This is a genomic window from Acidovorax sp. LjRoot204 (genome assembly GCF_056175785.1).
On record NZ_JBGFFF010000006.1, the window covers coordinates 1 to 55,655 of the forward strand.

General features: G+C 66.4%; 55 protein-coding genes and 2 pseudogenes (1 of these 57 running past the window's edge). 30 read left to right on the plus strand and 27 right to left on the minus strand.

Annotated features, from left to right (window positions below; all coding sequences use genetic code 11):
- The 7 genes and pseudogenes from AC04MI_RS02295 to rpmH all read right to left on the minus strand — a co-directional run.
- Positions 1–550 (minus strand): annotated as a pseudogene (locus AC04MI_RS02295) (hypothetical protein); the annotation flags it as partial.
- 111 nt (positions 551–661) lie between these two features.
- A complete protein-coding gene (locus AC04MI_RS02300; RefSeq protein WP_043565827.1) occupies positions 662–1,153 on the minus strand; it encodes a Crp/Fnr family transcriptional regulator in 492 nt (163 codons plus the stop codon).
- An 81-nt stretch (positions 1,154–1,234) separates the two neighbouring features.
- The gene (gene mnmE / locus AC04MI_RS02305; RefSeq protein ID WP_476496965.1) at positions 1,235–2,656 is read right to left on the minus strand and encodes a tRNA uridine-5-carboxymethylaminomethyl(34) synthesis GTPase MnmE; all 1,422 of its coding nucleotides are present in this window, start codon (positions 2,654–2,656) and stop codon (positions 1,235–1,237) included.
- An 89-nt stretch (positions 2,657–2,745) separates the two neighbouring features.
- Complete coding sequence (gene yidC / locus AC04MI_RS02310; protein WP_436076679.1) at positions 2,746–4,458, minus strand: membrane protein insertase YidC; 1,713 nt, start codon at positions 4,456–4,458, stop codon at positions 2,746–2,748.
- Positions 4,455–4,748, minus strand: a complete 294-nt coding sequence (gene yidD, locus AC04MI_RS02315) for a membrane protein insertion efficiency factor YidD (RefSeq protein WP_082522278.1) — start codon at positions 4,746–4,748, stop codon at positions 4,455–4,457. The genes yidC and yidD overlap by 4 nt, the downstream gene beginning before the upstream one ends.
- Positions 4,745–5,248 carry a ribonuclease P protein component gene (locus AC04MI_RS02320; RefSeq protein ID WP_436076678.1) on the minus strand — a complete coding sequence of 168 codons (504 nt, stop codon included), beginning with the start codon at positions 5,246–5,248 and terminating at the stop codon, positions 4,745–4,747. The genes yidD and AC04MI_RS02320 overlap by 4 nt, the downstream gene beginning before the upstream one ends.
- 73 nt (positions 5,249–5,321) lie before the next feature.
- Positions 5,322–5,456, minus strand: coding sequence for a 50S ribosomal protein L34 (gene rpmH / locus AC04MI_RS02325; RefSeq protein WP_005798102.1), 135 nt, complete (start codon positions 5,454–5,456; stop codon positions 5,322–5,324).
- A gap of 387 nt (positions 5,457–5,843) precedes the next feature.
- Between rpmH and dnaA the strand changes: the two genes are divergently transcribed.
- From dnaA to AC04MI_RS02350, 5 genes are all read left to right on the plus strand, one after another.
- Positions 5,844–7,268 carry a chromosomal replication initiator protein DnaA gene (gene dnaA, locus AC04MI_RS02330; protein WP_476496967.1) on the plus strand — a complete coding sequence of 475 codons (1,425 nt, stop codon included), beginning with the start codon at positions 5,844–5,846 and terminating at the stop codon, positions 7,266–7,268.
- Between the two features lie 156 nt (positions 7,269–7,424).
- Positions 7,425–8,543 carry a DNA polymerase III subunit beta gene (dnaN, locus tag AC04MI_RS02335; protein ID WP_056056813.1) on the plus strand — a complete coding sequence of 373 codons (1,119 nt, stop codon included), beginning with the start codon at positions 7,425–7,427 and terminating at the stop codon, positions 8,541–8,543.
- A gap of 155 nt (positions 8,544–8,698) precedes the next feature.
- Positions 8,699–11,317 (plus strand): DNA topoisomerase (ATP-hydrolyzing) subunit B, encoded by a 2,619-nt coding sequence (gyrB, locus tag AC04MI_RS02340; RefSeq protein WP_476496968.1) that lies wholly within the window; start codon positions 8,699–8,701, stop codon positions 11,315–11,317.
- Between the two features lie 99 nt (positions 11,318–11,416).
- Positions 11,417–11,935, plus strand: a complete 519-nt coding sequence (locus AC04MI_RS02345) for a GNAT family N-acetyltransferase (protein ID WP_056742599.1) — start codon at positions 11,417–11,419, stop codon at positions 11,933–11,935.
- Complete coding sequence (locus tag AC04MI_RS02350) at positions 11,932–12,345, plus strand: YkgJ family cysteine cluster protein (protein ID WP_436076677.1); 414 nt, start codon at positions 11,932–11,934, stop codon at positions 12,343–12,345. Before AC04MI_RS02345 ends, AC04MI_RS02350 begins: the two co-directional genes overlap by 4 nt.
- A gap of 64 nt (positions 12,346–12,409) precedes the next feature.
- Here AC04MI_RS02350 and AC04MI_RS02355 read toward each other — a convergent pair whose 3' ends face one another.
- From AC04MI_RS02355 to AC04MI_RS02375, 5 genes are all read right to left on the minus strand, one after another.
- The gene (locus tag AC04MI_RS02355; protein ID WP_436076676.1) at positions 12,410–14,050 is read right to left on the minus strand and encodes an AMP-binding protein; all 1,641 of its coding nucleotides are present in this window, start codon (positions 14,048–14,050) and stop codon (positions 12,410–12,412) included.
- Positions 14,051–14,097: 47 nt separating this feature from the next.
- A complete protein-coding gene (locus AC04MI_RS02360; RefSeq protein ID WP_436076675.1) occupies positions 14,098–15,420 on the minus strand; it encodes a serine hydrolase domain-containing protein in 1,323 nt (440 codons plus the stop codon).
- A gap of 71 nt (positions 15,421–15,491) precedes the next feature.
- Positions 15,492–16,064, minus strand: coding sequence for a thioredoxin family protein (locus tag AC04MI_RS02365; RefSeq protein ID WP_436076674.1), 573 nt, complete (start codon positions 16,062–16,064; stop codon positions 15,492–15,494).
- Between the two features lie 36 nt (positions 16,065–16,100).
- Entirely contained in the window at positions 16,101–16,823 is a 723-nt protein-coding gene (locus AC04MI_RS02370) for a cytochrome c biogenesis CcdA family protein (protein ID WP_099731677.1), read from the minus strand.
- A complete protein-coding gene (locus tag AC04MI_RS02375; RefSeq protein WP_056056836.1) occupies positions 16,820–17,332 on the minus strand; it encodes a DUF2147 domain-containing protein in 513 nt (170 codons plus the stop codon). Before AC04MI_RS02375 ends, AC04MI_RS02370 begins: the two co-directional genes overlap by 4 nt.
- Positions 17,333–17,511: 179 nt before the next feature.
- Here AC04MI_RS02375 and AC04MI_RS02380 point away from each other — a divergent pair, with 179 nt between their 5' ends.
- The 3 genes from AC04MI_RS02380 to AC04MI_RS02390 all read left to right on the plus strand — a co-directional run bounded on the left by AC04MI_RS02380 (position 17,512) and on the right by AC04MI_RS02390 (position 20,463).
- On the plus strand, positions 17,512–18,273 hold the full coding sequence (locus AC04MI_RS02380; protein ID WP_436076673.1) for a response regulator: 762 nt from the start codon (positions 17,512–17,514) through the stop codon (positions 18,271–18,273).
- Complete coding sequence (locus tag AC04MI_RS02385; protein WP_436076672.1) at positions 18,270–19,589, plus strand: ATP-binding protein; 1,320 nt, start codon at positions 18,270–18,272, stop codon at positions 19,587–19,589. Before AC04MI_RS02380 ends, AC04MI_RS02385 begins: the two co-directional genes overlap by 4 nt.
- 61 nt (positions 19,590–19,650) lie before the next feature.
- Positions 19,651–20,463: a DUF72 domain-containing protein gene (locus AC04MI_RS02390; protein ID WP_476496970.1), complete on the plus strand. Its 813-nt coding sequence runs from the start codon at positions 19,651–19,653 to the stop codon at positions 20,461–20,463.
- Here the strand turns inward: AC04MI_RS02390 and AC04MI_RS02395 are convergent.
- Positions 20,441–20,743: an acylphosphatase gene (locus tag AC04MI_RS02395; protein WP_436076671.1), complete on the minus strand. Its 303-nt coding sequence runs from the start codon at positions 20,741–20,743 to the stop codon at positions 20,441–20,443. The genes AC04MI_RS02390 and AC04MI_RS02395 overlap by 23 nt on opposite strands.
- A 69-nt stretch (positions 20,744–20,812) precedes the next feature.
- Between AC04MI_RS02395 and AC04MI_RS02400 the strand changes: the two genes are divergently transcribed.
- The 4 genes from AC04MI_RS02400 to AC04MI_RS02415 all read left to right on the plus strand — a co-directional run bounded on the left by AC04MI_RS02400 (position 20,813) and on the right by AC04MI_RS02415 (position 25,102).
- On the plus strand, positions 20,813–21,052 hold the full coding sequence (locus AC04MI_RS02400; RefSeq protein ID WP_436076670.1) for an ATP-binding protein: 240 nt from the start codon (positions 20,813–20,815) through the stop codon (positions 21,050–21,052).
- A 341-nt stretch (positions 21,053–21,393) separates the two neighbouring features.
- Positions 21,394–23,244: a WD40/YVTN/BNR-like repeat-containing protein gene (locus tag AC04MI_RS02405; RefSeq protein WP_436076669.1), complete on the plus strand. Its 1,851-nt coding sequence runs from the start codon at positions 21,394–21,396 to the stop codon at positions 23,242–23,244.
- Between the two features lie 182 nt (positions 23,245–23,426).
- Positions 23,427–23,576, plus strand: coding sequence for a hypothetical protein (locus tag AC04MI_RS02410; RefSeq protein WP_158236092.1), 150 nt, complete (start codon positions 23,427–23,429; stop codon positions 23,574–23,576).
- Between the two features lie 122 nt (positions 23,577–23,698).
- On the plus strand, positions 23,699–25,102 hold the full coding sequence (locus AC04MI_RS02415) for a homoserine dehydrogenase (protein WP_476496971.1): 1,404 nt from the start codon (positions 23,699–23,701) through the stop codon (positions 25,100–25,102).
- A gap of 112 nt (positions 25,103–25,214) precedes the next feature.
- Here AC04MI_RS02415 and AC04MI_RS02420 read toward each other — a convergent pair whose 3' ends face one another.
- Complete coding sequence (locus tag AC04MI_RS02420) at positions 25,215–25,850, minus strand: FMN-binding negative transcriptional regulator (protein ID WP_436076667.1); 636 nt, start codon at positions 25,848–25,850, stop codon at positions 25,215–25,217.
- 1 nt (position 25,851) lies between these two features.
- Entirely contained in the window at positions 25,852–26,331 is a 480-nt protein-coding gene (locus AC04MI_RS02425) for an OsmC family protein (protein ID WP_436076666.1), read from the minus strand.
- A 97-nt stretch (positions 26,332–26,428) separates the two neighbouring features.
- Between AC04MI_RS02425 and pdxR the strand changes: the two genes are divergently transcribed.
- Positions 26,429–27,886 (plus strand): MocR-like pyridoxine biosynthesis transcription factor PdxR, encoded by a 1,458-nt coding sequence (pdxR, locus tag AC04MI_RS02430; RefSeq protein ID WP_476496973.1) that lies wholly within the window; start codon positions 26,429–26,431, stop codon positions 27,884–27,886.
- 16 nt (positions 27,887–27,902) lie between these two features.
- Here pdxR and AC04MI_RS02435 read toward each other — a convergent pair whose 3' ends face one another.
- Positions 27,903–29,012 carry an MBL fold metallo-hydrolase gene (locus AC04MI_RS02435; protein ID WP_436076664.1) on the minus strand — a complete coding sequence of 370 codons (1,110 nt, stop codon included), beginning with the start codon at positions 29,010–29,012 and terminating at the stop codon, positions 27,903–27,905.
- A 152-nt stretch (positions 29,013–29,164) separates the two neighbouring features.
- Here AC04MI_RS02435 and AC04MI_RS02440 point away from each other — a divergent pair.
- From AC04MI_RS02440 to AC04MI_RS02450, 3 genes and pseudogenes are all read left to right on the plus strand, one after another.
- Positions 29,165–29,779, plus strand: a pseudogene (locus AC04MI_RS02440) (TetR/AcrR family transcriptional regulator); the annotation flags it as partial.
- A gap of 210 nt (positions 29,780–29,989) precedes the next feature.
- On the plus strand, positions 29,990–30,517 hold the full coding sequence (locus AC04MI_RS02445; RefSeq protein ID WP_476496975.1) for a gamma carbonic anhydrase family protein: 528 nt from the start codon (positions 29,990–29,992) through the stop codon (positions 30,515–30,517).
- 344 nt (positions 30,518–30,861) lie between these two features.
- A complete protein-coding gene (locus tag AC04MI_RS02450) occupies positions 30,862–32,730 on the plus strand; it encodes a B12-binding domain-containing radical SAM protein (protein ID WP_476496990.1) in 1,869 nt (622 codons plus the stop codon).
- Between the two features lie 15 nt (positions 32,731–32,745).
- On the opposite strand, the gene AC04MI_RS02455 is transcribed toward AC04MI_RS02450, so the two are convergent.
- Positions 32,746–33,825 carry an ankyrin repeat domain-containing protein gene (locus AC04MI_RS02455; RefSeq protein ID WP_436076662.1) on the minus strand — a complete coding sequence of 360 codons (1,080 nt, stop codon included), beginning with the start codon at positions 33,823–33,825 and terminating at the stop codon, positions 32,746–32,748.
- A gap of 49 nt (positions 33,826–33,874) precedes the next feature.
- Between AC04MI_RS02455 and AC04MI_RS02460 the strand changes: the two genes are divergently transcribed.
- Positions 33,875–34,564: an HAD family hydrolase gene (locus tag AC04MI_RS02460; protein WP_108497166.1), complete on the plus strand. Its 690-nt coding sequence runs from the start codon at positions 33,875–33,877 to the stop codon at positions 34,562–34,564.
- A gap of 63 nt (positions 34,565–34,627) precedes the next feature.
- Here the strand turns inward: AC04MI_RS02460 and AC04MI_RS02465 are convergent, their stop codons facing one another.
- Positions 34,628–34,927, minus strand: a complete 300-nt coding sequence (locus tag AC04MI_RS02465) for a hypothetical protein (protein WP_056056870.1) — start codon at positions 34,925–34,927, stop codon at positions 34,628–34,630.
- Positions 34,928–35,032: 105 nt separating this feature from the next.
- Positions 35,033–36,391, minus strand: a complete 1,359-nt coding sequence (locus AC04MI_RS02470; RefSeq protein ID WP_116748448.1) for a hypothetical protein — start codon at positions 36,389–36,391, stop codon at positions 35,033–35,035.
- 189 nt (positions 36,392–36,580) lie between these two features.
- Between AC04MI_RS02470 and dinG the strand changes: the two genes are divergently transcribed.
- The 5 genes from dinG (at position 36,581) to AC04MI_RS02495 (ending at position 41,874) form a co-directional block, all read left to right on the plus strand.
- The gene (dinG, locus tag AC04MI_RS02475; RefSeq protein ID WP_476496977.1) at positions 36,581–38,743 is read left to right on the plus strand and encodes an ATP-dependent DNA helicase DinG; all 2,163 of its coding nucleotides are present in this window, start codon (positions 36,581–36,583) and stop codon (positions 38,741–38,743) included.
- Positions 38,744–38,805: 62 nt separating this feature from the next.
- Positions 38,806–39,162, plus strand: a complete 357-nt coding sequence (locus tag AC04MI_RS02480) for a zinc ribbon domain-containing protein YjdM (protein ID WP_056743179.1) — start codon at positions 38,806–38,808, stop codon at positions 39,160–39,162.
- 148 nt (positions 39,163–39,310) lie between these two features.
- A complete protein-coding gene (locus AC04MI_RS02485) occupies positions 39,311–39,814 on the plus strand; it encodes a pyridoxamine 5'-phosphate oxidase family protein (RefSeq protein ID WP_056742558.1) in 504 nt (167 codons plus the stop codon).
- A 297-nt stretch (positions 39,815–40,111) separates the two neighbouring features.
- Positions 40,112–40,537, plus strand: a complete 426-nt coding sequence (locus tag AC04MI_RS02490) for a hypothetical protein (RefSeq protein WP_056057652.1) — start codon at positions 40,112–40,114, stop codon at positions 40,535–40,537.
- A gap of 68 nt (positions 40,538–40,605) precedes the next feature.
- Positions 40,606–41,874 (plus strand): extracellular catalytic domain type 1 short-chain-length polyhydroxyalkanoate depolymerase, encoded by a 1,269-nt coding sequence (locus tag AC04MI_RS02495; protein WP_436076660.1) that lies wholly within the window; start codon positions 40,606–40,608, stop codon positions 41,872–41,874.
- 17 nt (positions 41,875–41,891) lie between these two features.
- Here the strand turns inward: AC04MI_RS02495 and AC04MI_RS02500 are convergent, their stop codons facing one another.
- On the minus strand, positions 41,892–43,301 hold the full coding sequence (locus AC04MI_RS02500; RefSeq protein ID WP_436074183.1) for a serine hydrolase domain-containing protein: 1,410 nt from the start codon (positions 43,299–43,301) through the stop codon (positions 41,892–41,894).
- 146 nt (positions 43,302–43,447) lie between these two features.
- Here AC04MI_RS02500 and AC04MI_RS02505 point away from each other — a divergent pair, with 146 nt between their 5' ends.
- The gene (locus AC04MI_RS02505; RefSeq protein WP_436076659.1) at positions 43,448–44,140 is read left to right on the plus strand and encodes a 3'-5' exonuclease; all 693 of its coding nucleotides are present in this window, start codon (positions 43,448–43,450) and stop codon (positions 44,138–44,140) included.
- 25 nt (positions 44,141–44,165) lie between these two features.
- Here the strand turns inward: AC04MI_RS02505 and AC04MI_RS02510 are convergent, their stop codons facing one another.
- A complete protein-coding gene (locus AC04MI_RS02510; RefSeq protein WP_099732289.1) occupies positions 44,166–44,459 on the minus strand; it encodes a TfoX/Sxy family protein in 294 nt (97 codons plus the stop codon).
- Between the two features lie 162 nt (positions 44,460–44,621).
- Between AC04MI_RS02510 and AC04MI_RS02515 the strand changes: the two genes are divergently transcribed.
- The 3 genes from AC04MI_RS02515 to AC04MI_RS02525 all read left to right on the plus strand — a co-directional run bounded on the left by AC04MI_RS02515 (position 44,622) and on the right by AC04MI_RS02525 (position 46,039).
- Positions 44,622–45,203: an NnrU family protein gene (locus AC04MI_RS02515; RefSeq protein ID WP_056742546.1), complete on the plus strand. Its 582-nt coding sequence runs from the start codon at positions 44,622–44,624 to the stop codon at positions 45,201–45,203.
- Between the two features lie 78 nt (positions 45,204–45,281).
- Positions 45,282–45,545: a DUF3297 family protein gene (locus tag AC04MI_RS02520; protein WP_015011863.1), complete on the plus strand. Its 264-nt coding sequence runs from the start codon at positions 45,282–45,284 to the stop codon at positions 45,543–45,545.
- Positions 45,542–46,039 carry a ribonuclease HI family protein gene (locus AC04MI_RS02525; RefSeq protein ID WP_476496979.1) on the plus strand — a complete coding sequence of 166 codons (498 nt, stop codon included), beginning with the start codon at positions 45,542–45,544 and terminating at the stop codon, positions 46,037–46,039. The genes AC04MI_RS02520 and AC04MI_RS02525 overlap by 4 nt, the downstream gene beginning before the upstream one ends.
- 22 nt (positions 46,040–46,061) lie before the next feature.
- Here the strand turns inward: AC04MI_RS02525 and AC04MI_RS02530 are convergent, their stop codons facing one another.
- The 5 genes from AC04MI_RS02530 to AC04MI_RS02550 form a co-directional block, all read right to left on the minus strand.
- A complete protein-coding gene (locus AC04MI_RS02530) occupies positions 46,062–46,589 on the minus strand; it encodes a GFA family protein (protein ID WP_476496980.1) in 528 nt (175 codons plus the stop codon).
- 48 nt (positions 46,590–46,637) lie between these two features.
- Positions 46,638–47,930, minus strand: a complete 1,293-nt coding sequence (locus AC04MI_RS02535; RefSeq protein ID WP_436076656.1) for an RNA polymerase sigma factor — start codon at positions 47,928–47,930, stop codon at positions 46,638–46,640.
- A gap of 46 nt (positions 47,931–47,976) precedes the next feature.
- Positions 47,977–48,384, minus strand: a complete 408-nt coding sequence (locus tag AC04MI_RS02540; protein WP_056056889.1) for a VOC family protein — start codon at positions 48,382–48,384, stop codon at positions 47,977–47,979.
- 75 nt (positions 48,385–48,459) lie between these two features.
- Positions 48,460–48,996 (minus strand): SRPBCC family protein, encoded by a 537-nt coding sequence (locus tag AC04MI_RS02545; RefSeq protein WP_056743173.1) that lies wholly within the window; start codon positions 48,994–48,996, stop codon positions 48,460–48,462.
- A 26-nt stretch (positions 48,997–49,022) separates the two neighbouring features.
- Complete coding sequence (locus tag AC04MI_RS02550) at positions 49,023–49,439, minus strand: YciI family protein (protein WP_056056891.1); 417 nt, start codon at positions 49,437–49,439, stop codon at positions 49,023–49,025.
- A 409-nt stretch (positions 49,440–49,848) separates the two neighbouring features.
- Here AC04MI_RS02550 and AC04MI_RS02555 point away from each other — a divergent pair, with 409 nt between their 5' ends.
- Genes AC04MI_RS02555 through AC04MI_RS02565 form a run of 3 tightly spaced genes read left to right on the plus strand, consistent with a single transcriptional unit; the run spans position 49,849 to position 54,263 of the window.
- Positions 49,849–51,801 (plus strand): TonB-dependent receptor plug domain-containing protein, encoded by a 1,953-nt coding sequence (locus tag AC04MI_RS02555; protein ID WP_436076655.1) that lies wholly within the window; start codon positions 49,849–49,851, stop codon positions 51,799–51,801.
- A gap of 3 nt (positions 51,802–51,804) precedes the next feature.
- Positions 51,805–52,353 (plus strand): YfiR family protein, encoded by a 549-nt coding sequence (locus tag AC04MI_RS02560; RefSeq protein WP_476496981.1) that lies wholly within the window; start codon positions 51,805–51,807, stop codon positions 52,351–52,353.
- Positions 52,350–54,263 (plus strand): putative bifunctional diguanylate cyclase/phosphodiesterase, encoded by a 1,914-nt coding sequence (locus tag AC04MI_RS02565; protein ID WP_146870436.1) that lies wholly within the window; start codon positions 52,350–52,352, stop codon positions 54,261–54,263. The genes AC04MI_RS02560 and AC04MI_RS02565 overlap by 4 nt, the downstream gene beginning before the upstream one ends.
- Position 54,264: 1 nt before the next feature.
- Here the strand turns inward: AC04MI_RS02565 and AC04MI_RS02570 are convergent, their stop codons facing one another.
- On the minus strand, positions 54,265–54,630 hold the full coding sequence (locus tag AC04MI_RS02570; protein WP_146870434.1) for a YciI family protein: 366 nt from the start codon (positions 54,628–54,630) through the stop codon (positions 54,265–54,267).
- A gap of 441 nt (positions 54,631–55,071) precedes the next feature.
- Here AC04MI_RS02570 and leuA point away from each other — a divergent pair, with 441 nt between their 5' ends.
- Positions 55,072–55,655 carry the 5' portion of a 2-isopropylmalate synthase gene (leuA, locus tag AC04MI_RS02575; protein WP_436076653.1) on the plus strand. 1,117 nt of this gene lie beyond the right edge of the window, so 584 of the gene's 1,701 nt are visible here — the first part of the coding sequence; it begins with the start codon at positions 55,072–55,074; the stop codon falls past the right edge of the window.

Here is a 55,655-nt window from a genome sequence, read left to right on the forward strand (position 1 = left end):
GGGCCAGGGGTGCCGGGGCCGCTGCTGCTGGCGGACGGCGCACCGCCGTAGAAGCCGCCTGCAACGGCAGCGCAGCGCCCTGGGGCGCCACGCCCTTTTGTGGAATACCCACCGCCACATGGTCGTTGATGCGCCAGTACACGGCCGTCACCAGGATGTCGTAGCGGGTTTTGGCGGTCTGGGCGATGAGCGCCTCGATCTCGCTAAGGCGCACCGTCTCGCCGCCGTATTCGCGGGCCAGGTCCATCATCACCAGGAACTGGCGGCCGCGCTGGTCGAGCGACAGCACCTTGAACTTGTAGCTGGCCGACAGCACGCCAGCGCGCACCATGGCGTCGCGCACCACGGTATAGAGCAGCTCACGGCGCTCCATGCGCTCGTTCTTGCGATTGGCGGCGTGCTCTGGGGGCTGGGGCTCCACGAGCGGCTTGCCCTGGCGCCCGGGTTGCAGGGGCACGGTGGCGTCGGCGTTGAACAGGCCGGAGGGCTCGGCCGCTGCGCGGGGCTTGGCGGGAGCGGGTTTGCGGCTGAACCAACTGAACAGGGACATGGCTTGCTTTCTTCGGATGGTGCCTGGACAAAATCCAAATCGAGTGTAACGCGCCATCCCCCCGCAGAAGGCGGAAGAAGCCCGAGGGAAACCCCCGACAGGCCCCGCCTGTCAGGTGGCCGCAACGCGGCGGCGGCGGTTGCCCAGGCGCTTGGCCAGCACAGCCCCTGCGGCCATGGCCAAGCCCAGGGCAATGGCGGGCTGGCGGTTGGTCAGCTCGGTGAAGCGAATGGCCGTGAGGCTCCACAGTTTGCACGGCGCGCTGGCCTGCACGGTGGCACTGCGCGCGCGGTGCGAGAAGAAAGCGCCTTCACCCACCACCGACCCCGCGCCCACAATGGCCAGACGCAGGCGTTCCTTTTCGTCCTGGTAGTGCACGCTCAGGCTGCCGCTTTCGACCAGGTACAGGGTGCGGTCCGTGGCACCCTGGCTGAAAAGCACTTGGCCCGCGGGCAACACCACCGGGAGAAGGTAGGACGACAGCACCTCCCACTGGGCGGCCGTCAGCGGGTTGGTCATGCTGTCCTCCGCCGTGGTCTGGGCAATGGCGTCGATCAGACCTTTGAGGTCCACCTTGGAGGCAACGGGCATGGGAACATTCATGGTCCGCCGAAAGTAACCCTGTTACAGATCAGACACAAGCGCTGTTTACGTCCGTTTACAAGATAGGGCGACCAACGGTCGCTATTTACCGATGCAGAAGCTGGAGAAGATCACGCCGAGCAGGTCGTCGGAGGTGAACTCGCCAGTGATGGCGCTCAGGGCGTTCTGCGCCAGCCGCAGCTCCTCGGCCAGCAGGTCCAGCGCCGGGCCCTGGGCCTGCAGTTGGTCAGCAGCTTCCTGCAGGTGCAACGACACGGCCTGCAGCGCCTGCACATGCCGCGCCCGGGCAATGTAGATGCCCTCGGGCGCCGACTGCCAGCCCGCCACGTCCAGCAGCAGCCGTCGCAAGCCGTCCAGTCCCTGACCGGTGCGGGCCGACAGATGCACGGCAGGGCGTCCGGGGTTGGCCGTAGGGGCAACACCGGCCGCGCAGTCCAGCTTGTTCCAGACATCGATCACGGGGATGTTTTTTGGCAATTTTTGCCCCAAGGCGCTTTCGATATCTGCGTCGGCAGCTACATATTCAGGAGCACTTTGCCGCGACAGGTCGTGCAGGAACAGCACGGCGTCCGCCCCGGCAATCTCGTCCCAGGCGCGGGCGATGCCGATGCGCTCGACCTCATCACTGCTGTCGCGCAGGCCGGCGGTGTCGATGATGTGCAGCGGCACCCCTTCGATCTGGATGGTCTGCTGGACCTTGTCGCGCGTGGTGCCGGCTATGGGCGTGACGATGGCCAGCTCAGCCCCTGCCAGCGCATTGAGCAGCGAGCTTTTGCCGGCATTGGGTTGCCCGGCGATGACCACCTTGATGCCCTCGCGCAGCAAAGCGCCCTGGAGCGCGCGCTGCATCACCGAGGCCAACGTTTGCTGCAAGTTCGATAGCTGGCCATGCGCATCGGCCTTGCGCAAGAAGTCGATTTCTTCTTCAGGAAAGTCCAGCGTGGCCTCCACCAGCATGCGCAGATGGATGAGTGCGTCGCGCAGGCTGTGGATTTCTGCAGAAAACGCGCCGGTCAGCGAGCGGCTGGCGCTGCGGGCTGCGGCTTCCGTGCTGGCGTCGATCAGGTCGGCAATSGCYTCGGCCTGGGCSAGGTCGATCTTGYCGTTSAGRAAAGCCCGYTSGSTGAACTCSCCGGGYTSGGCCACGCGCAGGCCCGGCAGGCAGGGCTGGCCGGTCGCCGGTTGGGTGACAGCCCCCGCCTCCAGACAGCGCGCCAGCAGCAGCTGCAGCACCACCGGGCCCCCATGCGCCTGCAGCTCCAGCACGTCTTCGCCGGTGTAGCTGTGCGGGCCGGGGAAGTACAGCGCGAGCCCCTGGTCGATGGCCTGGCCCTGTGCATCCCGAAAGGGCAGGTACGTCGCCTCGCGGGCCTTGAGCGCGCGGCCGCAAAGCGCCTGCACCAGGGCCTCCAGCCCTTTGCCCGACACCCGCACGATGCCGACSGCCCCGCGCCCGGGGGCRGTGGCGATGGCAACGATGGGGTCGTGATGGCGGGCAAGCATGGGCAGGGACTTTACAAGGTGACAGAAAAAAGGCCGCTTGCGCGGCCTTTGGGGGTCAGTTCGTGTATGTCAGCGTTGCCGCTGCCGCATCACTTGAACTTGGGCAGATTGAACTGCGGTGGCACGCCCATGCGAGTGTTGATGATCCACTGCTGCGCAATCGACAGGATGTTGTTCGTCAGCCAGTACAGCACCAGGCCGGCTGGGAAGAAGAAGAACATCACGCTGAAGATCAGCGGCATGAACCACATCATCTTGGCCTGCATCGGGTCTGGTGGCGCGGGGTTCAGGGCGGTCTGCAGCAGCGAGCTGGCCGTCATCAGCAAGGGCAGGATGAAGAATGGGTCCGGCGCGGAGAGGTCGTGGATCCAGCCGATCCAGGGCGCATTGCGCATCTCGACGCTGGACAGCAGCACCCAGTACAGCGCAATGAACACAGGGATCTGGATCATGATGGGGAAGCAGCCGCCCATCGGGTTGACCTTTTCCTCGCGGTAGATGCGCATCATCTCCTGCTGCATCTGCTGCGGCTTGTCCTTCAGGCGCTCGCGCATCTCCATGATCTTGGGATTGATGGCCTTCATCTTGGCCATGCTGGCGTAAGCCTTGGCATTGAGCCAGTAGAACGCGATCTTGAGCAGCAGCACCAGCGCGACGATGGACCAGCCCCAGTTGTTCAGGAGCTTGTGCAGGTTGTCGAGCAGCCAGTACAGCGGCTTGGACAGGATGGTCAGCCAGCCGTAGTCCTTGACCAGTTCCAGGCCGGGGTACAGCTTTTCCATCATGGTCTCGACCTGCGGGCCGGCAAACAGGCGCGCGTCGATGGTCTTGGTGGCGCCTGGCTCGATGGTGCCGAGGGAGGTCAGCATGCCCACGGAGTACAGGTTGGTGTCCACCTTGCGGGTGAAGGGCTCGCGCTGCACGCCGTCGGCCAGCAGCCATGCAGTGGCGAAATAGTGCTGCACCATGGCGACGTAGCCATTGGCCGAGTCCTTGGGAATGTCGACCTTGCCGCTTTCGATGTCCTTGAACTCGATCTTCTGATACTTCTTGGCTTCGGTGAAAACCGCCGGGCCGGTGAAGGTGGAGTAGAACGACGACTCGCCTGGCGGCTTGTTGCCGTCACGCACCAGTTGCAGGTACAGCTGGGGCGATACAGCGGCGCTGCCGGTGTTGACGACGTCGTGCTTGACGGCGATGTCATAAGCACCGCGTTTGATGGTCCAGGTCTTGACCAGCTTCACGCCGCCCTGGTCGGGCGACTCGAAGCGGATGCTCATGGAGTCTTCACCGTCCTTGAGTTCGCGCGGGCCGGGAACGGCCGTCATCACCGTCTTGTGCGTGGGGAAAGTGCCGCCCACCAGGCCGGTCTGCGCCACGTAGACGCGCTGCGCGCTTTCATCCAGCAACAGGAAGTTGCGGGCCTTGTCGGTCATGTCGGCGTGCTTGAGCAGCTCGGCCTGCGTGAGCGAGCCGCCTTCGCTGTCGAACACCAGGCGATACAGGTCGGTCTTGACCTCAATGCGTTCGCGTTTGGCAGGCGCAGCCGCTGCTGCGGGCTGACCGGGCACCGCTGCTGCGCCCTGCGCGGCCGCAGTAGCAGCGGGCACGCTGGTGGCTGGCACGCTGGCAGCCCCGGTCGCACCGGAGGCCGCGCCTGCGGCAGCAGCAGGCGCTGTCACTGCGGGCGTGGTCGGGAAAAAAGTGGCCTTGTTGCCATTGTGCAGCTGCCACTTGTCCCACAGCAGAACCATGGAAAAGCCAAAAATCACCCACAGGATGGTGCGGCGAATGTCGTTCATGAAGACTTCTTTGGTGAGGATGGGGGAGTGGTGGAAGGGGTGAGCCTGGAGAAAAGCCGCAGGCTGCGCGGCAGATCTTGCGGGACCGGATCATGGCCCCCGTCACACCAGGGGTGGCAGCGTACCAGCCTGCGCACCGTCAGATAACTGCCTGCCGCAGCGCCGTGCTGCTCCAGCGCCTGCAGCGAATAGACCGAGCAGGTCGGCTCAAAGCGGCAGGCCGAACCCAGCCAGGGGCTGAGAAACAGCCGATAGCCTTTGACCACGCCGATCAGCAGGCGCTGCATCACGGGGCAGTCACCGGCTCTGCCACTGGCGGCACAGGCGCAGCAACCGCTGCGCCCGAATGCCGGGTGGCATATCCAAACAGCTGCAGCAGCTCCGCGCGTACCGCCTGCTTGAGCTGGTCGGACGTGGCGCTCAGGAACTGCTTGCGATCAAACGCCGAGCGCAGGCGCACCACATGGGCGGCCTGCGGCAAACGCGCCTCAAACGTGGCGCCCACGGTGTAGATCTGCCGTTTGATGGTGTTGCGCGTCACGGCGCGGCGCGCCCAGCGCTTGGGCACCATGGCACCCATCCAGACGCCCTGAACGACAAACAGGGCCTGCGGCCCTTGCGTGTGCGGCAAGGAGCCGGGCCCTGTAGGTGCAACAGTGGCGGCTTGGCTGGCAACTGCGGTGCTGTTGGCATCCAGTGCCAAACGGTGCAACGCAAAATGCGCCGTGCGGGAGACAGTGCCCCCCGCCATGGCAGCCTGGAACTGCGGCCGGGTTTTTAGCCTGTGCATGCAAGCGCCCCGTTTGGAACCTGGCGGTACAAACCGGGAACAGGCGGGGAGCAGGCCGTAGACCGTATCGGCCTTAGACGGCCAGGCGCTTGCGGCCCTTGGCGCGGCGTGCGTTGATAACGGCACGGCCGCCGCGGGTCTTCATGCGGACGAGGAAACCGTGGGTGCGCGCGCGGCGCGTCTTGGAGGGCTGGTAAGTACGTTTCATGGTGCTATTCCTTGAGGTTCAGTTCCGGACTGCTGCTCTTGAACCCCCTGCAATCTGCACACCCACACAATGTATGAAACATCGCCTGGAGGCAGACCCACGGGGCAGAAATAACGGCGCGCCGGGTCAAATCACCCTGAACACATTCAGGGAAACCCAAAATTATCGCAGGCTTGTGGCCGACTGGCAATGCCTTTCGATGGACAGGCCTTTACCAGCGCGTCGCAGAGGCTGCAGCGCCCGACCCTTTCAGGCCACTTCTTCCCCGCATGGCAACCCCGGATTCCCCCGGATGACAGCCGCCTTCAAATTGTGGATAACTCCTTGACAAGCTACAATCCACCGCCTTACCCCGTTCCTCCTATCCACAATAAGAATTCCCCAGAAATGACCGAGGAACCCACCCGCAGCCCTATCAATTCGCCCGGCTCAGATGCCGGTCAGGGCCTGTGGCAAGCCTGCGTTGAGCAACTGGCACAAGACCTGCCAGAACAACAATTCAACACCTGGATCAAGCCCCTGATTGCCCAAGTGGCTGAAGACTTCTCCAAAGTCACGCTGCTCGTGGGCAACCGCTTCAAGCTCGACTGGATCCGCGCCCAGTACGCCGGCCGCATTGCCGCGCTGCTCGAAGGCCTGTATGGCCAACCGGTCACACTGGAGTTAGCACTCGCTCAGCGCGAATCCGTTGCCAGGACTTATGTACGGCCCACATCGCAGGAGCCCTCCAGCCCCGCAGCGCCGGCCGAAACCCCCTCCAGCAGCAACGATGAGGCCTCGGCGGGCGCGTTCCGCAACCGCCTCAACGCCGCCCTCACGTTCGAGACCCTAGTGGAAGGCACGGCCAACCGCATGGCGCGCTCTGCGGCCATGCATGTGGCCGGCATGCCGGGCCATCTGTACAACCCGCTGTTCATCTACGGCGGTGTCGGCCTGGGCAAGACCCACCTGGTGCACGCTGTGGGCAACCGCCTGCTGCAGGACAAGCCCGACGCCAAAGTTCTCTACATCCATGCCGAGCAGTTCGTATCGGATGTGGTTAAGGCCTACCAGCGCCGCACCTTCGATGAGTTCAAGGAGCGCTACCACTCGCTCGACCTGCTGCTCATCGACGATGTGCAGTTCTTCGCCAACAAGGACCGCACGCAGGAAGAATTCTTCAACGCGTTCGAGGCCCTGCTGRCCAAGAAGTCGCACATCGTGATGACGTCGGACACCTACCCCAAGKGCCTGGCCAACATCCACGAGCGGCTGGTGTCGCGCTTCGACTCGGGCCTGACGGTGGCCATCGAGCCGCCCGAACTCGAAATGCGCGTGGCCATTCTGATCAACAAGGCGCGCGTCGAAGGCACCGAGATGCCCGAGGAAGTCGCCTTTTTCGTGGCCAAAAACGTGCGCTCCAACGTGCGCGAGCTCGAAGGCGCGCTGCGCAAGATCCTGGCGTACTCGCGTTTCAACCAGAAAGAGATTTCGATCCAGCTCGCCCGCGAGGCGCTGCGTGATCTGCTGTCCATCCAGAACCGGCAGATTTCTGTGGAAAACATCCAGAAGACGGTGGCCGACTACTACAAGATCAAGGTCGCCGACATGTACAGCAAGAAGCGCCCGGCCAGCATTGCCCGCCCGCGCCAGATTGCGATGTACCTGGCCAAGGAGCTGACGCAAAAGAGCCTTCCCGAGATCGGAGAATTGTTTGGCGGGCGCGACCACACCACGGTTTTGCATGCTGTGCGCAAGATTGCGGGCGAACGCCAGCAGCTGACCGAGTTGAACCAGCAGCTGCACGTGCTGGAGCAGACGCTCAAAGGGTAGCGCCAAGTGTAGATAACCAGCGGGAAACGCCCGTCGGGYAGCCCCACGAAGAAGCGACCCCGTTAAGGGGCAAAATGGCGGGTTATAGATAGCAGGGGGAGGCATGACCTGTGCCGCTGTCCACGCACCGTCCCAAAACCACAAGAGGTTGATGACATGATCGTCCTGAAGGCAACACAAGACAAGGTTCTCGCGGTTCTGCAGTCCGTGGCTGGCATCGTCGAGCGCCGCCACACGCTGCCCATCCTGGCCAATGTGCTGATCCGCAAGACGGGCAATGCCCTGCAGCTGACGACCAGCGACCTCGAAATCCAGATCCGCACCACGGCCGAACTGGGTGGCGACACCGGCGACTTCACCACCACCGTGGGGGCGCGCAAGCTCATCGACATCCTGCGCACCATGCCGGGCGACCAGACGGTCAGCCTCGAATCGGCCCAGTCCAAGCTCATCCTCAAGGGCGGCAAGAGCCGCTTCACGCTGCAAAGCCTGCCGGCCGAAGACTTCCCGCTGGTGCAGGAATCCGCCGCCTTTGGCCCCGTGTTCGCCGTGCCCCAAAAGACGCTGAAGGACCTGCTCGGCCAGGTGTCGTTCGCAATGGCGGTGCAGGACATCCGCTACTACCTCAACGGCATCCTGTTCGTGGCCGAGGGCAAGACCCTGAGCCTGGTCGCCACCGACGGCCACCGCCTTGCCTTTGCCAGCGCCACGCTGGACGTCGAAGTGCCCAAGCAGGAAGTCATCCTGCCTCGCAAGACCGTGATCGAGCTGCAGCGCCTGTTGTCTGATGCGGGTGGCGAGAACCAGCCCCACATCGAGATGCAGTTCGCCAACAACCAGGCCAAGTTCACCTTTGGCGGCATGGAGTTCGTGACCAAGCTGGTCGAGGGCAAGTTCCCCGACTACAACCGCGTGATCCCCAAGAACCACAAGAACAGCATCACCCTGGGTCGCGCCCCGCTGCTGGCCAGCCTGCAGCGCACGGCCATCATGACCAGCGACAAGTTCAAGGGCGTGCGCCTGAACCTGGAGCCCGGCACCTTGCGCGTAGCATCGAACAACGCCGAGCAGGAAGAGGCCGTGGACGAGCTCGACATCGACTACGGTGGCGACACCATCGAGATCGGCTTCAACGTGACCTACCTCATCGACGCCCTGGCCAACATGGGCCAGGACATGGTGAAGGTGGAGCTTTCAGATGGCAACAGCTCTGCGCTGCTGACCATCCCCGATAACGACAGCTTCAAGTACGTCGTGATGCCCATGCGCATCTGAGGCTGCGTGACACCCGCCGTGCACCACAGTCGCAGCGCCACAACGCGAACGCTACTTTATTGATAGCTGCAAGCGCATATTCAATATGCGCTTGCGCCCAATTAGACCATTGAACATATTGGAAACCCCGGTTTCCACGGATCCCAAGGCCCACCATGACCGTTGACAACAACATTCCCTCCGAGCCCGAATCCTCCGGCGTCTCCGGCCATGTGGAGCCCACCGTCAACAAGATCGACACCAACCAGGCCGGCGCCAGCGAAAGCTATGGCGAAGGCGCCATCACCATCCTCGAAGGCCTGGAAGCCGTGCGCAAGCGCCCCGGCATGTACATCGGCGACACCAGTGACGGCACCGGCCTGCACCACCTGGTGTTCGAGGTGGTCGACAACTCCATCGACGAGGCCCTGGCCGGCCACTGCGACGACATCGTCGTCACCATCCACACCGACAACTCSATCWSCGTSACCGACAACGGYCGYGGCATTCCCACSGGCGTGAAGATGGACGACAAGCACGAGCCCAAGCGCTCGGCTGCCGAAATCGCCCTGACCGAACTGCACGCAGGCGGCAAGTTCAACCAGAACAGCTACAAGGTCTCCGGCGGCCTGCACGGCGTGGGCGTGAGCTGCGTGAACGCATTGAGCAAATGGCTGCGCCTGACCGTGCGCCGCGAAGGCAAGGTGCACCAGATCGAATTTGCACGCGGCTTTGTGCAAGACCGCCTGCTGTCCACCGTGGACGGCTTTGAAGTCAGCCCCATGAAGGTGACCGGCGAGACCGAAAAGCGTGGCACCGAAGTGCACTTTTTGCCCGACACCGAGATCTTCAAAGAGAACAACGACTTTCACTACGAGATCCTGGCCAAGCGCCTGCGCGAACTCTCGTTTTTGAACAACGGCGTGCGCATTCGCCTCAAGGACGAACGCAGCGGCAAGGAAGACGACTTCTCCGGCGCCGGTGGCGTGCGCGGCTTTGTCGAGTTCATCAACAAGGGCAAGACGGTGTTGCACCCCACCTCGTTCTACGCCGCAGGCGAGCGCCCGGCAGAAACGTATGGTGGCATCCCTGGCACGCACATCGGCGTGGAAGTGGCCATGCAGTGGAACAGCGCGTACACCGAGCAAGTGCTGTGCTTCACCAACAACATCCCCCAGCGTGACGGCGGCACCCACCTGACCGGCCTGCGCGCCGCGATGACCCGCGTCATCAACAAGTACATCGAAGAAAACGAGCTGGCCAAGAAGGCCAAGGTCGAAGTCACCGGCGACGACATGCGCGAAGGCCTGTGCTGCGTGCTCAGCGTGAAGGTGCCCGAGCCCAAGTTCAGCAGCCAGACCAAGGACAAGCTGGTGTCGAGCGAAGTGCGCGCGCCGGTGGAAGACATCGTGGGCAAGCTGCTCACCGACTACCTGCAAGAAAAGCCCAACGACGCCAAGATCATCTGCGGCAAGATCGTGGAGGCCGCCCGTGCCCGCGAAGCCGCCCGCAAGGCCCGCGAAATGACCCGCCGCAAGGGTGTGCTCGACGGCATGGGCCTGCCCGGCAAACTGGCCGACTGCCAGGAAAAAGACCCCGCCCTGTGCGAGATCTACATCGTGGAGGGTGACTCCGCCGGTGGCTCCGCCAAGCAGGGCCGCGACCGCAAGTTCCAGGCCATCCTGCCCCTGCGCGGCAAGATCCTGAACGTGGAAAAAGCCCGCTACGAAAAGCTGCTGACCAGCAACGAAATCCTCACGCTGATCACGGCCCTGGGCACCGGCATCGGCAAGGCCGGCGGCACCACCGGCGGCGACGACTTTGACGTAGCCAAGCTGCGCTACCACCGCATCATCATCATGACCGACGCCGACGTGGACGGCGCCCACATCCGCACCCTGCTGCTCACCTTCTTCTACCGCCAGATGCCCGAACTGGTGGAGCGCGGCCACATCTACATCGCGCAGCCGCCGCTGTACAAGGTCAAGGCCGGCAAGGAAGAGCTGTACCTGAAGGACGCCCCCGCGCTCGACGGCTTCCTGCTGCGCATTGCGCTGAACCACGCCAGCGTGACCACCGGCGGCGCCAACCCGCAAACCCTGACGGGCGAGACCCTGGCCGAACTGGCGCGCAAGCACCAGATCGCTGAAAGCGTGATCGCCCGCCTGGGCAACTTCATGGACGCCGAAGCCCTGCGCGCCATTGCCGACGGCGTGAGCCTGAAGCTGGACACCGTGGCCGAAGCCGAAGCCAGCGCCGTGGCCCTGCAGGCCAAGCTGCGCGAACTGAACACCACCGGCGCCCCCGCCGAAGTGGCCGGCGAATTCGACGCCCGCACCGACAAGCCCCTGCTGCGCATCAGCCGCCGCCACCACGGCAACATCAAGAGCAGCGTCATCACGCAAGACTTTGTGCACGGCGCCGACTACGCCGCCCTGGCCGAAGCCGCCGAAACCTTCCGCGGCCTGCTGGCCGAAGGCGCCAAAGCGATGCGCGGCGAGGGTGAGAAGCAAAAGGAAGAAAAGGTCAGCGACTTCCGCCAGGCCATGAAGTGGCTGATTGCCGAAGCCGAACGCACCACCAGCCGCCAGCGCTACAAGGGCCTGGGCGAAATGAACCCCGAGCAGCTGTGGGAAACGACGATGGACCCGAACGTGCGCCGCCTGCTGCGCGTGCAGATCGACGACGCGATCGAAGCGGACCGCGTGTTCACGATGCTGATGGGCGATGAGGTCGAGCCGCGCCGGGATTTCATTGAAACCAATGCGCTGCGGGCGGGGAATATCGACGTCTGATCAATCGCTTGATCGTCGCCGCCGCGCCCTGCCGCCGCTCGCGCATTCAGGAAGGCCACCCTCGGGTGGCCTTTGTGCCCTTTGCCCGACCTTCTTCGCATGACCCATCTTGCCATCCGTCCCGCAACCATCGATGACACCGACCTGATCCTGCACTTCGTGCGGGAACTGGCGATCTATGAGAAGGCTGAGCAGGAGGCGCTGGCCACACCCGCACATGTGCACCGCACGCTGTTCTGCACCAATCCCAAGGTGCATGGCCTGATCTGCCAGGACGGCGATACCCCCGTGGGCTTCGCAGTGTACTTCTTTAACTATTCGACCTGGCAGGGCCGCCACGGTCTGTATCTGGAAGACCTGTACGTGTCGCCAGAGCACCGCGGCAAGGGCGCGGGCATGGCGCTGCTCAGGCAACTCGCACGCATCGCCGTGGACCACGACTGCGGGCGCTTCGAGTGGAGTGTGCTGGACTGGAATACACCTTCCATCGCGCTGTATGACAGCCTGGGTGCCCGCCCGCAGAGCGAGTGGATCCGTTACCGACTCACAGGAGACGAGTTGCACGCGCTGGCGGCGCAGTCGCAGCCGCTCCTGCAGCCGTCCAACACTGCGCCATGAGATCCCCCATCGCCATCGTTGACGTAGACCGCCTCGACACCTGGTCCCGCTACCGCGCAGGCCTGTGCGACACCTGCGCGGCCAACTGCTGCACCATGCCGCTGGAGGTACAGCTCTCGGACCTGGTGCGGCTCGAACTGGTGGACCCGTTCGAGGCCGAGCATGAAGAAATCCGCCACATTGCCAAGCGGCTGCAAAAGGCGCGGCTGATCGACCACTTCAACCACAAGAACGCGATCTTCACGATGGCGCGGCGGGCCAGTGGGGACTGCAACTTTCTCGACCCCAAGACGCGACTGTGCACGGTGTATGACAAGCGGCCCGAGACCTGTCGCCTGCACCCGCAGAAGAAGAGTCCCAAGCCGGGTTACTGCGCTTATGGGGCGCGGGATCTGCAGCGGCGGGGCTGACAAGCGCTGAGGTGTCTCGCATCTGCGCAAGCCCACCGCCTTCTGAAATCGTCGACCCCCATGGTCACGCCATGTCGCGCAGCTCGCGGCGCAAGATCTTGCCAACGCTGGACTTGGGCAGGGCCTCCACAAACACGATCTGCCGGGGCACTTTGTAGGGGGTGAGCGCCGCGCGGCAGTGGGCTGCGATGTGGTCTGCATCCACCGGTGGCGCGTTACCCGCCGCGCGCACCACATACAGCCGCAGCGCCTCGCCCGTTTTCTCGTCTGGCACGCCGATGCAGGCGCATTCCAGCACGCCGGGGCAGGCGGTGGCCACGGCTTCGACTTCGTTGGGAAAGACGTTGAAGCCCGAGACGATGACCATGTCCTTCTTGCGGTCCACGATCTTGAGAAAACCACGCTCGTCCAGCTGGCCAATGTCGCCGGTGCGGAAGTAGCCGTCGGGCGTGAAGGCGGCTGCGTTGGCCTCGGGCTGCTGCCAGTAGCCGCCCATGACCTGGGGGCCTTTCACGCAGACCTCGCCGGGCTGGCCCAGGGGCACGGGGTGGCCCTGGTCGTCCAGCAGCAGCACGTCGGTGGAAGGCAGGGGCAGGCCGGTGCTGCCGCTGAAAGCCGTGACCGATGCGGGGTTGAAGGCCACCACGGGACTGGTCTCGCTCAGGCCGTAGCCTTCGCGGATGAACTGGCCGGTGATGGCCTGCCAGCGGGCAGAGACCGAGGGCAGGATGGCAGCGCCGCCGCCGCCCGCCAGCCGCAGGTTGGAGAAATCCACGCCCTGCGTGCCGGGGTGCGCCGCCAGCCCGGCGTACAGCGTGTTGACCCCCATGAACACGCTGGGGCGCGCAGCCTTCAACACGTCGATCAGCGCATCCAGGTCACGCGGGTTGGGCACCAGCCAGTTGCGCGCACCCACCGCAAAGTAGCTGATCAGGTTCACCATGAGCGCGAAGATGTGATACAGCGGAATGGCCGTGACGACGACCTCCTGTGCGGGGCGCAGGGCATCGGGCACGAAGGCCTTGAACTGCTCCACGTTGGCCACCAGGTTGCGGTGCGTGAGCATGGCCCCTTTGGACAGGCCCGTTGTGCCCCCGGTGTATTGCAGGAACAGCAGGTCGCCCCCCTCCAGCACAGGTGGCGCAAAAGGCAGGGTGGCGCCCTCGGCCAGGGCGCGCGCAAACGAGGTGGTGCTGTGCAGGTGGGCATCCACCGGCGGCCCAGGCAGGTCGGCTGCGGTGCCGTCGCCAGGCGCCACGGTGATGATGCTGTGCAGTTCCACCCGGTCCTGGATGGCAGCCAGGGTCGCAGTAGACCCTGCATAGATCAACATCACCCTGGCCCCCGCGTCCTGTAGCTGGTGCTCCAGCTCCCGCGGCGTGTACAGCGGATTCACGTTCACCTGCACACAGCCCGCGCGCGCAATGCCGAGCATGGCGATGGGAAACGCCATCAGGTTCGGGCACATCACGGCAATGCGGTCGCCCTTGCGCACGCGCAGCACGTTCTGCAGGTAGGCCGCAAACGCGCGGGATTGCTGGTCCACATGCGCATAGGTCAGCGTCTGGCCCAGGCAGGTGAATGCGGGCCGGTGCGCATAACGCTGCATGGCGGCACACAGCAGGTGCACGATGCTGGGATGGCTGTCGGGATCGATGTGGGCAGGGATGGCGCCATAGCTGGCCAGCCAGGGTTGGGGGGACATAGTGAAACGGTCCTCGTGGGGGGTGAAGCAGCAACGTGCGGGCAGGCTCAGCGCACGGCCTTGGCCAATGCCGCAAAGGCTTGCCGGTCCAGCGCGTGGGTGAAGGCGGTGTTGGGCACGGGGTGCGTGGAGAACTTCACCACCACCAGCTCGGCCGCCGGGTTGATGTGGATGTGCTGGCCCATCAGGCCCTTGGCTTCAAAGGTGCCATCGGCATCGTGGGGTATCCACCACTGGTTGTGGTACGAGTAGCCCGCGCGCATGGCCGTGCCCGGGGCCTTGCTGAACTGGGCGGGGTCGGCCCCTTTGCGCAGCTCGGCAATGGTGGCGGACGAGACGATCTGCTGGCCGTTGAAGCGGCCGTTGGATCGCAGCATCTCGCCCAGACGGCCCAGGTCACGCAAGGTGGCGTTCACGCCCACGCTGGTGGACTGGCCGCCGTTGGCATCTGCAAACACATACGCGTCCTCCTGCGTGCCCAGCTTGGACCAGATGCGCTCGGACAGCAGCGTGGCGTAGCTCTTGCCGGTCACGCGCTGCAGCAGCCAGCCCAGCACTTCCGTGTCCACCGACTTGTAGGCAAACGCGGTGCCGTGCTCGCCGTCCTTCTGCACGGTGGGCAGGTGCTCGGCCATGCTCTTGGCCCCACTACTGCCGGGGCGCGCAGGCTGCAGGCCCGCAGCGGCCAGGTACTGAAAGACACCGGAGGTGGGGTCCGCAAAGTCTTCGGCGTATTTGACGCCGGTGGTCATATCCAGGGTCTGCTGCACGGTGGCATCGGCCCAGGCGCTGTTGGCCAGCTCGGGCAGGTAACGCACGATGCGCGCACTGGGGTCGATGGCGCCTTCCTGGATGAGTTCGGTCACCAGCAGCCCCACCAGCGATTTGCTCATGGACCACAGCACATGTGGCTGCTGCGGCTGCATGCCGATGTGATAACGCTCATACACCACACGGCCCCGGTGCAGCACCAGCAGGGCGTCGGTGTAGGTGGCCTTCTGCCAGTCGGCCAGCGTGGTGGGCGCGCCCTTGTCGTCGGCAAACGCTAGCGTGTCGGGCAAGGCACGCGGCGCGGCGGGCAGTGCGCTGGGCGCTGCTGCACCGCGCCAGATGGTGGCCGTGGGCCCCAGTTCGCGCAGGTGCTGCGCGGCCCAGCGCACGTTGGGGTACTTGAGGATGTTGGCCAGGCGCACCACCTTGTCAGGCGCCGGAGGGAAGCCCTGCATCAACTGCAGGGTCACAGGGTTGGTGGCGTCCGGCGGCGGCAGCTGCGGAGCCTGGGCCTGGCTGGCAGGCGCGGCCCCCAGCAGGGTGCAGGCCAAGGCGACGGCGGTGAAGGAAGGGGTGAGGTGGCGATGAAAAGAGCGCATGGTGAGAAGGCCTCGGTCAAGAAACGTGGGATGGGGAAGAACAAAAAAGGACACGGAATCGGTCGGGCCGATCAGCCCCGCGCGGCCAGCAAGGTGCGGATCACGCCCTCGGTGCGCTCGTACTCGCCTTCGCCAAAGTGCTTGTAGCGAATGCGGCCTTGCGCATCGATCAGGTAGGTGGCGGGCCAGTACTGGTTGCTGTAGGCCTTCCAGGTGCCGTAGCGGTTGTCCTGTGCCACAGGGTGCTTCACGCCATGGCGGCGCATGGCGGCTTCCACGTTGGCGGTCGGGCGCTCAAATGGAAACTCTGGCGTGTGCACCCCCACCACGGTGAGCCCCTGGGGCGTGTACTGCTCGGCCCAGCGGTTCACATGGGGCAGGGTGCGGATGCAGTTGATGCAGGCGTACGTCCAGAAATCCACCAGCACCACGCGGCCCCGCAACTGCGCCAGGCTCAGCGGTTCGGAGTTAAGCCAGCGCTCGATGCCGGTGAACTCGGGCGCAGCGCCCAAGTCGGGCAGCGCTGCGGCGGGGCTGGCGGGGCCCGCTGCATACGTCAAGCCAGGGGCCGCCAGTGCAGCGGCCATCGACGCCAGGAAAGCGCGGCGCTCGGAAAAGCGCAATGAAGAGGGGTGCAATGTCATGGTGAAAGCTCCTTGCAATCGGTGGGGTGTCGCCCCTTACAGGCCGCCCCAGCCCGAGGGATAAAACTGCGTAAGCCAGACGGTGATCTGCCCATCCACCTCCCACAGCATGGCCAGCGCGATGGCAATGACCACCACGCCAAACACCTGCTGCACGCGGTGTGCGTGGCGCGCAATGCGGCGCACATGGGTGGCCGCAGCCTGGCCGCCGTAGGCAATGGCCAGCATGGGCAGTGCTGCGCCGGTGGAATACGCGAGCAGCAGTACGGCGGTGCCCACCCCCGGTGGCTCGGTAGCGATGAGGGTGAGGATGGAGGCGAGCACCGGCCCGGCGCAGGGCGTCCAGACCGCGCCCAGGCTCAGGCCCAGCAGCAGTCCGCCCCAGTTGCCGCCCCCGCTGCCCATGCCCAGGCTGGCCATGCGGTTGAGCACGCCGCCTGCATGTTGGCTGAGCCACTGGAACGGCCGGGGCCACACCGTGAGCACGCCAAACACCAGCAGCATCACAGCGGCAAACCGGCGCAGGCCTTCCTGAGACACACCCAGCACCTGCGTGAAGCTGCTGAACAGCAGTGCCACGGCCGCAAACGACAGCGCAAAGCCCAGGGCAATGAACAGTGGGCGTGTGCGCCGCGCTGAGTCGGCGCCGCTCACCGAGGCCCCCAGCACCACTGGCAGCATGGGCAACACGCAGGGCGCCCCCACTGTGAGCATGCCGGCGGCCACGGCCAGCCATGGCGAGGTGGTGGCCATGGTCATTGCCCGCTCCCCTGCTCGGCCGCCGGACGGCGCCACACCTGGGTTTTGCCGAACAGCGGAATGCCCACATACGCGTGCACCAGCAGTTGTTCCGGCTCGGCCGGCGTCAGGTTGACGCGGTACGTCTTGGCGTTCTCGCGGTTGTAGATTTCGCCCTGGTACTCGCTGCTACCGCCCTCCGCCGGGCGCAGGCCCGACAGCAGGGTCATGCCCAGCGCAGGCCGCGCGTCGGCCGCCGCCATGTCGGCGCCCGGCGCGCTCATGGAGCGGTTGGCCAGCACGCGCACCACCTTGCCACACAGGGCGTTGCCGCCAGCGGGGTTGCAAGGAGCGATGTTCACTTCCAGATTGCCGCTCTCGGTGATCCAGCGGCCCAGGGGGGCTTTGGGGTGAGCGGTGCCCGGCGCTGGTGCCACAGCGGCTGGCGGCGCTGCCGCAGCCTCTTGCGCGCTGACTGCCTGCGCCAGGCCCAGGGTCAGCAGGGCGGTCACGGCGATGGATGGTTTCATGGCAAGGTCCTCGTGAAGTTCAGGAAGACCTCATTGAAGCCAGCGCAGGTATCGGCGATTTGTCTGGCCAGGGGCTTTTGGTATGCGCGCTTGTCGATGCACCGGGCAGACAAGTTGAGATACATATCTGCCCACCCAGCCCATACCGCTGCACCACCAAAGCCCGGACAATGGCCGCCATGACGACGACGCCCGCTCCCGACCACATCCTGATCGTCGATGACGACGCCGGCATCCGCGAACTGGCTGCCGAGTACCTGCAGCGCCAGGGCTTGCAGGTGAGTGTGGCCGCCGACGGGCGGCAAATGCGCGAGGTACTGGCCACGCAGCGCATCGACCTGCTGGTGCTGGACCTGATGCTGCCGGGCACCGACGGCATCGCACTGTGCCGCGAGCTGCGCAGCCCGGGCGCCCCCCCGCTGCCCATCATCATGCTCACCGCACGCAGCGACGAGGCGGACCGCATCCTGGGCCTGGAGCTGGGTGCGGACGACTACCTGACCAAACCCTTCGCCGCGCGCGAGCTGCTGGCACGCATCCACGCGGTGCTGCGGCGCACGCGCATGCTGCCGCCCAATCTGGCCAAGGCCGAGCCCGCGCGCCACCTCACGTTTGGGGAGTGGCGGCTGGACACCACCGCACGCCACCTGCTCGATGCCACGGGCGCAGTGGTGGCGCTGTCGGGCGCCGAATACCGCCTGCTGCGTGTGCTGCTGGACCACCCGCAGCGCATCCTCACACGCGACCAGCTGCTGCAGCTCACACAGGGGCGCGATGCCGATGTGTTCGACCGCTCCATCGACCTGCTGGTGAGCCGTGTGCGCCAGCGGCTGGGCGACGGCGCGCGCGGCTCGCGCTACATCAAGACGGTGCGCAACGAGGGCTATGTGTTCTGCGCCGATGTGCAAACTGCGGCAGCTGCCGCAGGAGCTGCACCATGACGTCGCGCTGGTGGCCGCGCTCTTTGTTCGGGCGCATTCTGCTGGTGATGGCACTGGGCCTGGCGTTGGCGCATGCGCTGACGTTTGTGCTGGCGTTCACCGAGCGCAGCATGACCATGCGGCGGGCCATGGTGTCGTATTTCGCCAGCGACGTGGCCAGCTCGGTCGCCATGCTGGAACGCCTGCCCGCCACCGAGCGCGCACAGTGGGTGGACCGGCTGGCGCGCCGCAACTACCGCTTTGCACTGGCCGAACCGCTGGACGCACCTGCCGACCCGTCCCAGCTGGCCCGCCTCGTTGCCAGCGCTGTGGCGGCCACACTGCCCACTGACCGCCCGATGCAGGTGATCGACCCCCATGTGCCGGGCATCGAGCTGCGGCTGCAACTGCGCCTGGCCGACGGTACGCCCCTGGCCGTGGACATGGACGAGCCCCGGCTGCAGATATCGCCCTGGGTGCTGGGCGCGCTGGCACTGCAGCTGGCGCTGCTGGTGGGCCTGTGCGCGTGGGCCGTGCGTGCAGCCACGCGACCCCTGAGCACGCTGGCCGATGCGGCCGATGCGCTGGGCGCCGACCGCCCCACCGTGCCGCTGGCTGAAGACGGCCCGCGCGAAGTGGTGCGCGCCGCCGTTGCCTTCAACCATATGCAGCAGCGCATCCAGGCACATCTTCAGGAACGCATGCAGATCCTGGCCGCCGTCTCGCACGACCTGCAAACACCCATCACCCGGCTGCGCCTGCGCGCGGATCTGCTGGACGACACCACGCTGCGCGACAAGCTGCACGCCGACCTGGCCGAAATGCAGTCGCTGGTGGAAGAAGGCATTGCCTACGCGCGCTCATCGCAGGCCGTGCGCGAGCCCCCGCAGCGCGTGGACCTGCGCGCGCTGGTGGAGAGCATTGCGCGCGACTACGCCGATGCCGGCCTGCCGGTACAAGTGCTGCAGGCAGTGGATGTGACCTGCGACACCCGCCCCCAGGCCCTGCGCCGCCTGCTGTGCAACCTGGTGGACAACGCGCTCAAGTTTGCGGGTGCCGCCGAGCTGACGCTGGAGGCAGAAAGGCCAGGCCAGTGCCTGGTGCGCGTCCTCGATCATGGGCCTGGCATCCCCCCGGCGGACCTGGCCGCCGTGCTGCAGCCCTATGTGCGGCTGGAAGATTCTCGCAACCGGGGCACCGGTGGCACCGGTCTGGGCCTGGCCATTGCCAGCGAGCTGGCCAAGGCCCTGGGCGGGCGGCTGGTGCTGGGGCCGCGTGCAGACGGCGCCCCGGGACTGGAGGCGCGGGTGGAGCTGCCAGAGGCGCTCCCGGCATAGGCATGCGCACCAGCGCCGCTGCTACAGTGGCCGCTCCGTGGACTCTCAAAAGGGCAACGCCGTGGACACACCTGTCAGCACCCCGCAGAGCGAGATCAGCGCCAGCAACCCACGCATCCGCGTCGGCATCGGCGGCTGGACCTTTGAGCCCTGGCGCGGCAGCTTCTACCCCGCAGGGCTGGCGCACAGCAAGGAGCTGCAATACRCCAGCCGACAGCTCACCGCGATTGAGGTCAACGGCACCTACTACAGCACTTTCAAACCACCCACCTTTGCCAAATGGCGCGATGAAACGCCCGAAGGCTTTGTGTTCTCACTCAAGGCCAACCGCTTTGCCACGCACCGGCGCGTGCTGGCGGACGCGGGCGATTCGATCGCGCGGTTTGTCGACAGTGGCATCTCGGAACTGAGGGACAAGCTCGGGCCCATCGTGTGGCAGTTCATGCCGACCAAGGTCTTTGAGCCGGGCGACTTCGAGGCCTTTCTGGCCCTGCTGCCACAGCAGGTGGAGGGCCTAAGGCTGCGCCACGCGCTGGATGTGCGCCACCCGAGTTTTGCGACGCCAGAGTTTGTGGCGCTGGCGCGCCGGTATGGCTGCGTGCCTGTGTACACCGACTCTGACCAATTTCCGGCCATAGCGGATGCAGAGGCCGACTTTGCCTACCTGCGGCTGATGCGCAGCCAGAGCGACGTACTAACGGGCTACACGCCCGAGGCGATTACGCAGTGGGCCGATGGCGTTCGCACCTGGACCGGCGGCGAGCGGCCGCGCGATGTGTTCGTGTACTTCATCAACGGCGCCAAGGAGCGGGCGCCTGCGGGGGCGATGGAGTTGCTCAGGCAGCTGGGCGCTACACCGTCTCGCGCTGCGTGAAGCCCTGCGGGGCCTCGCCGCCATCGGGCACATTGCCTACCACCACGCGGTCCACCCGCGCATGTGCCGGCCCCTGGTGTGCCCAGTCGATCAGCGCCAGCACGGCGGGTTCCGGGCCCCAGGCGCAGGCCTCCACGCGGCCATCCTCGCGGTTGCGCACCCAGCCCGTCACGCCCAGTCGATTGGCGGCCTGCACCATGGACCAGCGGTAGCCCACACCCTGCACATGGCCGGTGATCAACAGATGGCGGGTGATGGTGGAGTGGGGTTCTGCGTTCATGGGGGCACTGTAGCGCGCTCCTTGTGGGGAGCCCGCTCCAGGGGCACACTGGCAGCACCACCGCACCCCATGACCACCACCACCCCCAAGGCCCTGCCCACCATCGACCCCCAGCGCTGCACCGGCTGCGGCTGGTGCATTGCGGTGTGCCCGCCGCATGTGCTGTCGCTGCAGGTGTTGGGCACGGGGCCCTGGGGCCCCAAGTGCTCCACCCTGCACGATGCGCCCGGCTGCACCGGGTGCGCTCTGTGTGCGGTGCGCTGCCCGTTTGATGCGATCACGATGCTACGCATACTCGCGCCCGACTAAACACAGCAACACCGCCCGGGCGAGGCAAAAATTTTGAATGGACAAAGGAGGTCCAGTCGATATAGTTGACGCGCCGTGTGCTCGTAGCCGGGTCTATGTAAGCCGCCAGAAGATTCGGAAGATCTGGTTTGCCATAAGCCAGGCAAATTGTTACGTCCGTTGGATTGCTACGACGTTGCGGCTTTGGCTTGAAGATGTCGTGTCTTGCATAGGACGACCGCTGTTGTGGCCGTCAGGCAACGCTCCACGGGTCATGACATATACGTTCTTACATTCTTTCATACCGCTCTGCCATGCATCTATGCAGTCCCTCTGATAAAACCTCGCGCACTCCCCTCCCCATGGCCCGCCAGACCAAGCGTCGGCTCTGCGCTACGGCGCTTTTTTCTGCCGTCTTGCTGAGCGGCTGTGGCGGGGGTTCTTCGGACACGGGGACGAATCCGTCCTCGCCAGCCACCGGCTCCGGAACATTGCTGCGCATTGCGGCTGAAGCTCCGGGTAGCAACTGTGCGGCTGGAGGTGTCCGTATTCAGTCGGGCATGGATATCGATGCCAACGGTGTTCTGGCCGATTCAGAGGTTTCATCAACGCAGTACGTATGCAATGGCACGGGGGGCTCCAATGCCGGGCCAGGCACTGGCGGTACGAATGGACTGTCCACACTGGTGCGCTTGCGTCCGGAACCTGCGGGTGCGCAGTGTGCCCAAGGCGGGTCAGCGGTCCTCGCGGGACTGGACGCAAATCGCAACGGAGTACTGGAAGACGCTGAAGTCACGAGCACAAGCTACGTCTGTAACGGAGCGGCGGGTGCGCCCGGAGGCTCGGGACCTGCCGGCAGCGCGGGTCACGACAGCCTGCTCTCGCTGACTCCCGAGTCGCCCGGCGCCAACTGCGCTTATGGCGGTCAACGAGTGCAGTCTGGCCTGGACAGGGACAACAATGGGGTGCTCAGCGTCGGGGAAGTGACCTCAACGTCCTACCTGTGCAGCGCCGCGCCCGCAGACACCCAGTGGGTCAACGTGACGGGCACTGCGGTGCAAGCTGTCTCCAACACCGGCTACCTGGCCAACAACCCCAGCGCCCGGGTCGTCATCACACTGCCCACCGCTCCCGCCATCGGAGACTGGATCAAGGTCACTGGAGTGGGTTCCGGTGGTTGGACCATTGCGCAGAATGCAGGCCAACGCATTGCCACCCGCAGCTTGGCGGGCGGCATGAACATTACGTGGACGCCACAGGCTTTGACGGGGAGTTGGACTGCAGTCGCTGTATCTGCCGATGGCACCCGGCAAGTCGCTGCCTCCTCGTCCGGCGAGCTCTATACAAGCACCAATTCAGGTACCAACTGGATACTGCGTCTTACGGGCCAGACATGGAGCGGCGCAGCCACGTCGTCCGATGGAACCAAAATCACGGCAGTCACCAATGGAGGCTCCATCTACCGTTCAACAGATGGGGGGGCTACATGGTCGAATGACGGCAGCTCACGTGCATGGAGTGCGGTTGCCAGTTCGGCCGATGGTTCGCGCCTTGTCGCAACGGCGTACCTGGGGACCATATGGACCTCCTCCGATGGAGGCACCAGCTGGACATCGCGCGAGAGCAATCGCGCGTGGCGCGCAGTGAGCTCATCTTCCGATGGGCGCGTTTTGGTAGCCGCCACCAATGGCGCGCAGCTGTATGTGTCTACCGACTATGGCGTGACATGGGTGGCCAGAGCCACGGCTCAGTTTTGGTGGAGCGTGGCCTCGTCAGCCGACGGTCAGCGTCTATATGCAAGCGTTGACACGGGTGCCATCTGGACCTCCAGTGACTCCGGTACTACTTGGGAATCGGTGGGAGCCAACCGAGACTGGCGTGGGATTGCCACCTCTTCGGACGGCCGTTTTGTTGTGGCGGCCACCTCCGGGGGAACCCTGTATGAATCGTCGGACTTTGGTGCAACCTGGAGATCCACTGCCAGCACTGGAAGCTGGAACCCCATTGCGAGTAGCAGCGACGGTTTGACGCTGCTGGCGGGCAACTCTGGCAGCGCTCTATACACAGGTTCTCGCAGATCCTTCACGACGCTAGGTGCAACAGGATCCCTCTCTGGTGGGCAAGAAGATGCGTTGCAACTGCAGTACGTCGGCGCAGGACTTTTCATGCCGATCAGCTACGTGCTGGCAGGCCTCCAATTCACCGTGCAGTAACGCTTGTGGGCTTTGGCGTGCATTGCACGCCTCGGCAAAGCTACACGCGTGGTGAAGAGCAGAAAGCGATCAAATCAGTGGCAATCAGAGGTTGTTAATGCGCGGGCTGGGACCTGGAACATTCGTGCACCCTCCCGCGTACTTGACAGGTCTGCAATCGGCTGAGTTACACTGCGCTCTTCATGTTGTTCACCTCTCTCCCCATCACCACCGCACGCGCCGCTGCCTTCCAAGGCATGGGCATGATGCCGCCCGCACTCACGCGGGCCAATGGTGAACAGCGGGCACTGGGTGCACGAATGATTACCACCATTACCACCGCGGCCACCTGAGCACGCGCAGGTGGCCGTTTCGGCAGCCACCTGGTGATCGCTCTCTTCTCCCCCAAGACGAATGCACGAAACCCAGCTCTGGCAGCTGGGTTTTTTTGTTTGTTCGTTAGCCGGAGAWGTCCATGTACCGCGATCCCGTCCAGTCCCTCGAAGCCCCGTTGTTGCCGTCGTCCGCCACGGCCATGCGCCCCCTGCGCGTGGGSATGATYGGCATYGGCACCGTSGGCKCRGGCACMTTCCGSGTGCTGGCGCGCAACCAGGCGCTGATTGCGGGCCGTGCGGGCCGCGGCATCAAGCTGGTGGTGGTCTGCGCCCGCAGCCTGGCCCGCGCCATGAGCGTGGTGGGCAAGGACGTGGCGCTGACCAACGACCCCATGCAGGTCGCCACCCACCCCGACGTGGATGTGCTGGTGGAGGCCGCGGGCGGCACCGGCCCCGCTCGCGACTGGGTGCTGGCCGCCATCCGTGCGGGCAAACATGTGGTCACGGCCAATAAGGCGCTGCTGGCCGAGCATGGCAACGAGATCTTTGCCGCAGCACGCCAGCACGGCGTGGCCGTGGCCTACGAAGGCGCGGTGGCCGTGAGCATCCCCATCGTGAAGGCGCTGCGCGAGGGCCTCACGGCCAACCGCATCGAATGGGTGGCGGGCATCATCAACGGCACTACCAACTTCATCCTGACCAAGATGCGCGACGAGGGTGTGGGCTTTGCTGAAGCGCTGGCCCAGGCCCAGGCGCTGGGCTACGCCGAAGCCGATCCGACGTTTGACATCGAAGGCATCGACGCTGCGCACAAGATCTCGCTGCTGGCGGCCAATGCGTTTGGCATGCCGGTGCGGTTTGCCGATGCGCAGGTGGAGGGCATCACCGCACTGCAGGGGCTGGACGTGGCCTGTGCCGAGCAACTGGGCTTTCGCATCAAGCTGCTGGGCGTGGCCAAGCGRCGCAAGGCGGGTGACGCGGAAGGCAATGTGGAAGGGGTAGAGCTGCGCGTGCAGCCCGCGCTGGTGCCCGCCACACATTTGCTGGCGCATGTGAACGGGTCGATGAACGCAGTGATGGTCAAGGGCGATGCGTCGGGCGTGACGATGTACTACGGCGCGGGTGCGGGGTCGGAGCAGACCGCGTCGGCCGTGATTGCGGACCTGGTGGATGTGGCGCGGCTCGATGGCACCCACGCGGGCCAGCGCGTGCCACACCTGGGCTGCCACCCCGAGGCCGTGGACGAGCAACTGGCGGTACTGCCCCGCGCAGCCGTGCACACCCGCCACTACCTGCGCGTGCCGGTGCACAGAGCGCAGCAGATCGAGGCCGTGGGCGCCTGGCTGGCTGCGCAGCAGGTGCCCGTGCTGCAGGTGGCGCTGGCGCACGACAAGGCCTTGCCCTCCGGCAGCGGCCCCCAGGTGCTGGTGCTGACCGATGCCGTGGCGCAGTCCACCGTGGACCTGGCCGTGTTTGCACTGGCGGCGCACCCTGCGGTGGCGGGGCCGGTGGTCACGCTGCGGGTGGAGACGCTGGAAGGGTGAAGGGCACCTGAAAACGTGTTAGCACGAGGTTTTGGCGCCAAAACGGGCTGTAGCGCTAGTGCATCATGCCTGGGATGCTATCAATTTTGATAGTCCCTTCCGGTCGCAGCCATCACGCCATCAACCGGCCCAGCACCAGCGCGGCCATGTCCTCGGCCGCGCTGGTGCCCTCCGCCATCAGGCCCTGCACCACACCGGCGCGATCGGTATCGGTGCGGTTCTGGCTCACCTTCCAGATGCCCTCCCAGCGCTCCACCGCCAGCTCGATGCCCACGATGGCGCGCAGCAGTTTGTCGATGTAGTCGGGCGGCGCGTCGTCGATGCGCCAGGGGTCGGGGCGGTGGGCCTCGTGCTGCTCGCTCAAGGTGTGCAGGATGCCACGCAGGCGTGCGGGGTCGTCAAACGCGCTCAAAGCGCCGTGGGCGTGCACGGTGGCGTAGTTCCAGGTGGGCACCTGCTTGCCGTCCAGGGCCTTCGACGGATACCACGAGGGCGACACATAGGCCTGCGGGCCGTGGAACACCGCCACCGCCTGCTGGGGCAACAGCGGCCACAGCGCGTTCGCGCGCGCCACATGGCCGATGAGCGTGCCCTGCGGGCCGCGCGCCGGGTCCAGGTACAGCGGGATGTGATTGACGTGTTGCGCGCCTTCGTGCGCAATGACCAGCGTGGCCAAAGGCTGGGCACGTACCAGGGCTTGCTGGGCGGCGGCATCGGCCACCTGAAATTGCCGGTTGGGGTTGGCCATGTCAGCCCCCTTCCACTTCAAGCACCGGGGCGCAGTCGATCTGCGTCTTGACCGAGTTGGCCAGAAAACACGATGTGTGGGCGCGGTGGTGCAGGTCTTCCAGCTGGGCAGCGCTGGGCGCGTGCGCCGCGTCAAAGCGCGTGACGGGCCTCAGCTGCACATGGGTGACCACCAGCTGGCCCTCTGCGTTCTTGGCCATGGTGCCCACGGCCGCGTCGGTGTAGCCGTTGAGCCGATAGCCTGCGCGGCTGGCGAAGTCCATGAACCACAGCATGTGGCAGCTCGACAGCGCGGCGACATAGGCTTCTTCCGGGTCCACCGCCGCCGCATCGGAGTACGGCAGCGGCACCACATGGGGCGACGACGACGCGGCGACGGTGGCGCCGCCGTCAAACTGCCAGGTGTGGGCACGGTGGTAGCGCTTGTCCAGAAAGTCGTCGGTGCCACGGGACCAGGTGATGGTGGCGGTGTGCTCGGCCATGGGGTGCTTTCAAGAGGATCGGACCCGTTAGGGGGCCCGGGTTTCTACAATGGTTCTTCAGTTTATGAGTACATCCCCATATTGAAAGGGCCAATTTGTGCCCAGCCCCGGAGCCAATCGAACCACCGCCACCCTGACCCTGCGCCAGGAGGTGTATGCGCAACTGCGCCGCGCCATCGAGCAGGGCAGCCTGCGCGCGGGCACCCGCCTGCCACCCTCGCGCGAGCATGCGGCCAGCCTGGGCGTGTCGCGCAACACCGTGCTGTGGGCCGTGCAGCGCCTGCAGGCCGAGGGTTATGTGGAAGCCCGCGTGGGCGACGGCACCTATGTGTCGCAGGCCGTGGCCGCCACATTGCCTGCCCCGCAAGGCCTGGTGGCGCCGCCCCGGGRCCTGTCTCGCCGGGGGCAATTGATCGCCGACACGGCGGCGCGCTGGCGCCCGCCCCTGGCGGCGGCCAAGGCGTTTCGCATTGGCGCGCCCGAAGTCGCCACCTTTCCGTTTGCGCTGTGGGACCGCCTGACACGCCATGCCAGTTCAGGCCAGCGCAGTAACCGCGCGCAGTACCTGGACCCGGCTGGCGACCCCGACCTGCGCCAGGCCGTGGCGCAATGGCTGTGGGCCTCGCGTGGCATCCGCTGCGATGCGGCGCAGGTGGTGGTGTGCTCGGGCTCGCAGCAGGGCATTGACCTGATTGCGAGGCTGCTGCTGGACGTGGGCGACGAGGTGCTGGTGGAAGACCCCGGCTACCCCGGCATCCGCGCTAGCCTGCTGGGCCACGGCGCGCTGGCGCGGCCAGTGGACATGGATGGAGACGGCCTGCGCATCGACACCGCTGCGGCGCAATGGCCGAACGCGCGCATGGCCGTCGTCACACCCACGCACCAGTTCCCCACCGGCGTGTGCATGGGTCTGGCGCGGCGGCAGGCGCTGCTGCAGTGGGCGCGCGCACATGACGCCTGGGTGGTCGAGGACGACTACGACGGGGAGTTCCAGTACGGCAAGAACGATGGCCAGGCCCAGCGCGTGCCCGCGCTGTGCAGCCTGCCGGGCTCGGAGCGCGTGCTGTACGTGGGCACCTTCAGCAAGACGCTGCACCCCGGCCTGCGCCTGGGCTTTGTGGTGGTGCCGCCCGCGCTGGTGGAGGCCTTTGCCATGGCCCGCGCCATCACCGACCGGCATGCACCGGGCGACGCGCAAGCGGTGCTGGCGCGCTTCATTGCCGAAGGCCACCTGCTGCGCCACTTGCGGCAGATGCGCGAGCTGTACCTGCAGCGGCAGCACACGCTGCGCACCGCACTGGCCGAGGCCAGCAACGGCGCCTGGCAACTGGCCGCCAGCGATCGCGGCATGCACCTGCTGCACGAGGTGGCACCCGGCACCGACGACGAAACCCTGAGCCGCCAGGCGCTGGCGGCGGGCGTGATGCTGGCGCCGCTGTCGCGCTATGCGATGCAGTCGGAGCGCCGGGGCTGGCTGCTGGGCTATGCGGGGTTTGACGATGCAGAGATCCGCGCGGCGGCCCGCGTGGTGGGCGGCCTCGTGCGTCAGCGTTGATGCGGGCGCTGGCGCTTCACCACGCGCCGGGCTGAGGGGCCAGGGCCGTGCCAAGGCCCTCCGTCTGAACCACAGCCTGCGGCTCCACCTTGCGCCACCAGTGCGTGGACAGTGCGGGCGCGCGGATGTCCAGCCGCTCGCCCATGATGGGCGCCACCAGCGGCACCTGCGCTGCCGCCGCGAGGGCGGTAATGCGCTCGAACGGCTCCACCCACGGGTGCAGCGACAGGTCAAACGTGCCGTTGTGGATGGGGAACAGATGGCGCCCCTTCACGTCCAGATGGGCCTGCAGGCTCTCCTCGGGGTGCATGTGGATGTCGGGCCAGTCGGCGTTGTAGGCGCCCGTTTCGATCAGTGTCAGATCGAACGGTCCGAACCGCTCGCCAATGGCCTTGAAGCCGTCGAAGTAGCCCGTGTCGCCACTGAAGAAGACGCGGACTTGGTCTGCGCCTTGACCCGCGATCAGCACCCACGAGGCCCACAGCGTGCTGTTGCCGTCCGACAGGCCCCGGCCCGAGAAATGCTGCGCAGGCGTGGCCACCAGCTGCAGCCCGCCGATGGTGGTGCCCTGCCACCAGTCCAACTGCTGCACCTTGGCCGCAGGCACGCCCCAGCCGATGAGCCGGTCGCCCACGCCCAGCGGCGTGATGAAGTGCTCCACCTTGGGCGCAAGCTTCTGGATGGCAGCGTAGTCCAGGTGGTCGTAGTGGTCGTGCGACAGGACCACGCCGGTGATGGGCGGCAGCTCGTCAATCGTGATGGGCGGCGCGTGAAAGCGCTTGGGGCCCAGGAACTGGAACGGCGAGGCGCGCTCGGAAAACACCGGGTCGGTCAGCCAGAACTGGCCGTTGGTCTTGAAGAGCAGGGTGGAGTGCCCCAGGCGCCACAGGCTCAGGTCGGGCGCGGCCAGCAGGTCTGACCGCATCACGGCGTACACCGGCACGGGCTGGCGCGGCACCGAGTCGTCGGGCTTGCCGGTGGCAAAGCGCCACATCACCTGCAGCGTCTTGAGGGCGCCCAGCGCATGGCGGGGTGCCACGTTGCGAAATTTGCCACCCGCGAACTGCGGCGACTGTTCATAGGCGGCCACCGGCTGGGCGGCGCGGGAAAAGAGGCTGTAGGCCATGGCGATCAGTACAACGAAGGCGACACAAAGTGCCGGGAGCAGACGGCGGCGGCGGGCGATGGAGAGTGACACCGGATCTGCGACATAAAAATTACACTGCACAGTGTAGTTCACTTTTTAGAAAAGTAAACTACCCGGTGTAAAATTTGCGCATGATCGCCTCCCCGCCCACCCCTCGCCTGACCGACCGCAAGCGCGATGCCATCGTGCAGGCGGCCATCGGCGAGTTCCGCGAACACGGCTTCAACGGCACCAGCATGGACCGCGTGGCCGCAGCGGCGGATGTGTCCAAACGCACGGTGTACAACCACTTCCCAAGCAAGGAAGAACTGTTCGAAGCCATCCTGCTGCTGATGTGGGAGCGCAGCCAGTCACCCGACGAACTGGCCTACACCCCCACGCGCCCGCTGCGCGACCAGCTGCTGGAGCTGCTGGCGCAAAAGATGCGCCTGCTCAACGACGCGAGCTTCATCGACCTGAGCCGCGTGGCCATGGCCGACATGATGCACACCCCCGAGCGCGCGCGCGGCATCACCGCCAAGCTCTCGGCCAAGGAAGAGGGCCTGCCGCGCTGGCTGCGCGCGGCCCAGCAGGATGGCCGCCTGCGCGCCACCATGGATGTTCCCTACGCCGCGCAGCAACTGCAGGGCATGGTCAAGGCATTTGCGTTCTGGCCCCAGCTGGCCATGGGCCAGCCGCCCCTGAGCGCCGCACAGCAAGCGCAAGTGGTAGGGGATGCGGTGGACATGTTTCTGGGGTTCTACGCCGCGCCCACCCAGGAGGCCAAGTCCCCCGTAAAAAAAACCCCGGCTGGAAGCACGGGCAAGGCAGCGGCAGCCCCTGTTGCCACCGCTGCGAAACCTGCCCCTCGCCGCGCCCCAGCGCGCTGACCCACGCCACCACCCTGGCCAGCAAACCGGCGTGAGGTGCGATTTGCACTACGCTCGCCCGTTCTTTCCACGCAGCCTGACACCAAGATGCCCCTCGCTCCCTACCTCGACACTGCCCCGGTCCTGGACACCGGCGTTTTCATCCACGACTCTGCCCAGGTCATCGGCGACGTCACGCTGGGCCGCGATAGCTCGGTGTGGTGCAACGCCGTGCTGCGCGGCGATGTGAACCGCATCACCGTGGGCGTGTGCAGCAACGTGCAAGACCTGACCATGGGCCATGTCTCACACCGCAACGCCAGCAAGCCCGAAGGCTCGCCGCTGGTCATCGGCGACTACGTCACGGTGGGCCATTCGGTGATCCTGCACGGCTGCCGCATCGGCAACGAATGCCTCATCGGCATGGGCTCCATCGTGATGGATGACGCCATCATCGAAGACCGCGTGATGCTGGGCGCAGGCAGCCTGGTCTCGCCCGGCAAGGTGCTGGAGAGCGGGTACCTCTACATCGGCCGCCCCGCAGTGCGCCAACGCGCGCTGACCGAGGCGGAGATTGYGTACCTGAAGTACTCGGCAGAGCACTACGTGCGGGTGAAGAACAACTACCAGGGATGACCTGCATCACTCCCTGCGGTCTGTGATAGCGCGGTCTCAGGCAGTCCGCTGCGTTGCTTTTCTTGCCAATAGCCCGCTATTGGCTGCAAAAAGACGCCTGGCGGCCTGTCCTGATCCGCACTACCACCGACTCGCGAGGGTGATGCAGGACATCCCTAGCGGCACACCCCACGCGGCTGCGGTGCCCCCGGCGCCCCCCGCCCACCAGGGATAAAGCCGGGCCGGGATAATCGGGGGTTCCACGACCCCTGCGGCGGCACCGCATCGCCCCATTGCCTGTTTCCACCATGTCTGCCGTCGCCCCCGCCTCACCCGCCCAGCGCGTCCTCTCCGTCATCCCCCCGATGACGCAGCTGAACACGCCCTACCCCTCCACCGCCTACCTCACGGGCTTTCTGCGTTCGCGGGGGGTGACGGCGTTCCAGGAAGACCTGGCATTGGCGCTGGTGCTGCGCCTGCTCTCGCCCGAAGGGCTGCGCGCGGTGGCCGCCCAGGTGGATGCGCTGCCCGCCAAAAAGCAGAGCCCCGCCGTGCAAAGTTTTGCGGAGCAAAAGGACCGCTACCTCGCCACCATCGGCCCCGCCATTGCCTTCTTGCAAGGCCGCGACAGCACGCTGGCGCACCGCATCGTGGGAAGGAACTACCTGCCCGAGGGGCCGCGCTTTGCGACGCTGGACGTGTACGTGGACGACGAAGGCGGCGACCCGCTGGGCTGGGCCTTTGGCGCGCTCGGCCTGACGGACAAGGCCAAGCACCTGGCCACGCTGTACCTGAACGACGTGGCCGATGTGCTGCGCGACGCGGTGGACGAGCGTTTTGAGTTTGTGCGCTATGCCGAATCGCTGGCCGGCAGCCAGCCCACGTTTGACCCGCTGGCCCAAGCACTCGCTGCGCCGCCCACGCTGGTAGACGAGTTGCTGGAGCAGCTCACGCACGAAGCGATTACCAAGCACCAGCCCAGCGTGGTGCTGCTGTCCGTGCCGTTCCCGGGGTCCGTGTATGCGGCGTTCCGCATTGCCCAGGCCATCAAGGCGCGCTACCCACACATCGCCACCGTGCTGGGCGGCGGCTTTGTGAACACCGAGCTGCGTGAACTGGCCGACCCGCGTGTATTCGACTTCTTTGACTACGTGACGCTGGACGCGGGCGAACGCCCATTGCTGGCGCTGCTGGAACACCTGCGTGGCGAGCGCGGCCGCCAGCGCTTGGTGCGCACCTTCGTGCGCGGTGACGATGGCGCGGTGCAGTACATCAACATGATGGAAGCCGACATCGCCTTTGCCGAGGTGGGAACACCCACCTGGGACGGCCTGCCGCTGGACCGCTATCTATCGCTCCTGGACATGCTCAACCCCATGCACCGCCTGTGGAGCGATGGGCGCTGGAACAAGCTCACCGTGGCGCATGGCTGCTACTGGAAGAAGTGCAGCTTTTGCGACGTGAGCCTGGACTACATCAGCCGCTACGAGGGCGCCAGCGCCGCCGTGCTGGCCGACCGCATCGAGCAGATCGTGCGCGAGAYGGGGCAGACCGGCTTTCACTTTGTGGACGAAGCCGCACCGCCCAAGGCACTCAAGGCGCTGGCTACCGAACTGATCGCGCGCAACGCAGGCATCAGCTGGTGGGGCAATGTGCGGTTTGAAAAAACCTTCACCCCCGACCTGGCCGAGCTGCTGGCCGACAGCGGCTGCATTGCGATCTCGGGCGGGCTGGAGGTTGCATCGGACAGGCTGCTGCAGCTCATGAAAAAAGGCGTGTCGGTGGACCAGGTGGCGCGCGTGACCCGGGCTTTCACCGACGCGGGCATCCTGGTGCATGCGTACCTGATGTACGGCTTTCCCACCCAGACGGTGCAGGACACGGTGGACGCGCTGGAGTACGTGCGCCAGTTGTTCGCCAACGGCTGCATCCAGAGCGGGTTCTTCCACCGCTTTGCCTGCACCGTGCACTCGCCCGTCGGCAAAAACCCCGAGGAATACGGCGTCACGCTGGCACCGCTGCCGCCCGGCGACTTCGCCAAGAACGACGTGGCCTTCATCGACCCCACGGGCGTCGACCACGACGCGCTGGGCGGCGCGCTCAAGAAGGCCATCTACAACTACATGCACGGCATCGGTCTGGAAGAAGACGTACGCACGTGGTTCCCGTTCAAGGTGCCCAAGACGACGGTGCGGCGCGACCGGATCGAGCGGGCGCTGCAGCAGCGCGGCTGAGCCAGCAGTATTTCTTCAAGCAGCCGCCATGAAAGCCAGGATGTCGTCGAAGTCCTTGCGGTCCTTGGGCGTCTGATACTTGTAGGCAGCGAACGACTGCTGGAGCATTTCGGTCAGCCGGTCACGGCGTTGCACGAGCTCGGCCTTCCACGCCGAGTCGCGCACCAGCAGTTTCAGGATAGCGAGCTTGCCGTCCAGGTTCCCACACATGGCGTCGAACGAGCGGGCCGTGAGCTCCAGCAAATTGGCCAGCTTGGGCAGGCCGCGGGTTGTGGCGCCCTTGTCCAGCAGCGACTGCACGATCTTGGCTTGGTGGTAGTAGATGGCGATCTCGATGGGGTAGCTCGTTTCCGATGCGCCCTGAGCGCGCCCATCAGGGTCGGCACCGTGCTGCAGCAGCAGGTCCACGATCTTGGGTGCAGAGAACCGACAGGCCTCGTACAGGTTGGGATAGCCCTTGTGCGGCAGGTTGGGGTCAGCGCCATGCTCCAGCATGAGCTGCACGACCTTCACGCGCTTGTCGGTGATGGCCTTGTTCAGGCAGGAGTAGCCGGAAGAGAATGTGCTGTTGGGGTCGGCCCCCTTCTCCAGCAAGGCCTGCACGGTGGCCTGGTTCTTGGAGAACCCGATGGCGCGGATGAAGGCATAGGTCGGGTCGTTCTGCTCGCGCTCGGCAGCCTCGATGCTCTTTCCCACACGGCCGAGCTGGGCGGTCGGGGCCAGGGTCTTCATCAAGGCCACGACATCTACGGGCGGCTTTTTCTTGCCGTCGATGAAGCCGTATTCAAGCTTTCGGGCGACCTCATCATAGACCAGTTCGGCATGCAGCGCATGGCAGACCTTGGACAAGGGCTTGATGAAATCACCAACATCGGCAGAGCCCGAGGTGAATGCCGCGTCGATCACCAGGCCCGAACGCTCGTAGCTGTCAAAGCCCAGGTGGTCCGTGGGGTGGATGGTGAGCTTGCGGGCCGCGAAGAAGGCCCTGACCGCCGCTGCAAGCCCGGCACCATCGGGAGTGCTGAAAACCGCATGCAGTGCATCGGCATCGGTATCGTTCTTGCAGACCAGCGTGAATCGCGTCGTGGTTTCCATGTTCCCTCGGATGGACTGAAGCATTGGTTTTTGCAGGCATCATATTTCGATGCAGACACCTCGCCCGCCCTTCACCGCCGCCATCTTCGACATGGACGGACTGCTGGTCGACTCCGAGCGCGTGACCCTGCGCGCCTGGCTGGACGCCGCACGGGCGCGGGGCATTGCACTGGCAGAGGCCGACTACCTGCAGGTGGTGGGGCGCGCGTCCACCGACTCCGACACCATGCTCACGGCTTTGCTGGGTGGTCCGCAGATGTTCGAACAGGTGCAATCCGATGTGGCTGCGCGCCTGTGGGACGCGGGGCCAGAGCCCCTGTTTCCCCTCAAACCCGGCGCCGCCTCGCTGCTGCACGCCTTGGGGCAAGCAGGCGTGCCCTGCGCGGTGGCCTCATCGTCGCGGCGCGACGAGATTGAGCACCGCCTGGGCAGGGTGGGCGTGCTGCAGCACTTTCACGCCTGGGCTGGCGGCAACGAGGTACCGCGCGGCAAACCCGACCCCGCCCTGTACCAGCTGGCAGCTGTGCGCCTGGGCGTGGACCCCGCAAAGTGCCTGGCGTTTGAAGACAGCGAGAACGGCGCACGCGCGGCGCAAGCCGCAGGGGTCGCGGTAGTGATCGTGCCGGACCTCAGAGTGCCGGGCATCGAGGTGGTTGAGCGCAGCCACGGCGTGCTCGGATCGCTGGTGCATGCCCATGACCACCTGCCGCGCTGGTTCAGGGCGGCGCGGGTGCCGTAAAACTGATGAAAATTGGCCTCTAGCGCTTATCCATCGGCGGAAATAACTATCAAATTTGCAGCATTACCGTTTCTGCTTTTGGTACGCCTTGTCGGCCGGTGGCCCCCGGTCGGTGTCCTGCAGTCCACGTTTCACATCACGGTAGGCCTGCTCCATCTTGGCGTCGGGTTCGCCGTCGGTCATGTTGACCGCCTCGTCGCGCTCGTGCGGCAGGAGGGGTTCGGGCCCGCTCAGGTCTTCGGGTCCGCTGCCGGGGTGCGGCTGGGGCTGGGTGGTGTTCACGCGCCGCTCGGTGCGGGCGGGCACAGGAGCGGAGGGGATGATCTCCTCTTCCTTGCGGGGGGCTGTGGGGGTCGTTTTCATGTGGGGCCTTGGTATGCGACGTGGAGTCCCTTCACCCTAGCGCCGCTGGCCGCCCCGCGTTGTAGGCCCAGGCCCTGCGCATCTGCGGGCGCGCAGAGCCTGCTGTCACCAGAACAGCCAACGCTCCAGCGCATGGAGCAGGAGGAATACGACCACGCCGAGCAAGAAAAGGATCGCCTTGCGGCGCGCCCGCTCGCTCACCACCAGCTTGTAGACCGTGTACGCAGCGAGCGTGCCAACAAAAGGCGCCACGATGGCGGCCCCGGACATGATGATCGCTGCGAGCTTGCCCCAGCCATCCGTCCCGCCCATGGCCCAGATCGACCGCAAGAACATCGCGCTCGGAATGGCCAGGCCCAACCACAGCACCCCAGACGCCACCGCCACGCTGAAGTGGTGCGCGAGCAGACCATAAAGAACCAATGCACCCGCCACGCCACCCAAAAAGGCCAGGCGCTTGAGCCAGAGCGGCAGCGACTCGCCAGAGCGGCGCGCTGGCTTGGCTTCACGGGCCTTCTTGGCCGCTGCAGCCTCCGCCTGGGCCCGTTCTTTTTGCAGCTGTTCACGCTTCTCGGAGGATTCACGGGCGCCGCGCAGGAAATTGTCCACCGCCGGGTTGTCCACCTGCACAAGGATGCGGGCGGTGCGCGACAGGGCTTGGTCGTGCTGGGGAATAACGGTCTGCAGCGCCGCACCCTGGCTGAACCAGTGCCCCATCTGCGCCAGCCAGCTGACGCCAGCGGGTGGCAGCCCGTAGCCGCCCTCGACCGCACTGCACAGGTACTGCTGGGTGGTTTGCGGCGGCACCAGCTGCCGCGTGGTGTAGCGGGGCAGCGCGCATTGCATCCGCGGCGCCGCTGGCTGCATGCCAGGGCGGCCCAGCTGCAGCGCGAACTCCGGCAGGGGCAGGGGCTCAGCCAACATGTTGCGCACGCCCACCCACAGGTACAGCCCCCGAAGCCCACCGTCCTGCGCCCGCCGCACCCACAGGCCCGGCCCCTCCCGCACCAGCTCGGCCCCCAGCGCGTCCAACTCGGGCGGGCGGGGCACCTCGGGGCCATCACGATCCCACTCAGCCCGCAACTGCTGCGCCTTCAGTAGGGTGGTCCACATGGCCTGGGCGCGGCGCTCCAGAAAATAGGGGTCCAGCTCCCGGCCATGGGCGATGGCGGCTTCGATGCTGCTCGCAGCGGGCGCCGGCGCACCTTCCAGCGCCCGCAACCAATCGTCCGCCAGGGCCAGCCGCAGATAAATCGCATCCGCCTCCTGGCCTACGGCCTCGGCCGCGCGCCCCCAGGCAAACCGCCCCGGGTCGGTGGGCAGCACTTGCTGCGCGAGCAAGCGCTGGCGCTCCTGGGTTTTGTCTGCCTGCGCCCCCGCTGGCGACGTTCTGGTTTGCGCCCTGGCGCCCCCGCCGGCCACCAGGCAGATCACCAGTACCGCCCAGCCCAGCCATTGCGTCAAGGCTTGGTGCCACGCAAAGGCCCCGTGCAGGCCAAGGCCTGCAGCCTGCGCTGTTCTCCCTCGCATCGCATACCCCTTTTTTAGTGTCATTGTTCGCGGATTGTGCGGCCAAGGGGTTGCTACAAGGCCAGAATTCGGGCCCACCGCACGGTCGGCGGCCACGCCGTCTGGAGCATGCGACACTACTGTATGTCTCAACAGGTGTGGGCCGCACAGGCCCTTGAATCTTTCGATGCGGTGGTGTCGGCCACCGAGGGTTTTCGCAGCCGCGCTGGCCAGCGGCTGATGGCGCAGCAGGTGGCGCGCACGTTCAGCAGCGCCACGCTGGGCAAGGTGGATGAAGAAAGTGGCGAGGCCGCGCCCACGCGCTCCATTGCCGTCATCCAGGCGGGCACGGGCGTGGGCAAGTCGCTGGCGTACTGCGCACCCGCCATTGCGCTGGCGCTGTCGCGCGGCACGCGGGTGTTGATCTCTACCGCCACCGTGGCGTTGCAAGAGCAGCTGGTCAACAAGGACCTGCCCGCACTGGCCGCACTGCTGCCCCAGCCCTTCAAGTTTGCGCTGGCCAAGGGGCGCGGGCGCTATGTGTGCAAGCTCAAGCTCGACCGCCTGGCGGGCACGGGCGAGGCCGAGGAAGAGGCCGACGACGACCTGTTTGCCGAGGAGGAAGCCGCCGCCCGCGCCAAGCGCCCCCGGCATGAGACCGAGGCGCGCATCCAGTTCTATTCGACGATGGCGCAAACCTTGTCGAAAGGCGCGTGGGACGGCGACCGCGACAGCCTGGACACACCGCCCGAGCCCGAGGTGTGGAGCCCCGTGGCGGCTGAGGGTGCCTCGTGCACCGGCAAACACTGCCCGGCCTTCAGCCAGTGCACCTACTACGACAAGCGCAAGGAGCTGGTGGGCGCGCAGGTGATCGTGGCCAACCACGATTTGCTGCTTTCATCGCTGGGCGCGCGCGTGTTGCCCGAGCTGGACAACTGCCTCCTGGTGCTGGACGAAGCCCACCACCTGCCCGCCACGGCGCTCGACCAGTTTGCGTGCAGCATGGACCTGTCGCGCATCACCTGGATCGAGCGGCTTGCCAGCCGGGGCCTGCGCATTGGGGCATTGCTGGAGGTCGAAGAAATTGCCGACATCCCCAAACATTCCGCCCAGCTGCGGCAGACGCTGCAAGACCTGGCGCGCATCGTGATGGATGTGTACGGCGCCCAGCTCAAGAGCCAGCCCAGCGCCTGGGGTCCGGCGCGCGTGCGCGTGCCACGCGGCGAATTGCCAGAGCAATTGATTGCCCCGCTGGGCCTGCTGGCCGCCAGTGCCGAAGGCTTCCTCGATGCCCTGCGCGCCATCAGCAAAGCCCTGCGCGCCGAGATGCGCGACAAGCCCGACGAGGCCAAGCGCCTGTCCACGCTGTATGCACAAATTGGCATGCTGGCCCCGCGCCTGGAAGAGCTGCACGCCACGGCCCAGTTGCTGCTGCAGGATGCGCCCGAGGGCGCGGTGCCCGCCGCCAAATGGTTCACGCTGGAGGTGGATGGCGACTTCATCGTGGTCAAGGCGCATGCCAGCCCCATCCTGCCCGGCACCACGCTGCGCAACCACCTGTGGAGCGCCGTGCGCGGCGCGGTGCTGACCTCGGCCACGCTCACCAGCTGCGGGCACTTCGACTTCTTCTTGCGCGAGGCGGGCCTGCATGGCGATGAAGCCACCACCACGCTGGAGGTGCCCAGCCCCTTCAACTACACCGCGCAGGGCACGCTGATTGCCGCCGAAACCCGCGCCGACCCCAAGAACGCCGCGCAGTTCACCACCGAGATGGTCGATGCGTTGCTGCACGACATTGCCCGCGTGGAATACGGCGCGCTGGTGCTGTTCACCTCGCGCGAGCAGATGCGACAGGCCGTGGACGCATTGCCCACCGCCATGCGCAGCGTGGTGCTGGTGCAGAACGCGCTGCCGCGCACACAGCTGCTGCGCCGCCACCGCGAGCGGGTGGAGAACGGCGAGCCCTCGGTCATCTTCGGCATGCAGTCGTTTGGCGAGGGGCTGGACCTGCCCGGGCGGCTGTGCGAATCGGTCTTCATCACCAAGCTGCCCTTTGCCCCGCCCGACGACCCCGTGGGCGAGGCCCGCGCCGAATGGCTGCGCGCCGTGGGGCGCGACCCCTTCAGCGAGCTGGTGGTGCCCGCCACCGCCATCCGCCTGGCGCAATGGGTGGGCCGCGCGATCCGCACCGAAGAAGACATGGCGCATGTGTACTGCTACGACAAGCGCCTGACGCGCACCAGCTACGGCCAGCGGCTGCTCAAAGGGCTGCCGCCGTTTGCGCTGGAGCAACGCGCGCCGCTGTGAAGCGGCGACACTTTGCGCACCCATTTCACAACCACTACAACAACGACAGAGAGGATCCCACCATGCCCCACACCGTTCCCGCCTGCCCCCAGTGCGGCCAGGAGAACACCTACCCGGATGGCAGCAACTATGTGTGCCCCGACTGCGCCTTTGAATGGCCGCAGGTGGCCGATGCAGCGGACGCCGACGCCGATGCAGGCGACGGCATCGTCCGGGATGCCAACGGCAACCCGCTGGCCGACGGCGACGCGGTGATCCTGGTGAAAGACCTCAAGGTCAAGGGTTCGTCGTCCACGCTCAAGAAGGGCACCAAGATCAAGAGCATCCGCCTGGTGGATGGTGCCGATGGCCACAACGTGGACTGCAAGACGGACCTGGGCAGCATGCTGCTGAAGTCGGAGTTCTTGAAGAAGGCCTGATGGAGGAGGGCGGCGCCCCTGTGTCATACAACCGCCCACAGGCATCGGCGTTCCCCGCCGACGCCCTGGCCGCCCCATGGTGCCTAGAGTCAATCGATTGCAGTGCCCGCACTCTTCGATTGATTCCCTACCACCTGCTGGAGGCCCCATGCACCCCAACTCCCCCGCCCACGACACCTTGTGGAAGCTCATCAAGGACATCCGTTTTGGCATGCTCACGCACCGCACGTCCACAGGCATGCTGCACGCGCACCCGCTCACCACGCAAAACCGGCAGCTCGATGAACAGGCCGAGCTGTACTTCTTCATCTCCCAGTCGGGCGAGCTGTACGAGCGCCTTTTGACCGATGGCGAGGTGAATGTGTCGTACGCCGACCCGGGCGAGGACCGCTATGTGTCCGTGTCAGGCCAGGCGCGTTTTGTGGACGACCGCGCGCTCAAGGAAGCCCTGTGGTCGCCCCTGGCCAAGGCGTGGTTCCCCGGCGGAGCGACCGACCCGGACCTGGCACTGCTGGTGGTGCGCGTTCGCCACGCCGAATACTGGAACGTGGACGAGAGCAAGATGGTGCAACTGTTCCAGATGGCCAAGGCAGCCTTCACTGGCGAGCCGCCGCGCAGCCTGGGTGAACACAAGGAACTCACGCTGTTCTGAGCGCCTGTGGACGATCCCTCGGGATCGGCCTGCAGGGTGTGAGTTGAGCCCCTTTCCCCAGGGCGGTGCAGCATTTGCACCGCCATCCTGCGGGTCCCCGGGACAAATTTCAGGCAAAACTGGGCGCTAGCGCTACGGAAACATGGCTTGTTTGCTACTATTTTGGTAGTGAGCGCCTGCAGTACCTTCTGCGGCCCGTAGGCCCCATTCTTTTTGGGCAGCTCTTGCAAAGCAGCCAACCACCATCCATATTCCATCCATACACCATCTGTTTGGATGTTTTTTGGAGTGTGCTTGATGAGCAACCTGGTTCCCACCGCCCCCGCACGCAGCAAGGTGCCCGAGTCCGAGAAGGTCACCATCAACCTCGGTTTTGTGGACCTGGGCCACATTGACCTGCTGGTGTCCGAGGGCTTTTACGCCAACCGCACCGACTTCATCCGCACAGCCATCCGCAACCAGCTGACCGCCCAGAACGACGCGGTGCGCCAGGTGGTGGCCCGCAAGATGCTTGTGCTGGGACTGCAGCGTTTTGGCCGGGCCGAGCTGGAGGCCGTGTTGGCGGCAGGCCAGGCGCTGGAGATCCGTGTGCTGGGCCTGGCCAGCATCGACGACGACGTGCCGCCCGCACTGGCGCAGGCCACGATCGCCTCGGTGACGGTCTTGGGCGCGTTCCACGCCAGTGCAGCCGTCAAGGCCGCGCTGGCCGGGCGCATGCATTGAATCCGTACACAGACCGCAGCGCGTCGCCAGTGCCCGCCCGTGCCCGCATCCACCACCAAGGAGTCCCCATGGACTGGAACCTGAACCTCAAGCGCCTGATGGGCGAAGCCACCCAACTGGTGCGCAGCGGCCAACTGGCCGACGCCACGCGGGCCATCCAGCAAACCCTGGGCGAGGCCGTGGCACGCCATGGCCCCCCTCCCGCACCCGCCAGCACAAACGCCCCCCCGCTGCACGCGCCCGAGCCCGAACCCACGGCAGGGAACGCCCCCCGCTGGCGCAGTGCCCACACCGCGCAAGAGGTGGAAGACGCCGTGGTCATCGACCGCAGCACCCACGCTCCGCCTGCAGAGGCACAGCCCTCGACCACACCACGCCCCGCCGCCAGCCACCACCCGCTGGCGGAGCCCCCTGGGGGCTTCACCCGCGTGGCCTTCACCCACCCGGGCGCTCGGCACAACCCGCACCACTACCACCTGTACGTGCCCCCGGGCGCCACGGCAGGCACCCCCATGCCCCTGGTGCTGATGCTGCACGGCTGCACGCAGAACCCGGTGGACTTTGCGACTGGCACGGGCATGAACGACGCAGCAGCGCCCGCCAACGCCCTGGTGCTGTACCCCGAGCAACCCCACAGCGCCAACCCCAACGGCTGCTGGAACTGGTTTCGCCCCGGCGACCAGCATCGGGGCAGCGGCGAGCCCGCGCTGATCGTGGCCATGCTGCGGGATGTGATGGCGCGCCACCCGGTGGATGCGCAACGCGTCTACGTGGCGGGCCTGTCCGCCGGCGGCGCCATGGCAGCACTGCTGGGCCGCGAATACCCCGACCTGTTTGCGGCCGTGGGCGTGCACTCCGGCCTACAGGCGGGTGCCGCGCACAACGTGATGGGCGCACTGTCGGCGATGAAGAACGGGGCCAAACCCGGTGCGGCGACCCACCATGCCGCTGACGCCCCAGCCCTGCCACCCCCACCGGTGATCGTGTTCCACGGCGACGCCGACACCACCGTACATGCACACAACGGTGAGCAGCTCATCGAGGCAACGCTGTCAGCACTGGCCACGGCCCCAGGTGACGGCCAGACGACGGTGGAGACCGTGCACCAGGGCCAGTCCCGTGGTGGCCAGAGCTACACCCGCAAGGTGTACACCGTGGCGGGTGGCGCCCCGTCGGCCAGCGCACTGACTGGCACGGTGGTGGCAGAACACTGGGTGCTGCACGGCGCAGGGCACGCGTGGGCTGGTGGGCACGCGGGCGGCAGCCACACCGACCCTGTCGGGGTCGATGCCACGGCGGAGATGCTGCGGTTCTTTTTAGCGCACCCCAAGGGCTGAGGCCCGGGCCGCCGGGATCAGCGCGGAGTGCGGCGCGCCTTGCGATAGCGACGGGTGGCCTCGGCCACCATGGCGTCCTTGGGCAACAGCTGGGTGCCGCCCACCCACAGCTCGGTGGCAGTGCCGCTGGCATCGCGCACGCGGCGCACCGGCTGGCCGGGGCTGGCGTAGGCCGAGGCTTTCTGGACCACGCCGGTGTCGCGCCCGGTGATGGCCAGCTCCGTGGTGGCGGCGTTGAACGGCACGAACATGGCGGGCACCACCTGGCACACCACCTTGCCCATGGGCACCAGGTCGCTGGCGCCCCACAGGCTCCACCAGCGACCCGCCCAGGCGGCTTCCTTTTTGCCCGGCGCACCATGCTGCTGGAACGCGAACAGGATGCTGGCAATGCCTTCCACCCACTCGGTGGACAGGCCGTCCTGCGCGTTGGTGAGCACCGTCACCGTCAAGTCGAGCGCGGGGTAGCGCGCGGTGCGTGACAGGAACCCTTGCAGGCTGCCGGTGTGGCCCATCCATTCGCGCGGGCCCGGCGCGCTGAGCATGGTGCCCAGGCCGTAGTGGGACTCGAACAGGTTGCAGGGGTCGCGCCAGCGGCGCTGCGCCATCTCGCGGCGGCTGGCGGGTGACAGGATGCTGCGCTGGCTGTCTGGCGCCAGCTGCGAAAAGAAGCGGGCCACATCCGACGCGGTGGACACAAACCCGGCCGCCGGGGCCATGGCGTCGCACCGGTTGTCGCCCGGCACGATGAGGCGCTGGCCGAACGGAAACTCGCTGCTGTGGCCCACGGCCATCGGGGCGCCCCGGGCCAGGCGCGGCATGTCGGGCACGGTTTCCTGCAGGCCCGCAGCATCGATCACATGGCGCACCATCCAGCTGGCGTACTCCGTGCCGGTGACCTGCTCCATCATCAGCCCCAGCAGGCCGTAGCCGTGGTTCGAGTACTTGAGCTGCACCCCCGTCTCCAGCGGCGGCTTGTGGCGCAGATCCGCCAGCAGCTCGGCGCGGGAGAGATACGGCCGCCGGTCGAGGAACTGGCCGGCATCGGGCCCATCGCGCGTCACGCCCGCGCTGTGCGAGAGCAGCTCGCCAATGCGCGCCCGGGCCAGGTCCTTGTGCAGGCCATCGACATAGCGGCCAATGGGGTCGTCCAGCCCGACCTTTCCCTGCTCGCGCAGCAGCATGACGCCCGCTGCCGTGAAGCTCTTGGAGTGCGACGCAATGCGCAGGCGGTGCCGGGGCGTGAGGGGTTGGTGGGTGCGCATGTCGGCCACGCCCAGGGCCAGCTCGGCCACGGTCTCGCCGCCGCGTGCAATGGCCACGGAACACCCGGGCTGGCGGTAGCGCTCCAGTTGCAGGTCCAGCCACTGCGGCAGGTAGTCCAGGGCGGCGTGGAGCCAGGCGGGTTGGGTGGTGTGGTTTTTCATGGGTTGCTCGGCTCCATGCATCCAGAAACGGGGTGGGGCAGTGTAGGCCACACACCTGGATAGGCACGTGGACACACAGGCCCGCAGGGCGCACAGGATGGCGCGCAGGTGCGGCGGCACAATCCTTCCTTTTCGCACGCAAGCCCATGCCCCCCATCGCCGTCATCGACTTTGAAACCACCGGCGTCTCGCCCGGCCAGGGCGCGCGCGCGACCGAGGTGGCCATCGTGCTGCTGGAAGGCGGCCAGGTGGTGGACCGGTTCCAGAGCCTGATGAAAACCGGGGTGTGGATTCCGTCCTTCATCACCCAGCTCACCGGCATCACCAACGCGATGGTGAACGCCGCGCCCGACGCGGCGCAGGTGATGCAGGATGCCGCGCGTTTTGTGGGCGATGCGCCCATGGTGGCGCACAACGCATCGTTCGACAGCAAGTTCTGGCAGGCCGAACTGGCCCTGGCCGGGATGCCCGCGCCGCAGCCGTTTGCGTGCACGGTGCTGCTGTCGCGGCGCCTGTACCCCGAGGCGCCCAGCCACAAGCTGGGCACGCTGGTGGACTACCACGGCCTGCCGCGCACAGGCCAGGCCCACCGGGCGCTGGCCGATGCCGAGATGGCCGCTGCGCTGCTGGCCCGCATGCAGCACGACCTGCGCACCCTCTGGCGGGTGGCCGAGCCCAGCTACGCGTTGCTGCAAACGCTGCAGCGCTGCAGCGCTGCGCCAAGCCCAAGGTGGGGGCGCTGCTGGCGCAGCATGCGGGGATCTGACCCCACCTGCGTGCAGGCAATGCGGCAGCAAAACGACTACCAAATTGATAGCTACCAGCGCTTTATTCACTAGCGCTTGGGGCAGTTTTCGCTCGAAATCAGGGCCGGCGACCGCTCTCCAGATCGTCCAGCTGCATCAGCAGCGCGGTGCGCTCCTGCTGGGCCACACTTTTCCAGTCCCGGCCGCTCAGCGCGCCCTCCAGCGCCCACAGCAGGTTGAGGCTGGGTTGCTGCCCCGCCTGACGCACAGCCACAAAAGCGGGCACGGAACCCAGTGCACGCAACGCTGCGGGTGTGTGGATGCCCGTCGCGTGCAGCATGCGTTCGGACGCCGGACCCAGGTTGGGCAGGGCGCGTAGCTCAGAGGCGTCGGGCAGCGGGCGGACAGACATGGGCGGCATGATGGCGGCGCGCAGCCAGCACGGCAAGCCCCCACACGACGAGGGCACAGGCACGCACTGCCGATAATCCGCCCAAGCAAGACCGAGGGGCCACGCCGCCAGATGGCGACGCGCCAGCCCCTGTTGATTCACGACGACAAGAAAGGCTTGGCCATGGGGTATCTGGTACTGGGACTGGTGTTGTTTCTGGGCGTGCACTCGGTGCGCATCGTGGCCGATGGCTGGCGCACGCAGACGCGGGCGCGCCTGGGCGAGATGCCGTGGAAAGGGCTGTATTCGCTGGTGTCGGCCGTGGGCCTGGCATTCATCGTCTGGGGCTACGGCCTGGCGCGGCAGCAGCCGGTGGTGCTGTGGGTGCCGCCCATCGGCATGCGGCACGCCGCAGCCCTGCTGACGCTGATCGCCTTTGTGCTGCTGGCCGCCACCTATGTGCCGCGCAATGCCCTCAAGGCCCGGCTGCACCACCCCATGGTGCTGGGCGTGAAGGTGTGGGCGCTGGCGCATTTGCTGTCCAACGGCAACCTGGCCGACGTGCTGCTGTTTGGCAGCTTCTTGCTGTGGGCGGTTCTGAGCTTTCGCGCCGCGCGCCAGCGCGACCGGGCGCAGGGCACCGTGTACGCGGCAGGCAGCGCTGCAGGCACGGCGGCGGCTGTGGTGGTGGGTGCAGTGGCCTGGGCGGGCTTTGCGTTCTGGGGCCATGCGTGGCTGATCGGCGTGGCGCCGCTGGGGCGATGATCGAACGCTGGGAAGGCCGGCACCCCAAATGCCGGAGAATCCGCGCTTTGCGTTTTCTCCTTTCTCGCTGAGACCTCTATGACCGAAGCCACCACCCCCAACACCCCCGCCCTGCCGCCCTTGCCCGACCACCTGTCGGTCAACCCCCGCAGCCCGCACCATGTGGCCGCCGTGTTCGAGCACGACATCGGCATCCGCCTGAACGGCAAGGAGCGTTTTGATGTGGAGGAATACTGCATCAGCGAAGGCTGGGTGAAGGTGCCCGCCGGCAAGACGGTGGACCGCAAGGGCCAGCCGCTGCTCATCAAGATCAAGGGCACGGTCGAAGCTTTTTACAAGTGACCGCTGCACGGGCGGCCGCGCCGCTCGCCCCTGGTGCCTGGGTGATCCACTGCGACGGCAGTGCCGGGCCCAACCCGGGGCGCATGGGCCTGGGGGCCGTGCTGACCGGCCCGGACGGGACCGTGCGGCACCAGATCTCCGAAGCCACCACCTTCACCGGCTGCAAMAACGAGGCCGAGTTGCGCGCGCTGATGTTGGCGCTGCAGTGGCTCGCGCAGCAGGGCATTGCCACATCAACCCAAGTGCACTTGTTCAGCGACAACCGTGTGCTGGTGGAACAGTTGGGCAGCCACCCCAAGGCACCGATTGAGCGGCTGGCAGCGCTGTTTGACGAAGCACACCAGGCACTGCGGCAGTTCCCACAAGCCCATGTCCAGTGGATTCCCCGCCACCGCAATGGCGCGGCCGATACGCTGGCCCGCGCCGCCCTGGGGCTGGCACCCAAGGCCGCCACGCCGCAAAGCCAGACCATCAAAAAGCGCCGCCGGCGCTGAGCCCCCCGCCCGGCATAGGCCGTCAGGCCGGGTCGAGCCCTGCAGCCGCACGGTAGGCCTGGATGCGCGGCAGCACCGCCTGGCGACGGGCGATGCTTTGCGCAGGCCACAACCCCTCGCGTTCGTAATATTCCGCCACGGCGGGTATCCCCGGCGGCAACACCACCCAGGGCTGTTTCGAGGCCGTGAAGATATGGATGTCGGGCGGCAGGTGATCGGGCGCATCCAGCGTGCCCACGCGCACAAACGCCATGACGGGCCCCGCGCCTGCGTAGTGGCTCCAGACCGCCACCTGGCAGCGCGGGCAACGCGCGATCTGCTGGCCCAGGCCACTTTCTGACGGGGTGTGCACCATCGCCGGGGTGCCTGCGAGCAGTTCCACACGGTCGGCCTCGATCRTCGCGTTCAGCGCAAAAGCAGCGCCACTTTCGCGCTGGCACCAGCGGCAGTGGCAGCAGTGCACAAACAGGGGGGGCGCCAACAGGCGGTAGCGCACATGGCGGCAGGTGCAGCCGCCTTCCAGCGGGTATTCAGGGGCAGGGTGGGGCATGAGGGTGGTGTCCTTGCAGCGGGGTGAGGGTGGGCACAACACCGGCCTTCAACCGCAGGCGCGGGCCAGCAGCAACGCCTTTTCCTGCGCGTTGCGGGTGAGGCTGGCCGCGCGCTCGAACTCCGCCCGCGCTTCAGCCCCCCGGCCCAGCTTGGCCAGCAGATCGCCGCGCACGCTGGGCAGCCAGTGGTAATGGCGCAGCAGGGGGTCGCTGGCCAGGGCATCGACCAGCGCCAGCGCGGCCTCCGGCCCCTCGGCCATGCCCACGGCCACGGCGCGGTTCAGTGCCACCACGGGCGAGGGCGCCACCTGCAGCAGTGCGTCGTACAGCGCCACGATGTGGGGCCAGTCCGTGTCTTGCGCCTGCCGGGCGCGTGCGTGGCAGGCCGCGATGGCGCCCTGCAATGCGTACGGCCCCCAGGGCTTGCCGGTGCGCGCGAGCTGCTCGGCTTTGTCCAGGGCGGCCAGGCCCCGGCGCACCAGGAGGTGGTCCCAGCGCGCGCGGTCCTGGTCCATGAGTAGCACGGGCTGGCCTTGTGCATCGGTGCGTGCGGGCAGGCGCGAGGCCTGGATTTCGAGCAGGGCCACCAGGCCTTGCACCTCGGGCTCGTCGGGCGCCAGGCTGGCCAGCACCCGCACCAGGCGCTGGGCTTCGCCACACAGCGCGGGGCGCATCCAGTCGTCGCCCGCGGTGGCGGCATAACCTTCGTTGAAGATGAGGTAGATCACCTCCAGCACCGAGGCCAGGCGCGGCGCGCGGTCGGCCGCCCCGGGCACTTCAAACGGCACCTGCGCGGCCGTGAGGCTGCGCTTGGCACGCACGATGCGCTGGGCCACGGTGGGCTCGGGCACCAGGAAGGCGCGCGCGATCTCGGCCGTGGTGAGGCCGCCCAGCAGCCGCAGCGTGAGCGCCACCCGCGCCTCGGTGGGCAGCACGGGGTGGCAGGCGGTGAAGATCAGGCGCAGCAGGTCGTCGCCAATGTCGTCCTGCTCGGCGTGCATCAGGGTGTCCACCACATCGGGCGCGTACTGCGCCTCGAGCGCTTCGAGGTCGTGGCCCAGGGCCTCGTGCTCGCGCTGGTGCAGCACCTGCTGGCGCAGGTGGTCGATGGCGCGGCGCTTGGCGGTGGTCATGAGCCACGCGGCCGGGTTGGCGGGCAGGCCGTCTTTGGGCCAATGCTCCAGCGCGGCCACCAGGGCGTCTTGCGCCAGTTCCTCGGCCCGGCCCACGTCGCGCGTCATGCGCGCCACGCTGGCAATGATGCGCGCAGCCTCGATGCGCCACACCGAGTCGATGCTGCGGTGCAGGGCATCGCGGTCGGGCAGGGCAGAAGGTTTCACGCGATCAAGAGGTGTGAATGAATCCGGCGCATTCATTCACACGTTCTCAGCCCAGCGCCTTGCTGGCATCCACCATGTGCACAAACTCCCAGGTGTGGCCGTCCAGGTCGTCAAAGCTGCGCGAGTACATGAAGCCCAGGTCCTGCGCCGGGCGGGGTGTGGTGCCGCCTGCGGCCACGGCCTTGTCCACCAGCGCGTCGACCTCTTCGCGACTGCTGCACGAGAAGCACACCAGCACCTCCGACGTGGTGCGTGCGTCGGCAATCGTTTTGTCGGTGAAGGTTTGGTAAAAGCTCTTGACCAGCAGCATCACGAAGAGGTTCTCGCCCACCACCAGGCAGGCGCCCTGGTCGTTGGTGAACTGGGGGTTGAACTCGTAGCCCAGGGCGCGGAAGAACGCCTGCGAGCGGGCCATGTTCTCGATGGGCAGGTTCACAAAAATCTGTTGGTGCATGACGGACTCCTGAAGGGTGAGGACGGTAATGGGAAACGGAGGGTTTGGCAAAGGTCGAGGGGCGGTGGACGGCATTCACGTTGCGGGCTTTTGCGCCACGGCCTGCAGGTTGGCCAGGCCATCCTCAAAGTCCTGCCCCACCATGCGGTCCATGTTGAACACCAGGTGGGCGATCTTGGCCAGGTAGGGCACGGGGCCCTGCATGGCCCAGGTGACGCGGGTGGCCTCTGTGCCTTCGGGCTGCAGGGTGAATTCCACCTGGTTGTGCGCTTCAAAGGGCTTCACAAAGTCGAGCTTCATGCCCACGCGGCGGGGCGCGGTGGCCTCGACGATCTCCATGCTGCCCACGCCCACCTTCTCGCTCTGCCAGGCGTAGCGGGCGCCGGGGCCGCTGGTGGCGGCGCTGTACTGGCCCTGGATGGCCGGGTCTTTGCGTTCATACGGGTTCCAGGTGTTGAACTGGCGCAGGTCGTGGATGAGCCCGTACACCCGCTCGGGCGGTGCCGCAATCACGCGGCTGCGCTCCACGCGGAAGGTGTCGGGGCGGGTGGCGGCAAACGCCAGCAGCAGCGCCAGGGCCGCCAGCAGCACGAGGGCGATGGTCTTGATCATGGGGATGTTGTCCTTCACGCTGGGCATCAGCCGCGCAGGGCTTCGAGGTCGCGGAACTGCTCAACGCCATCCACCCCGGCAAAGTCCTCCATCTCATAGAGCTGGCGCACTTCGATCTCGGCATCCAGGCCCTCGCCGCGTGGATTGGGAAAGCGGCGGGTCCATTCCAGCGCCTCGTCGCGGCTGCGTACCTGGATGAGTGTGTAGCCAGCGATCAGCTCTTTGGTCTCGGTGAACGGGCCGTCGGTGACGGTGCGGGTGCCACTGGCGGCGTAGCCCACGCGCCAGCCCTTGGCGGAGGGCTGCAGGCCACTGGCGTCCAGCAGCACGCCGGCCCGCGCGAGTTCTTCGTGGTAGCGGGCCATCGCGGTCATCAGGGCTGCGGTCGGCTGGCAGCCCTGTTCGGATTCGGCGGTGGCCTGGATGATGATCATGAAGCGCATGGGGTTCTCCTCAAGGTAATAAAAAATGCGGAAGCGCCGACGGTCCTTGCTAGGTGCTTCACAGTGACGACGAATGGGAGCGCCCGAAATCGACATCTGGATGTGCAAGCCCGGGCGGAACCAGGGTTAACACCTATCCTGGCCGGTTGGCGCGCGGGGCGGGTGAGGGGCCGCCATAGGGAGACTACTGAGCGCCCGCACTGGGTTTTGCAACCCCTGGTCGATACAATTTGTAAAGACTGATTCATCGATCCTGAGACTTCGCCCCGCATCCTCCCGCCCGCCCGCCAGCGAAGTCCCCACGGGGGGACAACCGCCAGCCACACGCCGTGCCTTTGCCATGAAACGAGGATCGACCTATCGACAGCGGCCACACCGCCCATGGGTGGTATTGGGGCTGTGCGCTGGCATGGCGGCAGCCCACGCGCAGTCCGACATCGCCGCCATGGCCGACCTGCCGCTGGAGCAGCTCATGCAGATGCAGGTCACCACGGCCAGCCGGTATGCACAGACGGCCCTGGAGGCCCCGGCGGCCGTGAGCGTGGTGACCGCCGATGACATCCAGCTGTTTGGCTACCGCACGCTGGCCGATGTGCTGGCCAGCATGCGCGGGCTGTATGTGTCCTACGACCGCAGCTACCACTATCTGGGCACACGGGGTTTTGCCACGCCGGGCGACTACAACACGCGGGTGCTGCTGCTGGTCAATGGCGTGCGCTTCAACGACAACCTCTACGACCAGGCGAGCATCGGCACGGACTTTCCCATCGACCTGGACCTGGTGGAACGGGTGGAATTTGTGCCTGGCCCCGGGTCGGCGGTGTATGGGGCCAATGCGTTTTTTGGCGTGGTCAATGTCATCACCCGCGATGGTCGCCAGCTGGGCGGACCCCAGGTGAGCACCGAGGCCGGCAGCCATGGCTACGCCAAGCTGCGGTTTTCCGTAGGCGCCGTCGATGCGCAGGGAAGCGACTGGCTGATCGCGGCAACGCGCTCCACCGCACGCGGGGCCGACCAGTACTACCCCGCGTTCGATGCGCCCGCCAGCCACCAGGGCGTGGCGCACGGCCTGGACTATGACCGCAGCACCCAGCTGTTCGCCCGCATGCGACGCGATGGGCTGACGCTGACCCTGGCCCACGGCGAGCGCACCAAGGGCATCCCGACCGCAGCGTTCTCGCAGGTTTTCAACGACCCGCGCTCGCGGTACATCGACACCAGCACGCGCGTGGCCGCCGAATACACCGCGCAATGGCAGCCGACGCTGGCCTTCACTGCGCGCCTGCACGCCGGGCGCTACCAGTACGTGGGCGACTACGTGTACGACTACCCGCCCGTGACGGTGAACCGCGACGTCGGCACCGGCCAGTGGTGGGGCACCGAATGGCAATGGGTGAGCACGGCCTTGGCGCGGCACAAGCTGTCGTGGGGGCTGGACTACCGGCGCGACACCCGCATCGCGCAGCGCAATGACGACCTGGACCCGCCCGCGCAGTACCTTGACACACGCCGCAACGGCAATGTGCTGGGCGTCTATGTGCAGGATGAGTTTGCACTGCGCCCCGACCTCACGCTGCACACCGGCCTGCGCTGGGGGCAGCAGTCGGGCAGCGCGGGCGCCTTGCACCCCCGCCTGGGGCTGGTGTACTGGTGGGACGCGGCCACCGCTGTCAAGCTGCTGCACGGCACGGCCTACCGTCCGGCCAATGCCTATGAACGCGACTACCGCGTGAACCTGCCTGGCGGCGTGGTGGACACCACCAGCATCCGGTCCGAGCGTGTACGCACCACCGAACTGGCCGTGGAGCATGCCCCGACCGGGGCCACGCGCCTGCTGTTGACGGCGTTCCGGTCGGGGGTGAGCGACCTGATCTCGCTGGACAGCCTGGGCCACTCGGACCGGCTCACCTTCAACAACACCCGCACCGTCAAAGTGCATGGCCTGGAAGCCGAGGCCGAACAACGCTGGGCGGGCGGGCGGCGCCTGCGCGTGGCCTATGGGTGGCAAAAGGCGCGGGACCCGTCAACGGACGGCGCGCTGACCAACTCGCCCCGGCACCTGCTCAAGCTCCAGTGGTCCGACGTATTGCACACGCCTGCGCACTGGGGTTGGAACCCGGGCCGCTACGCCATCGAAGCCATCGGCATCGGCCCGCGCAACACCGTGCTCAACGCCCGCCTGCCCGGGCATGTGCTGACCCATCTGACCTATTCCACGCGCATCGCGGATGTGGATGTATCGCTGGGGGTGTACAACCTGTTCAACCGCCGCTACGCAGACCCCGCTTCGTTCGAGGTGCGCGAAGATGCGATCCGGCAGGACGGGCGTACCTACCGCATCAAGCTGACGTACGCGTTCTGAGCCATGGCCTATTCCCTGCGATTGCGCACGCTGCTGGCGATCTGCCTGTGGACGGTGTGTGGCGTGGGCACCAGTGCAGCCAGTGCCAACGAGCCCGTGGCAGACCTGGACCTCAAGGCCGCCTACATCTTCAACTTCATCCAGTTCATCRACTGGCCCGACAGCGATGGCGCGCCCGGCAATGAGGTCACGGTGTGCGTGTCTGCCTTCAGCCCGCTCAAGCGCGCCCTGACTGCGCTCGATGGCAAACAGGCCACCAAGGGCCGCACCGTGCGCGTGCGGTTGCTGGATCTGCCGGCGATTCGTGGCTGCCGCGTGCTCATCATCCACAACGCCGAAGTGGAGCCTGTTCTGCGACTGCTGCGTACCCTGCCGCCGTCCCACGGCATCCTCACCGTGTCGGATGAAATCACCTTTGTGAATCCAGAAATCGTCATCGCCCTGGCCCAGCAGGAAGGGCGCGTGGTGTTCGGCATCAGCCCCGACGCCGCCAGCAAGGCTGGCCTCATCATCAGCTCACGGCTGCTGCGGCTGGCCAAGGGAGGCCGGTGAAAACACGCCCCGCTGAAGCCGACACCGCAGCGCCCGCAAGCCCGGCGACACATGCCCTGCTTTCATCGCGCCTGGTGGTCACGGGCATCCTGGCCGCAGGCCTGGCGCTGCTGACCGTGGTGCTGGCGCTCACCGGCGTGGACTATTGGAGCACCCGCGCGTCCATGCTGCAAGACAGCCGGGTGGAAGCCGCCATCGTGGCCGACAACATCTCTGCGGCCGTGGTGTTCCGCGACACCAGCACCGCCAACGAAATGCTGGGCGCGCTGCGGTCATCGTCCATGGTGATCAGCGCCACGGTGTACGACAAGGATGGCGTGCTGTTTGCGCATTACGCGCGCGACCGCGACCCGGACTTTCCCACCACGCTGCGTGCCACGGGACTGGACGGCGCCGCAGAGCGCGCAGGCTGGCGCATGCTGGAGATCGCCCGGCCCGTCGAGGCGTCTGGCACCAGCTGGGGCACGCTGTACATCCGCAAGTCGATGGCAGCGGTGTACATGCGGCTGGGCATCCGATTTGGCACCGCCTTGTTGATCGCCATTTGCGTGATGGCCATGGCCACCGCCATGGTGCTGCGCAGCCGCGCTGCTGTGCGCGAGGCCGAGAACCGCTTGCACGCGCTGGCCCACACCGACGCCGTCACCGGCACGGGCAACCGGCACGCGTTCAACGAGCGGCTGGCCGCCGAGCTGCAGGGCGCACGCAGTGCGGGCTACCGGGTGGCACTGGTGTACATCGACCTGGACAACTTCAAGACACTCAACGACACCTTCGGCCATGCGGCGGGGGACGGCCTGTTGCGCCAGGTGGCCCGGCGCCTGCAATCCGTGGTGCGCAGCACCGACACCATCTCGCGCCTGGGGGGCGACGAGTTTGCGCTGATCCTGCGGTTGGACATGGATGACGCGGCGCTGGAGAAATACGCGCAGCGCATCGTCAGCGTCTTCCAGGCTGCTTACACCGAGGTCGGCCAGCAGGTCAACGTGACCTGCAGCGCAGGCATTGCCACGTTTCCCGACGATGCGATGGACATGGACGCGCTGGTGAGCAACGCCGACACCGCCATGTACCGCGCCAAGGAGATGGGCAAGAACCGCTGCGTGCGGTTTGATGCGTCGATGAACCTGGCCGTGGTGCGGCGCCAGGCCATTGAACAGGCTCTGCGTGCCGAGCTGGAGCAGGGCACCGGTTTGGCGCTGCACTACCAGCCCCTGTTTGCCGCCAGCGACCGGGCCCTGGTCGGCGCCGAGGCCTTGCTGCGGTGGACGCATGCGGAGCTGGGCTCCGTGTCGCCGCTCGAGGCCGTGTCGGTGGCCGAGGACTGCGGACTCATTGCCCCGCTGGGCTACTGGGTGATGCGCACTGCCTGCCGCGACGCCGCGCAGTGGAAAGGGGGCCCGCCCCTGCGCGTGGCCGTGAACATCTCGGCGCGGCAGCTGGGTGACCCACAGTTTCTGGAACGCGTGATGGACATCCTGCGCGAAGAGGGCCTGCCCGCGCACCTGCTGGAAATCGAGCTGACCGAAACCGTGCTGATGGAAAACATGGAGGCCGGCGCCCACACGCTGCACCGGTTGAGCCAGCTGGGCATTCACCTGGCCATCGATGACTTTGGCACCGGCTACTCGTCACTGGCATATCTGCGCCAGTTGCCCATGCGGCGCCTGAAGATCGACCGCAGCTTTGTCAAAGACCTGCCGGGGCAGGAGCACAGCCGTGCCATCGTCACCGCCATTGTGGCGCTGGCGCACGGCCTGGGGCTGCAGGTGACCGCCGAGGGCGTGGAAACCCAGGAGCAGGCCGACTACCTGGTGCGGCAAGGCTGCGATGTGCTGCAGGGCTATGTGTTTGCACGCCCCATGCCAGCGCCGCAGTTCCTGGCGCTGCAGGCAGGCGCTTCGGCTTGATTCAATCCACCGCGCCGTGGTAGCAGGGTGCCAGTTCGCGCACCTCCATGGTGGCCCACTCGGCGGCCGGGCATTCGCGGGCAATGGCAACGGCCTCGTCGCGCGTGGCGCAGTCGATCAGAAAGAAGCCGCCCACCATTTCCTTGGTCTCGGCAAACGGCCCATCGGTCAGGCGGGTCTGCCCTTCGCGCACCTGCAGCCGCACCGCCTGCTCGGTCGAGGCCAGCGACTCGCTGGCGCGCAACAGGCCGCGGGCCTGCAGACCAGCACCAAAACGCTGCATGCGGGCATAGGCCTCCTGGCCACCGGCCAGGCCCCGCTCGGCGCGCTGGCCGTGGGGTTCCATGATGAGCAACAGGTAAGGCATGGTATCTCCTGAATCGGGGCCAATCGTGCCAGCCGCCATGGGCAGTGGCAGAGCTGGAGGCATTCAAGGGCGTCATGCTACCAGCCTCATTTGCTATATATTTAATAGCTAATTGGGCATATACAACCAGCGCCATAGGCAGATTTCATGCAAATGGTTGCGCACCGCAGCATCGCTGTGCTATCTTTGGTTCCCTATGCAACGCAGCATGCTCCTATCCACCCTATCGCTAGGCCTAGTGCCTGGCCGGGGTCTGCCTGCGTTCGCCACCGTTGCCGTTTTGCGCAACACCTGATCTCCCCCTGACCCCGGCCCGCGAACCAGCCTTTGCACACGCAAAGGGCTGCAGGGGATGTCATTCGTTTTGATTTCTTTCGATTCCGATTGACCCGTGCACCGTGCCTGATTGGCACACCGCACAAACCGTTCGTGGAGCCTCTCATGATTGCCAAGCCCGCCACCAAATACCAACCCATCGCCCCCATTGCGCTCGCCGACCGCCAATGGCCCAACCGCAGCATCACCCAGGCGCCCGTGTGGCTCTCCACCGACCTGCGCGATGGCAACCAGGCCTTGTTCGAGCCGATGAATGGCGAGCGCAAGATGAAGCTCTTTCACGAGCTGGTGCGTATCGGCTTCAAGGAGATCGAAGTCGGCTTTCCCGCCGCGTCGCAAATCGATTTCGACTTTGTGCGCCGCCTTATCGACGAAAACCTCATCCCCGACGACGTGACCATCATGGTGATGACCCAGTCGCGCGAGGACCTGATCGCACGCACCGTGGAGGCCGTGAAAGGCGCACCCCGCGCCATCGTCCACTTGTACAACGCCACCGCGCCCGCGTGGCGCCGCATCGTGTTTGGCATGAACGTGACGCAGGTGATGCAGCTCATCGCGCACCATGTGGGCTACCTCAAGCAGCTCACCGACGCCCAGCCCGAAACGCAGTGGACCCTGCAGTACTCACCCGAGACCTTCAGCGCCACCGAACTCAGCGTGTCGCTCAAGGCTTGTCAGACCGCCAT

Bases quoted from the DNA above. Each gene is read 5' to 3' on its own strand.
- AC04MI_RS02540 (WP_056056889.1), bottom strand. From the start codon at position 48,384: ATGCACCAACAGATTTTTGTGAACCTGCCCATCGAGAACATGGCCCGC.
- AC04MI_RS02375 (WP_056056836.1), bottom strand. From the start codon at position 17,332: ATGAAACCATCCATCGCCGTGACCGCCCTGCTGACCCTGGGCCTGGCG.
- AC04MI_RS02365 (WP_436076674.1), bottom strand. From the start codon at position 16,064: ATGACATTGCACCCCTCTTCATTGCGCTTTTCCGAGCGCCGCGCTTTC.
- AC04MI_RS02465 (WP_056056870.1), bottom strand. From the start codon at position 34,927: ATGAAAACGACCCCCACAGCCCCCCGCAAGGAAGAGGAGATCATCCCC.
- AC04MI_RS02385 (WP_436076672.1), top strand. From the start codon at position 18,270: ATGACGTCGCGCTGGTGGCCGCGCTCTTTGTTCGGGCGCATTCTGCTG.
- AC04MI_RS02350 (WP_436076677.1), top strand. From the start codon at position 11,932: ATGAGATCCCCCATCGCCATCGTTGACGTAGACCGCCTCGACACCTGG.
- AC04MI_RS02570 (WP_146870434.1), bottom strand. From the start codon at position 54,630: ATGCCTTACCTGTTGCTCATCATGGAACCCCACGGCCAGCGCGCCGAG.
- AC04MI_RS02435 (WP_436076664.1), bottom strand. From the start codon at position 29,012: ATGGCCTACAGCCTCTTTTCCCGCGCCGCCCAGCCGGTGGCCGCCTAT.
- AC04MI_RS02515 (WP_056742546.1), top strand. From the start codon at position 44,622: ATGGGGTATCTGGTACTGGGACTGGTGTTGTTTCTGGGCGTGCACTCG.
- AC04MI_RS02405 (WP_436076669.1), top strand. From the start codon at position 21,394: ATGGCCCGCCAGACCAAGCGTCGGCTCTGCGCTACGGCGCTTTTTTCT.
- AC04MI_RS02520 (WP_015011863.1), top strand. From the start codon at position 45,282: ATGACCGAAGCCACCACCCCCAACACCCCCGCCCTGCCGCCCTTGCCC.
- AC04MI_RS02480 (WP_056743179.1), top strand. From the start codon at position 38,806: ATGCCCCACACCGTTCCCGCCTGCCCCCAGTGCGGCCAGGAGAACACC.
- AC04MI_RS02510 (WP_099732289.1), bottom strand. From the start codon at position 44,459: ATGTCTGTCCGCCCGCTGCCCGACGCCTCTGAGCTACGCGCCCTGCCC.
- AC04MI_RS02345 (WP_056742599.1), top strand. From the start codon at position 11,417: ATGACCCATCTTGCCATCCGTCCCGCAACCATCGATGACACCGACCTG.
- AC04MI_RS02355 (WP_436076676.1), bottom strand. From the start codon at position 14,050: ATGTCCCCCCAACCCTGGCTGGCCAGCTATGGCGCCATCCCTGCCCAC.
- AC04MI_RS02400 (WP_436076670.1), top strand. From the start codon at position 20,813: ATGACCACCACCACCCCCAAGGCCCTGCCCACCATCGACCCCCAGCGC.
- AC04MI_RS02300 (WP_043565827.1), bottom strand. From the start codon at position 1,153: ATGAATGTTCCCATGCCCGTTGCCTCCAAGGTGGACCTCAAAGGTCTG.
- AC04MI_RS02550 (WP_056056891.1), bottom strand. From the start codon at position 49,439: ATGCGCTTCATGATCATCATCCAGGCCACCGCCGAATCCGAACAGGGC.
- dnaN (WP_056056813.1), top strand. From the start codon at position 7,425: ATGATCGTCCTGAAGGCAACACAAGACAAGGTTCTCGCGGTTCTGCAG.
- AC04MI_RS02420 (WP_436076667.1), bottom strand. From the start codon at position 25,850: ATGGCCAACCCCAACCGGCAATTTCAGGTGGCCGATGCCGCCGCCCAG.
- AC04MI_RS02555 (WP_436076655.1), top strand. From the start codon at position 49,849: ATGGCGGCAGCCCACGCGCAGTCCGACATCGCCGCCATGGCCGACCTG.
- AC04MI_RS02455 (WP_436076662.1), bottom strand. From the start codon at position 33,825: ATGGAAACCACGACGCGATTCACGCTGGTCTGCAAGAACGATACCGAT.
- rpmH (WP_005798102.1), bottom strand. From the start codon at position 5,456: ATGAAACGTACTTACCAGCCCTCCAAGACGCGCCGCGCGCGCACCCAC.
- AC04MI_RS02360 (WP_436076675.1), bottom strand. From the start codon at position 15,420: ATGCGCTCTTTTCATCGCCACCTCACCCCTTCCTTCACCGCCGTCGCC.
- AC04MI_RS02485 (WP_056742558.1), top strand. From the start codon at position 39,311: ATGCACCCCAACTCCCCCGCCCACGACACCTTGTGGAAGCTCATCAAG.
- AC04MI_RS02425 (WP_436076666.1), bottom strand. From the start codon at position 26,331: ATGGCCGAGCACACCGCCACCATCACCTGGTCCCGTGGCACCGACGAC.
- AC04MI_RS02505 (WP_436076659.1), top strand. From the start codon at position 43,448: ATGCCCCCCATCGCCGTCATCGACTTTGAAACCACCGGCGTCTCGCCC.
- AC04MI_RS02320 (WP_436076678.1), bottom strand. From the start codon at position 5,248: ATGCACAGGCTAAAAACCCGGCCGCAGTTCCAGGCTGCCATGGCGGGG.
- AC04MI_RS02500 (WP_436074183.1), bottom strand. From the start codon at position 43,301: ATGAAAAACCACACCACCCAACCCGCCTGGCTCCACGCCGCCCTGGAC.
- dinG (WP_476496977.1), top strand. From the start codon at position 36,581: ATGTCTCAACAGGTGTGGGCCGCACAGGCCCTTGAATCTTTCGATGCG.
- AC04MI_RS02460 (WP_108497166.1), top strand. From the start codon at position 33,875: ATGCAGACACCTCGCCCGCCCTTCACCGCCGCCATCTTCGACATGGAC.
- AC04MI_RS02545 (WP_056743173.1), bottom strand. From the start codon at position 48,996: ATGATCAAGACCATCGCCCTCGTGCTGCTGGCGGCCCTGGCGCTGCTG.
- AC04MI_RS02490 (WP_056057652.1), top strand. From the start codon at position 40,112: ATGAGCAACCTGGTTCCCACCGCCCCCGCACGCAGCAAGGTGCCCGAG.
- AC04MI_RS02395 (WP_436076671.1), bottom strand. From the start codon at position 20,743: ATGAACGCAGAACCCCACTCCACCATCACCCGCCATCTGTTGATCACC.
- AC04MI_RS02495 (WP_436076660.1), top strand. From the start codon at position 40,606: ATGGACTGGAACCTGAACCTCAAGCGCCTGATGGGCGAAGCCACCCAA.
- AC04MI_RS02380 (WP_436076673.1), top strand. From the start codon at position 17,512: ATGACGACGACGCCCGCTCCCGACCACATCCTGATCGTCGATGACGAC.
- AC04MI_RS02370 (WP_099731677.1), bottom strand. From the start codon at position 16,823: ATGACCATGGCCACCACCTCGCCATGGCTGGCCGTGGCCGCCGGCATG.
- yidC (WP_436076679.1), bottom strand. From the start codon at position 4,458: ATGAACGACATTCGCCGCACCATCCTGTGGGTGATTTTTGGCTTTTCC.
- AC04MI_RS02410 (WP_158236092.1), top strand. From the start codon at position 23,427: ATGTTGTTCACCTCTCTCCCCATCACCACCGCACGCGCCGCTGCCTTC.